The organism is Desulfobulbus rhabdoformis, from assembly GCF_016919065.1.
Taxonomy (GTDB): Bacteria; Desulfobacterota; Desulfobulbia; order Desulfobulbales; family Desulfobulbaceae; genus Desulfobulbus; species Desulfobulbus rhabdoformis.
The window spans coordinates 1-57,671 of the sequence record NZ_JAFFQA010000008.1; the positions used below are offsets into that span (position 1 = coordinate 1).

43 protein-coding genes and 2 pseudogenes (1 of these 45 running past the window's edge) are annotated in these 57,671 nt (G+C 49.8%); 29 read left to right on the forward strand and 16 right to left on the reverse strand.

Going from position 1 to position 57,671, the window contains the following annotated elements; all coding sequences use genetic code 11:
• Nucleotides 1-212 (forward strand): annotated as a pseudogene (locus tag JWJ90_RS05755) (IS256 family transposase); the annotation flags it as partial.
• 40 nt (nt 213-252) lie between these two features.
• On the opposite strand, the gene JWJ90_RS05760 reads toward JWJ90_RS05755, so the two are convergent.
• The 3 genes from JWJ90_RS05760 to JWJ90_RS05770 all read right to left on the reverse strand — a co-directional run bounded on the left by JWJ90_RS05760 (nt 253) and on the right by JWJ90_RS05770 (nt 4,267).
• On the reverse strand, nt 253-1,215 hold the full coding sequence (locus JWJ90_RS05760) for a hypothetical protein (protein ID WP_205226253.1): 963 nt from the start codon (nt 1,213-1,215) through the stop codon (nt 253-255).
• Between the two features lie 467 nt (nt 1,216-1,682).
• Entirely contained in the window at nt 1,683-2,423 is a 741-nt protein-coding gene (locus JWJ90_RS05765; protein WP_205226254.1) for a cytochrome c3 family protein, read from the reverse strand.
• 260 nt (nt 2,424-2,683) lie between these two features.
• On the reverse strand, nt 2,684-4,267 hold the full coding sequence (locus JWJ90_RS05770; RefSeq protein ID WP_205226255.1) for a flavocytochrome c: 1,584 nt from the start codon (nt 4,265-4,267) through the stop codon (nt 2,684-2,686).
• Between the two features lie 859 nt (nt 4,268-5,126).
• Here JWJ90_RS05770 and JWJ90_RS05775 point away from each other — a divergent pair.
• Nucleotides 5,127-5,981: a phospholipase C/P1 nuclease family protein gene (locus tag JWJ90_RS05775; RefSeq protein ID WP_205226256.1), complete on the forward strand. Its 855-nt coding sequence runs from the start codon at nt 5,127-5,129 to the stop codon at nt 5,979-5,981.
• Nucleotides 5,982-6,196: 215 nt separating this feature from the next.
• A pseudogene (locus tag JWJ90_RS05780) lies at nt 6,197-7,164 on the forward strand (ISNCY family transposase); the annotation flags it as partial.
• A 117-nt stretch (nt 7,165-7,281) separates the two neighbouring features.
• Here JWJ90_RS05780 and JWJ90_RS05785 read toward each other — a convergent pair.
• Both JWJ90_RS05785 and JWJ90_RS05790 read right to left on the reverse strand, forming a co-directional pair.
• A complete protein-coding gene (locus JWJ90_RS05785; protein ID WP_240194771.1) occupies nt 7,282-7,710 on the reverse strand; it encodes a winged helix-turn-helix domain-containing protein in 429 nt (142 codons plus the stop codon).
• A 168-nt stretch (nt 7,711-7,878) separates the two neighbouring features.
• A complete protein-coding gene (locus JWJ90_RS05790) occupies nt 7,879-9,222 on the reverse strand; it encodes an FAD-dependent oxidoreductase (RefSeq protein WP_205226257.1) in 1,344 nt (447 codons plus the stop codon).
• Between the two features lie 259 nt (nt 9,223-9,481).
• On the opposite strand from JWJ90_RS05790, the gene JWJ90_RS05795 reads away from it, so the two are divergent.
• The gene (locus JWJ90_RS05795) at nt 9,482-10,747 is read left to right on the forward strand and encodes a hypothetical protein (protein WP_240194772.1); all 1,266 of its coding nucleotides are present in this window, start codon (nt 9,482-9,484) and stop codon (nt 10,745-10,747) included.
• A gap of 144 nt (nt 10,748-10,891) precedes the next feature.
• On the opposite strand, the gene JWJ90_RS05800 is transcribed toward JWJ90_RS05795, so the two are convergent.
• On the reverse strand, nt 10,892-12,619 hold the full coding sequence (locus JWJ90_RS05800; RefSeq protein ID WP_205226258.1) for a methyl-accepting chemotaxis protein: 1,728 nt from the start codon (nt 12,617-12,619) through the stop codon (nt 10,892-10,894).
• A gap of 440 nt (nt 12,620-13,059) precedes the next feature.
• On the opposite strand from JWJ90_RS05800, the gene JWJ90_RS05805 reads away from it, so the two are divergent.
• From JWJ90_RS05805 to JWJ90_RS05850, 10 genes are all read left to right on the forward strand, one after another.
• Nucleotides 13,060-13,332: a 4Fe-4S dicluster domain-containing protein gene (locus JWJ90_RS05805; RefSeq protein ID WP_205226259.1), complete on the forward strand. Its 273-nt coding sequence runs from the start codon at nt 13,060-13,062 to the stop codon at nt 13,330-13,332.
• 24 nt (nt 13,333-13,356) lie between these two features.
• Entirely contained in the window at nt 13,357-14,502 is a 1,146-nt protein-coding gene (locus tag JWJ90_RS05810; protein ID WP_205226260.1) for a 2-oxoacid:acceptor oxidoreductase subunit alpha, read from the forward strand.
• 3 nt (nt 14,503-14,505) lie between these two features.
• Nucleotides 14,506-15,354 (forward strand): 2-oxoacid:ferredoxin oxidoreductase subunit beta, encoded by an 849-nt coding sequence (locus JWJ90_RS05815; protein ID WP_205226261.1) that lies wholly within the window; start codon nt 14,506-14,508, stop codon nt 15,352-15,354.
• 45 nt (nt 15,355-15,399) lie between these two features.
• Entirely contained in the window at nt 15,400-15,999 is a 600-nt protein-coding gene (locus tag JWJ90_RS05820) for a 2-oxoacid:acceptor oxidoreductase family protein (RefSeq protein ID WP_205226262.1), read from the forward strand.
• Nucleotides 15,999-19,394, forward strand: a complete 3,396-nt coding sequence (locus JWJ90_RS05825; protein ID WP_205226263.1) for an FAD-dependent oxidoreductase — start codon at nt 15,999-16,001, stop codon at nt 19,392-19,394. Before JWJ90_RS05820 ends, JWJ90_RS05825 begins: the two co-directional genes overlap by 1 nt.
• A complete protein-coding gene (locus tag JWJ90_RS05830; RefSeq protein WP_205226264.1) occupies nt 19,387-20,991 on the forward strand; it encodes a hydrogenase iron-sulfur subunit in 1,605 nt (534 codons plus the stop codon). Before JWJ90_RS05825 ends, JWJ90_RS05830 begins: the two co-directional genes overlap by 8 nt.
• Before the next feature lie 88 nt (nt 20,992-21,079).
• Nucleotides 21,080-23,509, forward strand: coding sequence for a CoB-CoM heterodisulfide reductase HdrA2 (hdrA2, locus tag JWJ90_RS05835; RefSeq protein WP_205226265.1), 2,430 nt, complete (start codon nt 21,080-21,082; stop codon nt 23,507-23,509).
• A gap of 680 nt (nt 23,510-24,189) precedes the next feature.
• The gene (locus tag JWJ90_RS05840) at nt 24,190-25,662 is read left to right on the forward strand and encodes a hypothetical protein (RefSeq protein WP_205226266.1); all 1,473 of its coding nucleotides are present in this window, start codon (nt 24,190-24,192) and stop codon (nt 25,660-25,662) included.
• A gap of 230 nt (nt 25,663-25,892) precedes the next feature.
• Entirely contained in the window at nt 25,893-26,264 is a 372-nt protein-coding gene (locus JWJ90_RS05845) for a hypothetical protein (protein ID WP_205226267.1), read from the forward strand.
• Between the two features lie 123 nt (nt 26,265-26,387).
• A complete protein-coding gene (locus tag JWJ90_RS05850) occupies nt 26,388-26,798 on the forward strand; it encodes a response regulator (RefSeq protein WP_205226268.1) in 411 nt (136 codons plus the stop codon).
• A 132-nt stretch (nt 26,799-26,930) separates the two neighbouring features.
• On the opposite strand, the gene JWJ90_RS05855 is transcribed toward JWJ90_RS05850, so the two are convergent.
• The 5 genes from JWJ90_RS05855 to JWJ90_RS05875 form a co-directional block, all read right to left on the reverse strand.
• Nucleotides 26,931-28,862, reverse strand: a complete 1,932-nt coding sequence (locus JWJ90_RS05855; RefSeq protein WP_205226269.1) for a transglutaminase TgpA family protein — start codon at nt 28,860-28,862, stop codon at nt 26,931-26,933.
• Between the two features lie 3 nt (nt 28,863-28,865).
• On the reverse strand, nt 28,866-29,810 hold the full coding sequence (locus JWJ90_RS05860) for a DUF58 domain-containing protein (protein ID WP_205226270.1): 945 nt from the start codon (nt 29,808-29,810) through the stop codon (nt 28,866-28,868).
• The gene (locus JWJ90_RS05865; RefSeq protein ID WP_205226271.1) at nt 29,807-30,730 is read right to left on the reverse strand and encodes an AAA family ATPase; all 924 of its coding nucleotides are present in this window, start codon (nt 30,728-30,730) and stop codon (nt 29,807-29,809) included. Before JWJ90_RS05865 ends, JWJ90_RS05860 begins: the two co-directional genes overlap by 4 nt.
• A 146-nt stretch (nt 30,731-30,876) precedes the next feature.
• The gene (locus JWJ90_RS05870) at nt 30,877-32,640 is read right to left on the reverse strand and encodes a cache domain-containing protein (RefSeq protein ID WP_240194773.1); all 1,764 of its coding nucleotides are present in this window, start codon (nt 32,638-32,640) and stop codon (nt 30,877-30,879) included.
• Nucleotides 32,641-32,800: 160 nt separating this feature from the next.
• Nucleotides 32,801-34,996 carry an AAA family ATPase gene (locus tag JWJ90_RS05875; RefSeq protein WP_275889072.1) on the reverse strand — a complete coding sequence of 732 codons (2,196 nt, stop codon included), beginning with the start codon at nt 34,994-34,996 and terminating at the stop codon, nt 32,801-32,803.
• Between the two features lie 253 nt (nt 34,997-35,249).
• Between JWJ90_RS05875 and JWJ90_RS05880 the strand changes: the two genes are divergently transcribed.
• Complete coding sequence (locus JWJ90_RS05880; protein ID WP_205226273.1) at nt 35,250-35,597, forward strand: carboxymuconolactone decarboxylase family protein; 348 nt, start codon at nt 35,250-35,252, stop codon at nt 35,595-35,597.
• Nucleotides 35,598-35,771: 174 nt separating this feature from the next.
• On the opposite strand, the gene JWJ90_RS05885 is transcribed toward JWJ90_RS05880, so the two are convergent.
• Nucleotides 35,772-36,845 carry a cytochrome-c peroxidase gene (locus tag JWJ90_RS05885; RefSeq protein ID WP_205226274.1) on the reverse strand — a complete coding sequence of 358 codons (1,074 nt, stop codon included), beginning with the start codon at nt 36,843-36,845 and terminating at the stop codon, nt 35,772-35,774.
• 361 nt (nt 36,846-37,206) lie between these two features.
• Nucleotides 37,207-38,583: a sensor domain-containing diguanylate cyclase gene (locus JWJ90_RS05890; RefSeq protein WP_240194774.1), complete on the reverse strand. Its 1,377-nt coding sequence runs from the start codon at nt 38,581-38,583 to the stop codon at nt 37,207-37,209.
• Between the two features lie 543 nt (nt 38,584-39,126).
• Between JWJ90_RS05890 and JWJ90_RS05895 the strand changes: the two genes are divergently transcribed.
• From JWJ90_RS05895 to JWJ90_RS05930, 8 genes are all read left to right on the forward strand, one after another.
• Nucleotides 39,127-42,336 (forward strand): HD domain-containing phosphohydrolase, encoded by a 3,210-nt coding sequence (locus tag JWJ90_RS05895; protein WP_205226275.1) that lies wholly within the window; start codon nt 39,127-39,129, stop codon nt 42,334-42,336.
• Nucleotides 42,337-42,457: 121 nt separating this feature from the next.
• A complete protein-coding gene (locus JWJ90_RS05900; RefSeq protein WP_205226276.1) occupies nt 42,458-43,591 on the forward strand; it encodes an amidohydrolase in 1,134 nt (377 codons plus the stop codon).
• A 56-nt stretch (nt 43,592-43,647) separates the two neighbouring features.
• Nucleotides 43,648-44,292 carry a DUF599 domain-containing protein gene (locus JWJ90_RS05905; RefSeq protein WP_205226277.1) on the forward strand — a complete coding sequence of 215 codons (645 nt, stop codon included), beginning with the start codon at nt 43,648-43,650 and terminating at the stop codon, nt 44,290-44,292.
• Between the two features lie 160 nt (nt 44,293-44,452).
• Nucleotides 44,453-44,749, forward strand: coding sequence for a hypothetical protein (locus tag JWJ90_RS05910; RefSeq protein ID WP_205226278.1), 297 nt, complete (start codon nt 44,453-44,455; stop codon nt 44,747-44,749).
• Between the two features lie 55 nt (nt 44,750-44,804).
• Nucleotides 44,805-44,993, forward strand: coding sequence for a hypothetical protein (locus JWJ90_RS05915; RefSeq protein WP_205226279.1), 189 nt, complete (start codon nt 44,805-44,807; stop codon nt 44,991-44,993).
• 534 nt (nt 44,994-45,527) lie between these two features.
• Nucleotides 45,528-46,679, forward strand: coding sequence for a CARDB domain-containing protein (locus JWJ90_RS05920; RefSeq protein ID WP_205226280.1), 1,152 nt, complete (start codon nt 45,528-45,530; stop codon nt 46,677-46,679).
• A gap of 371 nt (nt 46,680-47,050) precedes the next feature.
• The gene (locus tag JWJ90_RS05925) at nt 47,051-47,371 is read left to right on the forward strand and encodes a DUF190 domain-containing protein (RefSeq protein WP_205226281.1); all 321 of its coding nucleotides are present in this window, start codon (nt 47,051-47,053) and stop codon (nt 47,369-47,371) included.
• A 50-nt stretch (nt 47,372-47,421) separates the two neighbouring features.
• A complete protein-coding gene (locus JWJ90_RS05930) occupies nt 47,422-48,138 on the forward strand; it encodes a DUF554 domain-containing protein (protein ID WP_205226385.1) in 717 nt (238 codons plus the stop codon).
• Between the two features lie 94 nt (nt 48,139-48,232).
• Here the strand turns inward: JWJ90_RS05930 and JWJ90_RS05935 are convergent, their stop codons facing one another.
• Complete coding sequence (locus JWJ90_RS05935) at nt 48,233-50,494, reverse strand: transporter substrate-binding domain-containing diguanylate cyclase (protein WP_205226282.1); 2,262 nt, start codon at nt 50,492-50,494, stop codon at nt 48,233-48,235.
• Nucleotides 50,495-50,674: 180 nt separating this feature from the next.
• On the opposite strand from JWJ90_RS05935, the gene JWJ90_RS05940 reads away from it, so the two are divergent.
• Together JWJ90_RS05940 and JWJ90_RS05945 are read left to right on the forward strand one after the other, a co-directional pair.
• Nucleotides 50,675-51,136, forward strand: coding sequence for a YaiI/YqxD family protein (locus JWJ90_RS05940; protein ID WP_205226283.1), 462 nt, complete (start codon nt 50,675-50,677; stop codon nt 51,134-51,136).
• Nucleotides 51,137-51,142: 6 nt separating this feature from the next.
• Nucleotides 51,143-52,348 carry a divalent metal cation transporter gene (locus JWJ90_RS05945; RefSeq protein ID WP_205226284.1) on the forward strand — a complete coding sequence of 402 codons (1,206 nt, stop codon included), beginning with the start codon at nt 51,143-51,145 and terminating at the stop codon, nt 52,346-52,348.
• Between the two features lie 40 nt (nt 52,349-52,388).
• Here the strand turns inward: JWJ90_RS05945 and JWJ90_RS05950 are convergent, their stop codons facing one another.
• The gene (locus JWJ90_RS05950) at nt 52,389-53,366 is read right to left on the reverse strand and encodes a quinone oxidoreductase family protein (protein ID WP_205226285.1); all 978 of its coding nucleotides are present in this window, start codon (nt 53,364-53,366) and stop codon (nt 52,389-52,391) included.
• A gap of 328 nt (nt 53,367-53,694) precedes the next feature.
• On the opposite strand from JWJ90_RS05950, the gene JWJ90_RS05955 reads away from it, so the two are divergent.
• Together JWJ90_RS05955 and JWJ90_RS05960 are read left to right on the forward strand one after the other, a co-directional pair.
• A complete protein-coding gene (locus tag JWJ90_RS05955) occupies nt 53,695-53,871 on the forward strand; it encodes an SRPBCC family protein (protein ID WP_205226286.1) in 177 nt (58 codons plus the stop codon).
• Nucleotides 53,872-54,109: 238 nt separating this feature from the next.
• Nucleotides 54,110-54,697 (forward strand): DapH/DapD/GlmU-related protein, encoded by a 588-nt coding sequence (locus JWJ90_RS05960; RefSeq protein WP_205226287.1) that lies wholly within the window; start codon nt 54,110-54,112, stop codon nt 54,695-54,697.
• A gap of 174 nt (nt 54,698-54,871) precedes the next feature.
• Here JWJ90_RS05960 and JWJ90_RS05965 read toward each other — a convergent pair whose 3' ends face one another.
• A complete protein-coding gene (locus tag JWJ90_RS05965; RefSeq protein WP_205226288.1) occupies nt 54,872-56,146 on the reverse strand; it encodes a hypothetical protein in 1,275 nt (424 codons plus the stop codon).
• Nucleotides 56,147-56,395: 249 nt separating this feature from the next.
• On the opposite strand from JWJ90_RS05965, the gene JWJ90_RS05970 reads away from it, so the two are divergent.
• Together JWJ90_RS05970 and JWJ90_RS05975 are read left to right on the forward strand one after the other, a co-directional pair.
• Nucleotides 56,396-56,683 (forward strand): 4Fe-4S dicluster domain-containing protein, encoded by a 288-nt coding sequence (locus JWJ90_RS05970; RefSeq protein WP_205226289.1) that lies wholly within the window; start codon nt 56,396-56,398, stop codon nt 56,681-56,683.
• Nucleotides 56,673-57,671: the 5' portion of a 2-oxoacid:acceptor oxidoreductase subunit alpha gene (locus tag JWJ90_RS05975; RefSeq protein WP_240194776.1), read on the forward strand. It continues 141 nt past the right edge of the window; only the first 999 of its 1,140 coding nucleotides appear in the window; its start codon is at nt 56,673-56,675; its stop codon lies beyond the right edge, outside the window. The genes JWJ90_RS05970 and JWJ90_RS05975 overlap by 11 nt, the downstream gene beginning before the upstream one ends.

The following is a 57,671-nucleotide window of genomic DNA, read 5'->3' on the forward strand; positions in this document are numbered from 1 at the left end:
CAGTACGGCTAAGAACAGATAAGACCCGGGGCTGTGTTGCCCGCCGAACAATCTTGGCCATGGTCTATAAACTGGGAATGAGTGCAGAAAAAAAGTGGCAAAGGCTACGAGGATTCAAGCTCCTTGCAGAGATTATCCGGGGCGTCAAGTTCAAGGATGGGGAGCCTGTCACCCCTGTAACAGAAGACGAACTGAACAGGGCCGTCATTTGAGAGCTATTCCTAAACACCAGACTTGACCATAACTCTATCGTTATGCTGTTATTTTGAAGTTGAGGGATGAATAATCCACTTCAAGCGTCGCACTGGTGTCGTATTCAAGCTCTGTCAGAATATCCAGCAGGCTGACGCTTGTTTTTCGTCCGTCAAAAGCCAGCCACTGATGGTTGTCGGCTGATAATTGTTCGTGAGTTCCATTTGCCACTTGGTTTATTTGCTCCAAGAGATTAAACGGGTTGTCATTGGCTGGCCCCTCAACGCCAGGTGCATATGGAAATTGATTTTTTGTCGCTATGACCAAAATCGTCTGAAATTCATCGGTAGAAATAATACCACTTTTCCACAATGTACTGGCAAAACGACGTGCATCACCTGGAGTTATACTCGTGAGGTCATAGTCCCCAAGAGCATTTTCTATGGTAAGCTCGGCTGAAACAGATTCGGTGCTGACCTCTATGGTTGTGTCGTGGAGATCCTTAAGGATGTCCAGCAGACTGCTGGCTAAATCATTTTGGTAGTTGGTATCCCTGTCCCAAGTGCTGCAAGACAGACATTCATGATTACCAGATGCTATGTCTCTAAGATCACTTAATAAATTAAACGGGCTATCGTCAGGATTTAAAACGTGTTCGTTGCCATATTTATGATAAAAGGAGATTGAGCCAAGCGTAAGAAATTGTTCTTTCGAAATTATCCCGTTATTGTAAAGCTCAGCACTTAAACAGTCGAGATCGTTAGGAGTTATATTCGTGAGGTCATAATTTTCCAACATCGAAGACACCGTTAGTGAAACGGACTGTGAGCTCAGTTCAACCGTAGTTGAAGCTGAATCGGAATCAATATCTACAGATAGTGATTCCGCCGACAGTGATACCATATCTCCAACGTCCGAAGACGAGGTATTTGCCTTCTCCTCAAAAGAGAGCCTACCTGATATTTGTGTGGAATACGAACTGCTGGAAGGGATCACACTCTGTAACATCCCTGTTATCGACATAACCTCCTCCTGCTCATATCGTTTTGAGAAATATAAAATAAATCAAATATGATCTATATCGGACAGAAGCTGACAAAACTTTAACTAGATACAGGAAAATAGGTCCGTGCATATGCTGAAATAGATTTTGCAAATCTCAGCTGTAAGATGACTACATATTACATAATCGTATTGGCGATTATTGTTTACCCATTTATTATTAACCCCCTGGTGGTAGAGTTAACGGAATACCTATAGATTTCCAGCTTTTTGTCTTTTTTCAAGGCGATATTGCCAATCCAGAATGCACCGAGGTTTTCAGGGATAATCCCATGCTCATAAACCAAGGCTCCTGATCATGACTTTCGATAAACAAATGGATGTGATCCCCAAACAACAAAAAAACTCCCCAGAGAACCATTCTCCAGGAAGTTTTCTGTTCACCCCAGCGGCAATTCAACAGTAATGAGGATTCAAGATCGCCTTGGTCACTCCATTGCTTGCTTCAAGGAGGGGGCGCCGTCAAAGCGCAGCTTAAAATTTGGATGACACTCAAGGCAGTATATTTTTTGCTGTCCGTGGAGCACATGACAAACCGTGCAACTGATCTCGCCCAAATGCGATTTATGCGGATTCCTATCTGGAAACTGCTTCGGGGTTGTCTTGGCGATCAGGGTATCCATTGGGCCGTGACACGACAAACAGATACCGTTGTCTACCTGATCGAAAAAACCGTCTGCATGGCAGGCTGAACAGGTTACCCCCTGAACGAGATGCTCGTGATCAAGCAAAGAAGAGCTCGATGCAGCAAGATAAATTTCTCGCATCAGCTCAAAGTCTCCCAAGGTAAACCTACCGTACTGGCCACCAACACCATGCAAAAGCAAGGGACCGCCGGGCGCCCACTGGTGGCACTGCAGGCAGTCTACCCCGACCTGATCACCAAGGTGGGCCATGTGTATACGGGTGTCAAACGCGTTTCGCGCATCCATTCCCCAGCCTTGAGGGGAATGGCACTGCACGCAGACTTGCAGCGACGCCTGCGCCACGGGTTTATGCTTTGCGGGGAGTGTTGCCGCCCAATCATCATGGCACTGTGTGCAGGAGGCCTGGTTTACAGATGGAGACTTCGAGCTGTCCTTTACCGCTTGGACCTGGCCTGAGCCCCCAAGGATATCTAGGCTTGACCAAAAAATAGCCCAAGCCACGTACCGCCATCTTTTTTTCATGATCTCATCTCATGGCATCTGGAGGGGTTCGAAAGATAATACCTCACCCCTCAAGGCTAAATACGAACAACCAGAAACCTCCAATACCTATTCGCCTAATGCATTAAAGGGCCTCCTCGAGGAGGTTTCCGGAGAAGAGATCCGTTCCCCAATGGCAATCAGGCTTATAAACGTTCCTGGTCGACGAATTGGCTGTTTTGACATCGGCAGGAAAAGGGGCGTGTGACCCGCTCCTGCCTCTCCATTAAAGTTCAGCGTGATCAACCAGCCTTTTGCGCACTCGTTCCAGCAATTCGCCCAAACACTATGCAATCCGGAATGGCATTGCCGCCCAATCGGTTATCTCCATGGATACCACCGGTCACTTCCCCGGCTGCAAAAAGTTTCGGAATAGGATTTCCCCAGATGTCAATCACTTGGGCCTCGCTATTTATGCGCAGCCCTCCCATGGTATGGTGAACCGCTGGCCATTGAGCAATGGCATAGAACGGTCCATCCAGCAGGGGGATCATGGCCTTAGTGAACTGCCGACCAAAATCTGGATCCTTGCCCGCAGCCAGATACCGGTTATGGGTGTCGATGGTTTCTTGAAGCACGTTTGCGGAAATTTGCAGTTTTTTCGCCAGTTCCGCCATGGTCGCCGCACGAATGAATCTACCTTTTGCCAAACCTTTTTCAACCTCTTCCATGGTTCCCATTTTAGGAATCATGGCCTCGTTAAAGATAGAATAGGTCGGTTTCATTCCGGTTTTGATTTGCGCCATAGACACGACGTCACGGCGCTCCATTTCATTGACAAACCGTTTTCCTTTTCTGTTCACATAGACAATGCCGTATCCCGGTCCCCGGAATGGATACACCGCAGGGGCATCCAACATTCCCGTTTCCGGCTCCGCATAAGGGTAGAGCTGGATAAATGCCATCTGCAAGGCATCCGCACCAATGGCCTGGGCATTGCGGATGACCTCCCCAGTGGCCCCCGGTTGGTTCGTGCAGTTAAACTCAGGCACGATGCTGGGGTTGAAGGATTGACGCATCTTGATGTCTCGGCTAAACCCACCGGAGGCAAGGATCAGCGCTTTAGTTATCTTGATATTTTTCGTTCTTCTTCCTGTTTGCACCTCGATACCCTCCACCGGCGACTGCGGGTCGGCGTCCTTGCGCCAGATCCATTTTAGGGTGGAGTTCAAGCGGATCTTTGCACCTTTACCCACGGCAATTTTTTTGATCGCCTCCGTATACCCCCGACCGACGCCCTCCTCGCATGTATGGGTTCGATAGGCCGTGTGTCCGCCGGTTCGGTTGAGAATGTTGCGCAGTTTCAGCCCACCGTTGTCAATCATCCAGTTTAGGGCCTCAGGGGCATGAGCTGTGAGGATTTCGACCAGTTCCGGTGAGCCGTAATTGTCGCCTCCCTTGAGGGTGTCGTTTTTGTGCAACTCCGCACTGTCATCTCCCAGCTTGAGCTGCTGGCGGAGATGCAGCTCATCATCCCAAGCGTTGTACTCGCCACCATTGATGATGGAGTTCCCGCCGTAGGTCGATCTTTTTTCGAAAATAATCACGGCCCCTCCCTTGTCGGCAGCTTCCGCAGCGGCAGACAACCCCGCAAATCCCGAACCGATAATGGCAATATCAATAGTTTCATCCCATGTTTGGGGCATGGCTCGTTCCGCTGCCTCCGCCTGCTTCGCCACAGTTAGGTTAAGTGCCATACCACCGACTGTGGCAGCCCCCAGGGCAACCGCACCCTGTAAAACCGCCCTCCTTGTCACCTGGCATTGTGAAGAAGCAACAGATTCAGTATCCTGATTCTTTTGACAATTCTGTTTCTTTTCTTTCATTATTGCCTCCTAATTCCATGCTTGTTCTTGCCCGAACAAATACCTGCCACAGGTATCGCTGGCTGTTGATGGATCAATAAAGCAAAAGAAATTTCATGAAATTACTCTTTGGTAATTTAAGGGGCTAACATGTCAATTTTTTTCAGTAGATTTTGGCTGTATTTTAATACGATTACCTGAAATTCAAAGTTTTATTTATAGAAAAAATCAGTTATATTGATATGTTGTTTTTCTCGCACTTTCCTGCTTGAATTCAAACTTTGGGATCAGTACTCCTCGATGATAAAACGATTTTTAAGTAACTGAAAAAAGGTTTTTTAAAGGGGTAATTATCTTGAAAAATGATGAGGGAATCTCATCTTTGGGTGGGAAACCCCGTTGGAGGGCATCATCGACCTTGTCATCATTGCCATGAGCCGCTTTTTTTCTGGCTTTTGAGCAACATTGTTATGATGATCCCTATACCCTTGGCTCGCTTATTTATGCCTGCAGCGAATTGCCGTGGGGCTTGAGTTTGTTTGAGACTATGTAGCGGTTGCCCGGTGGCAACTTACCAATAAAACGATTAGATCTTACAATTACCTAAATCCGTGAGCATTCATCGGGGCGTCAGTTTCGTTGTTTGTGACGTACCGATTAAAGTACACTTTATCGGTATGATGCAGGCAATGAAAGTGGCGTGCTGATGGATGCCCCAAGGGGCGGCGGGTGAAGCTGAACAACAAATGAATTAATTTAAAAATCTTTGCCCCATTAATTTGATATGCTGTTCAGTGACCACCCGCCGTCACGGATTCAGGAATTAGCTAGAAGAGGTATCCGTCGATGGTGGGCAGGAGTATCTGTACGGGAGGAAATTATGCGCGCAAGAAACTTCGGTAAATTCGCAATTACACTATTTCTATGTGGTTTGACGTCGGTGGCATGGGGGTTCAACAAAAACGTTCATCGTGAAATTTCTGAAAAAGCCGTTCAGTTATACAGGTATCTCTACCCTCAAGACACCGTACTGACCGACGAATTGGCCAAACGCTTCATCGAAGGATCGGTCGAGGAGGATGCCATAACTTTAAATGTCCAGAGGCTGTTCAACTGGCATTTTTACGATCCTGGAAAACGTCTTGGCCGTACTTGGTGGGGGGCCTACCGGTCCAACACGCATCGATTTAACAACTTGGCGAAAGATTTTGTCACACTGAATTCCAGTAACGTGCAAGAATGTTATAAACTTGCCGGCAGACTCGTCCATCATATTCAGGACATGAGTTCACCACCACACACAGTACCTGTTTACCATACAACCAAAGATCAATTTGACAAATTAGTACCTGGAGAAATCGCCAGAATATCTTTTAGTTCCAATCAGTTGGATAATGTCCTTCAACGAAAAGGGGCATTGACAATTACCGGGTTAAACAAACTTCTTACAAATGCGGCTGAAAGAACCATTGCGTCAATCAATTCACAAGTAATGGAAAACGGAAGGATTGTTGCAGATAACTGGACTAATTTTTGGCGAAAATATGAATTGGTTGGGGAGAAGTGCGGTGAAATTCCAAAGCCTGAATTCGGTTGTTATGGGAAAATGACATACTGGGACCAAAAAGATGGGTTTTCTAAAAGCGTGTTCGAGCAATACCATAATGAACGAATCATAAGTGCCATTTCAGATAGTTTGCAGATACTAATCTTGCTCAGGGAAAATCATAATTAGTGCCTGGTTGGAAAGTATTAAATAGGTGCTCAATCAATGGGTTACTACAGGAAACCCCATGTGAAGAAAACGCGATTGCAAATAACGAGCGTAACAGGAATGGGCATATAACATGCTGATTATTATGTTATATTCTTATTCAAAGAGCCACGCTGGAGCGACTCTGAACGGATAAAACGATAATCACCGCAAAATCTTCACCGGACGAAAATCACATGCGCAAAGTTATTGCCCCTCAGATGCAGTTGGGCGAACTGCCTATCGCCGCTATCAAGCTGGATCCCAAATCCCGTGACGATATTCCACAGATCCTGCGAGGCCTCCAGCACATTTATACCACACCAGAACTGCGTGGGCCGATATTTGCTCTTCTCGAAGAAGATTTACCTGAGCATCAAATCGAAGGAAAAACCGTCAAGGCAGATCCCAATAACGGTCGTCCCGGCATGACCCAATGGCAGATTCTGGTCTTGTGGGGGGCTCAGATTGGGCCACAATGCCTTAAAAAAAACAGCAGGGGGCATCGTCGGGCGCTGTGATTCCTTTGTCGTCAAGACAGATGTTCATTTTTCCCAACGGATATTAATCTGCTGCTTGACGCTATCCGTAAGGCTATCGAGATCTGCGCAGATTTAGCCGATACCTGCAACCTGTCGGGGTGGCGACAACACAAATACCACCAGAGGCAATTCAGAAAGCAATACCGAAAGGTGCAGCGGCTCAAACACTCCACATCCGAGGATGAACGCAAACTGCAACAAAAAAAGTTGGAGATTCAAGAGGCTCATCGCGCCTATCTGAATCTTGCCTAAACCCATCTGACACTGGCTGAGTACACCTGTGAACATCTCAGCCCGCACGATCCTTTCATCATGGTGCGTCTGGCGAATTGAATTCTTTCATCCAACACGCCCGACGACAAATCGACCAGATTGACCGGCGTGTGCTCCAGGGGGAACGTATTGCTCACGAAGAAAAGGTATTTTTTCTGTTTCATCCCCATACCGAATGGATCAGCAAAGGCAAGGCTGGTGTTCCGGTGGAGCTTGGGCTGCGGGTCTGTATCATGGAAGACCGAGATCGGTTTATTCTCCATCATCAGGTAATGGAAAAGATCTCCGATGAACATGTAGCCGTTTCCATGGTAGACGGGACGAAACAGAGGTTCCTTGCATTACGTGCAAAAGGTCCAGGTAATAAGCTAAATAAAAAAGCCGCAGCTGCGCTGTGCAAAATTTGTTGCCCATAAATGCGGTTTTCGGTCGGCCACTAATTATTCAAGACACCCTTAATCAGATATTCAGGGCTCAGAAAGGGGTGGGGGGCTACCGGCGAATACCTGATACTCGGTAAGTTCTTCCTTATCCATCCACTCTTGAAATCTGGCCACCATTTTCCAAAAATCAAGGATGGCCTGTTGGCCGGCCTCGGTGAGCCAGGCTCCGCCACCGCGCCGTCCGCCAGCCTGTTTTTCCACCAGCGGTTCCGGGGCCAATGCATTCATGTTCTCGACCAGATGCCAGGCATGACTGAAACTCATCTGCATGGACTTGGCCGCCGCTGATACCGAACCGTATTCACCAATACGCTCAAGCAGGACAATCCGTCCCCAGGAAAGGTAGGTCGTGCCATCCTGTTCTATCCAGAGACGGCCTTTAATGTGCAGTCCGCTTTTAAGCTGGCCGCTGACCATGGCATTTTCGCTGGTTGGTTTTCGAGTTTTCGGCATTGGGAATCCAGGGTAAAGTTCTATTGTAATAGCTGAAAAGAATTCGAGCGCTCTCCCCAAGGGGGGGACACACGGTTGCACAAGTACCCCAAGTCGGGGTACCGGGCAAGCGCAAATATTTTTATGAAGATTCCTGAAAAGAAAAAAAACGGTCTTGAGGCGAAAAGGCTAGACCAGTTTTTTGAGGAGTTGGTTCGCCGCAATCAGAAAGGGATCCCAGGTGGGACCGAAAGGGGGCGCGTAGGCGAGGTCCGCCTGAGTGAATTCCATTACACTCATTTTTGCCTGCAGGGCGACGGCAACAGCATTGATGCGGTGGGCCACCTGATCTGTTCCCACCGCCTGAGCTCCTAATAACAGCCCAGTGGCTTTGTCGCCCACCATGGCCACATAGATGGGTTGTGCCCCAGGATATATGCCCGCCCTTGATTTGGCCTGTATCTGCACTGAAACAGGCTCAAAACCTGCCTTTGTGGCCTCGTCTTGGGTAAGTCCGGAGCGGGCTACCTGCATGGCAAAGGTTTTAAAGACCGCCGTCCCGGCGATACCCGCAAGACGTACCGGGTGCCCACAGACCGTATCCGCCACTGCCCAGCCTGCGCGGTTCGCCCGTAAGGCCAGAGGGATCCATGTTTTTTCATCGGTGACCAGGTGGTAACTGTCGGCGCAGTCACCGGCTGCAAATATCTCAGGCACAGAGGTGCGCAGTTGGTGATCAACGCTGATAGAGTCTGAGACGCTGAGTTGAAGCCCAGCCTGCCGAGCCAGTTCTGCATTGGGGCTGACCCCGATAGCGACAATCACCATATCACAATCAAGATGCATGTCCGAAGAGATGACCTGTAACTGCTCTCCCTGTTGGACTATCTTCTCCAGCGTATGCCCGTCATGCAGGCCGACCCCCTGTTCATCCAGGTGGGTACGGACCTGATGGGCCAGGTTTTCATCCAGCCAGGGCAACAATCCTTTCCGGGGCTTGATCATGTCTATGGCAATGGCGCGCTCGCTCAAGGCTTCTGCCATTTCAAGGGCAATGTAGCCCATGCCGATAATCACGCATTGCCGGACCTGGCGGGTTTTGAGAAATTCTTTAATGCCCCGCCCGTCTTCCAGGTTTTTAACAACGAATACGCCCGGTAAGTCTATGCCGTCAATCTGTGGACGGATGGGACTGGCTCCTGTGGCTATGAGAAGATGGTCATAGCTCAGTCTAAATGAGCTGTTGTCTTGAGCGATTCCACTGATGGTCTTTTCTTCGGGGATAATGGCGTCTACCCGGTGCCCGGTTCGCAGATCAATCTCTTGTTTTTGACGAAAGGCATCGGCACTGCGGACGACCAGGTCATCTATTTCACGCTCAGGGGCAGCTATGTTATACGGAATATTACAGGCGCTATACGAAACGTCGTGCCCCTGTTCAAGCACTATCACTTCCAACTCAGGATTGTTTCGCTTGGCCCGGCTTGCAGCGCTCATACCGGCGGCATCTCCACCAATAATGACAAAACGCATAATTTTTCTCCTGCGGTTATTTTATTGTCCTTGTCTTTTCAGCATATTTCGAGCAAACCATCTATGGCAGCAGCTGAACAGAGATTTGTCGCTTTAAAGCCTCTAATAATCATCTTTTTGGGTAAAAAAAATTATAGAGGAAAGTGCTTCGCTGTTCGCTCTCTCAATACATTATACGGATGCAGGCTACAAACAAGTATTGGTTATCCACTGTATCCAAAAACAACACGAAACGTACATCTTGTAAACAGGTGCGGAGATGATCAACAAATTTGAAATCTATATTACCCTGTTGTGCCTTGTCCTTATTGGAGGATGTAGGGCTGAGCCTGTAAAGACCATGCAGTTAGATCCAGATACTCCCTCACCTCAACGTTTTGTTGTTCAGGGAAACAGGGTCTTTGATCGAAACGCACCGCAGGCCCCCTGTTTCTTTAATGGTATAGGGTATTCCCCCTTTCTCCCAGGCGAGTCACCGGTTTTAGGGCAGCAGCCTGGAAATGATGGGCGATACGAACACCACCTCGCTTTGGTTAAAAAGATGCAGGCCAACTACCTTCACGTTTTTCCGCGCCTGATGCCGGAGAGTTTTTTTCAGGCCCTGGATGACACCGACCTTGTATATGGACAGGATATCTGGGTTTGGGCCTATGAAGAAGATTTTTTGGCACCGGTTTTTCAAGAAAAAACCCTGAAGGATATAAAAGAGGTTATCGATCACACCTACCGGGTGGGGCGACCGGATCGGTTGGTGCTCTTCTCCATAGGGGATGAGTTGCAGGCAAAATGTATTGCCTCAACGGATCGACTGCATCCTGAAGTACGGAATTTTGAGGGGAAATACCTGCATCTGCAAAACCGGACCCCCACGGAGATTGCGCTGGCACGTTTGGTGGATGCTGCCATGGAATATGAGATCAACACCTATGGCCAGCGGCATCTCTACTGTCATACCAGCTGGACCCATGTAGGACCATTGGCGGAGCGTGATGATCTTGAAGTCAGCCAGGCAAGTGTTTTGGTGCCCGATATGGGGGATCTGATTTGCCTGAATGTGTATACCTATGCCAATGGCGTTAAAACATCCAAACCTGGGAGCGTCACCAAAACCACGTATCAAGGTTATATAGAGGAGCTTGCAGAAAAGTTTCAGCAACCACTGTTTATAACACAGGTAGGGCTTTCGACCTCACCCATTGCTCCCCGGGAGGATATTCCCGGGTTTGGGGGGAACAGTGTCCAAGCAGTGAAAAAGGTACTTACAGGAGTCTGGAATGACCTGCAGACAGCCCGAGGCAAGGAGAAGTTTTGTGGAATGAATTTTTTTGAATTTCAGGATGAATGGTGGAAAAGCGCCAAACCTCCGCAGGGAGCACTCAAACAGGATGCCCAGGATCCTGAGCAGTGGTTTGGACTGTATCGTGTTGATGTCGATGGCAGCCTTCACCCCAAGGGAGATCTGCCCGAGGTAGTGAAGCAGCTTTTTAAAAACTCACCCGAACCCGTAACGGCGCGTGATCGGTGAACCGTCAATCAACTTGAATAAACGCGGATCTATGTATAATCACATTCCCTGTTCAGCTCGCCCCACAGTCGCGGATTGAGGGCTCAATAAAAACTGCAGACCGTGGAACGTTCCTCCGGCCTGCAGTAATCGTTGATTCTCTCCTTATATCTTAAAACGGCTGACAATCGTCGTGAGTTCTGTGGCCAGATTTTGCAGTTGCTCCGCCTGTTGCCGCATCTGGTCACTGGAGACGGTGATCTCTTCCGCTGCACCGCTTACTTTCTGAATATCTTGAGCTATGTTTTCAGCCACGTTAGAGCTGTGATTGACACTTTCATTGATATCTCCCAAGCCTTTAGAAACTGAATCAATGCTGTTGGCTATTTCCCCTGTGGCCGCGCTCTGTTCTTCAACCGCAAAGGTGATAGTGCTGACCAGTTCACTGACCTGGTGGATAATTGAGGAGATTCCTTCGATTTCCCCCACCGTCATTTCGGTGGTGGACTGCATATCGCTGATCTGATTTTTGATATGTTGGGTTGCCTCCGCCGTTTGTTTGGCCAACTCTTTAATTTCGTTGGCAACAACAGCAAAGCCTTTGCCAGATTCACCGGCCCGCGCCGCTTCGATAGTGGCGTTGAGCGCTAGAAGATTGGTCTGTTCGGAAATATCAGTAATGGTTTCCGTGACCTTGCCAATGGCGTCTGCAGCCTCGCCCAGTTCACCCATGCGTTTGGATGCCTTGGTTGCCTGTTCCACGGCCTCTTCGGTGATGGCATTGGCCTTTTCAGCATTGGAGGCAATATTGGTAATGGTACCTGTCATCTCCTGGGCCACCTCGGCCACCATGGCTGTATTGCTTGACGAGTCATCCATGGTTAGCGCAACCATTTTCAGGTTATCACTCATCTCACCTGTTCCGTGGGCTACGTTTGAGGCAATGGAGGCCGTTTCATTGGAACTGGAGTTGATCGAAGTGGAAAGGTCAGTCAGCGAGTGGGCTGATGTGTTGACCTCTGCTGCCTCTTCTGCGATTTTTTGGATCATTTTCTGCAGTTTGCCTAAAAAGGTGTTGAACAGGGTTCCGAGTTCTCCCAGTTCATCCCTGGAATCAACGCTAATGCGTTTGGTCAGATCGCCCTCGCCCTCAGCAACATCTCGAAAGCTGGTAATGAGGTTTTTCAAGCCGCTGCTGATCCCCCAGGCAACAATAAAACAGAACACGACAATGGAGAGAAAGATGGCTCCTGCAATCAGTTCCATGTGCATGGTCTTTTTAGCGGCAATCCGAGTCATCTCCTGATGGAGTTGGTTTTTTGTCTGCTCGATATTATCAATGTAGATTCCGGTCCCCACCCACATGTCCAGTCCTGGAATCATTTCAGCGTAGCTGATCTTCGGCGTATCGCCAGCACCGGGTTTGGGCCAGATATAGCTAACGTAACCACCTCCCGAACGGGCCTTCTTGTCAAGCTCTCGAATGACATAGACACCGTTTTTATCCTTTAAATTTCCCAGGTCCTTTCCCTGTGCCTCTTCCTTAACTGGAAAAGCAATATTGACATGACCTTTATAAATGAAAAAGTAACCGGAGCGGTCGTTTTCGTATCGGGCTGATTTAACCATGGCCCGCAACAGTTCGTTAATTTTTTCTGTATTTTTCAGGCCCGATTTTTTTACTGCCTCGGATAAGGCAATCGCCATGGCATGACTGGAAACCTTGACTTTGGCTTTTTGTCCCTCCATCATCACCTCTGAAGTAGCCTCGGTACCAAGATCCCGAATAGTATTAGCCGTACTGGTGATGTAAAATGCCATCACCAAAAACAAGACAACGATGCCCAAAAGAATAAGAAGAATTCTGGTTCTAATCCGTATCTGTTGCAGCATATACAAGAGCCTCAAGAGAATGAAAGGAGAGAAAGAAAACCATCTTTTTGTCTGTTTTCTCAATTAATTGCTAGAGGGTATTGAAATATATTATAGGCCTGATGGGAAAAGACTGTCCAGTAATGGTTCTGTTATTTGTGAATCTTTATCGCATTCATGCGTTGAAAATGATATGGGGCAAAATTACCCAGTCGGTAGGTCCTGTTTACAAAAATGAATGTTTCGTGAAGAAATGAAGACACCGTAGGACTTTTTGCGCCCCTGTCTCAGTTTTTTTAGGTGTTAATTTTTTTGATGCTTGACACCTGCCTGAAATGGCTGTTTATTTAGGATCTTCGAATTTGGGAGGTTCCAATCCTCCGCATTTCTTCTACCTGTGCAGGATTACTTCACTCTTGGCACAGGCCAGGTAACCTCCACAACAGTACAGGCAAATAGATATGGCTTTTTGGCGAGTACCTCTTGATACCCAGGAGATACAGGTCACTCTGGGAACAGTGTGTATTATTGATGATCGGTGTAAAGGCTGCGGCTACTGCATTGAATTCTGCCCCAAGGACATCCTGCAATTTTCTGAGAAATTTAATCGTAAAGGCTATCATCCACCCATCGTCACCAAAGAGGGTGAATGTGTCAACTGCCACTACTGCGAGATTATTTGCCCTGAATTTGCCATCTTTTCGGTGGAATCAGAGCCCGCAGAGACTAAGTAACTTTTTCTATATGTGAGCTTGTTTATGAAACCAGCTGTTCTCACCGGCGAACATTATATCACTGGCGATGTCGCCTGCGCCGAAGGTGCCATTGCTGCCGGGTGCAAATTTTTCGGCGCCTATCCCATCACCCCCGCCACGGAAATAGCGGAGCACATGGCTGCCCGTCTCCCCGATATTGGCGGCACCTTTATTCAGATGGAAGATGAAATCGCGGCCATCGCCTCTATCCTTGGTGCAGCCTGGACCGGGGTAAAATCCATGACAGCCACCTCTGGCCCCGGTTTTTCCCTGATGATGGAAAACTTAGGCCTTGGAGTCTGTACCGAAACCCCCTGCGTTATAGTTAATGTCCAGCGTACCGGTCCTTCAACCGGACTCCCGACGCAAACAGGGCAGGGCGATATGATGCAGGCCCGCTGGGGATCCCACGGCGATTATGAGTTGATTGCTCTGGCACCTTCTTCTCCACAGGATTGTTTTTACCAAACCATCCGCGCCTTTAATCTCAGCGAGAAGTACCGGGTTCCTGTATTGGTTATGGCCGATGAGATCGTGGGCCACATGAGCGAGAAGGTCGTTATTCCGGAGGCCAAAAAGATTCAAGTGGTCGATCGCCCCAAACCAAGCGGGCGTAAAGACCGGTTCCATCTCTATGAGGCCGGGCCTAACGGTGTTGCGCCCATGCCTGCCATCGGTGATGGCTACAATGTCCATGTCACCGGCCTCACCCACGATGAACGTGGATACCCGGCCATGACCGTGGAAGCTCAGGAAGAGATGATGACCCGGATTAAGGGGAAAATCCGCAATAATCTCGATGACATCATCGAGACCGAATCCTACAAGATGGAAGATGCGGATATCGTTGTCGTCAGCTACGGGGTTTCTGTGCGCACCGGGCTTTCCGCCGTGGATCAGGCCCGCGCCAAAGGCTACAAGGTAGGTCTGCTCAGGCTGATTACGGTCTGGCCTTTTCCCGAGGAAATGATTCGTGAAATTGCCAAAAAAGTAAAAGGCTTTATCACCGTGGAAATCAATCTTGGCCAGGTCCACTACGAGGTGGAACGCTGTGCCGGTGGTGATGCCAAAGCAGTGCTGGTCGGCAGCGCCGGCGGTAAGATTATTCATCCGGAAAAGGTTCTCGCCTGCATTCAGGAGGAGTTTTAAGCCATGACCACTAATCCTAAAAAACTGGCTAAGCCACCAGAGCATCCGCTTGACGACCTCATCCGCACCGAACGCATTCCCCATATTTGGTGTCCGGGCTGCGGTATCGGTACGGTGTTCTCTTCCTGCCTCTCCGCCATTAAGGCCACAGAACTTCCTTATAATCAGTTCACCATGGTTTCAGGAATTGGCTGTTCAGCCCGTGGCGCCGGTTATATCAAACTGGACTCCTTTCATACCACCCACGGTCGCGCCATTCCCTTTGCCAGCGGCATCAAAATGGCCAGACCGGATTTGAAGGTTATTGTCTTCTCCGGGGACGGTGACCTCTTTGCCATCGGTGGCAATCACTTCATCCATGCTGCCCGTCGCAACATGGATATGACCGTTATCTGTGTCAACAACCTCACCTATGGTATGACCGGTGGTCAGGTGGCTGCAACCACGCCCAATATGGCCAAGTCCACCACCACGCCGCTGGGTAACCCGGATTCGCCCTTCAATCTGCCACTTTTGGCCTATGCCGCCGGTGCCTCCTACGTTGCCCGCTGGACCATCCTCCAGACACGGGACCTGACCACGGCAATCAACGAGGCCATCAACCATAAAGGGTTTTCCTTTATCGAGGTGCTTTCTCCCTGTCCGATCAACTATGGTCGCCGCAACAAGGAAAAACCCATCGATACCATGAAACTCTACCAGGACCACACCATCATCAAGCATGGGGCCAATCCAGCTGAGGCGGATATCGATTTTGGCAAAGGCGTAGTGATCGGTAAGTTTATCCATATCGACAAGTCGACCTGTGATGATCGCTATACTGAAATGCACCGTCCCTGCATCGACGATTAATCATCCTAACGCACTCTGATTTGCTCTTCGGGAAACATCACACTCATGAGTACAAAAAAAGCACACAACCAGACTGAGATTATCGTCACCGGCTTCGGTGGGCAGGGGATCATCCTTGCCGGTCGAATCCTGGGTATGGCGGCCTCGCTTGTTGATAAGAAAGAATCGACCCTGGTGCAGGCCTATGGCCCTGAATCCCGCGGTGGTGCCTGTAACGCCCAGGTTATTATCTCTGATACGCCGATTCACTATCCCTATGTCAATACCCCTAAAATCCTCGTGGCCATGTCCCAGGCGGGCTATGATAAATTTGCGCCTTTCCTGACTCCTGAGTCCATCCTTCTGGTGGATCAGGACCTGGTCAACCCCGAGGATGCGGTCTGCGACTCCTTTGCCATTCCGGCCACACGGATGGCTGAGAATCTGGGGAACAAGATGATGGCCAATATTATCATGATTGGTTTTTGTACCGCCATCACCGGAGCGATCTCAGCCGATGCCGCCCAGGCAACCATTTCCACCTCTGTGCCCAAAGGGACTGAGGAGAAGAATATCAAAGCCTACTCCAAGGGCTATGATTACGGACGCTCCACCTTGAAAGGACGGGAAAAACGGGCTGCAGGTCAGACAGGAGTAATGGCATAATGAAACGACAAAAAGAACGCCTCTACCGGGTTATTGTCGCCGGAGCAACGCCTGAAGGCATTGCCGCAACCTGTAAACTGGGGGAACTGGGGATTCCGGTCACCCTGGTGGACAATGCGCAGGATCTGGATCGCAAACTGGCTGCCGAGGAGTATCGTCTGCCCTCACGGGTGACCTTTAACACCGCCCATCGCCCCGGTTTGATGCGCATCATGCGCAACTCCTCCATTCGCACCATGCTGCCAGCGACGATAAGCTCGGTCAAGCATACAGCTCAGGGATTCAGTGTTCGCATCGATCCTGAGCAGACCTATGTCGACGCTGACCACTGTGCAAACTGCGGGAAGTGTGTTGCTGTCTGTCCGGTGGAACATCCTGATCTGGGTAAGGCCATGCGCTATCACGCGCGCACCAGTCTGCCGGGGCGTCCCTATATCGATAAGCGCCAGCAGCCCCTCTGTCAGGAAAGCTGCCCGCTAGGCGTCAATGCCCAGGGCTACATCGCTCTTGCTGCCCAAGGTAAGTACGATGAGGCACTTGCACTCATTCGGCGGGATAATGTGCTGCCAGGTATCTGTGGCCGCATCTGCACCCATCCCTGCGAGGAGGCCTGCCGCCGTGGCGGTGTGGATGATCCGGTTGCCATTCGGTCGATTAAACGCTTTCTTGCTGACTATGAAAGCGAGGATGGCAAACGTCGGGATGCAGCGGTGTACGCTTCAACTGCCGATATCGAACCAACCCGGCCCGAGAAAATAGCTGTGATCGGATCCGGTCCTGCAGGTATTGCTGCGGCTGCCGACCTGGCCCGTAAGGGATACGGTGTTTCTATCCTGGAGAAGGAAGCCGAGTTTGGCGGCCTGCTTCGCTACGGTATCGGTGCCCACCGCCTGCCACGCGAGATACTCGAGCGTGAGTTGCAGTTTATTCAGATGCTCGGGGTTAACTTCATCCCTAACTCGCCGGTGGATCTCTCAACCGGTCTCACCAAGCTTAGTAAAGAATACAACGGAGTGGTTATTGCCACCGGAACCTGGCAGGATCGTCAACTCGGCTGTTCCGGAGAAGACCTTGAAGGGGTGGAGGGCTGCCTGTCTTTTCTGACCCGGAGCCAATGGGAAAACATTGAGACCATGAGCGGTAAGGTGGCTGTTGTCGGCGATGGCAACTCCGCCTTTGATCTTGCCCGTACGCTCACCCGTATGGGGGCCGAGGTCAGCATCATCTCCTGGTTTGGCGCTGAGCATATTCCTGCAGAGCCCGATGAGGTTCGTGAGGCCGTGGAAGAGGGGATCACCATTGTTGACGCCACCCAGGTCGTTGGCTTTGCCGGCAAAGGCAATACCTTTACCCATCTTGAATGCAAGGCCACCAAGCCCGGTCAGCCCGATGATCGCGGGATGATCTGGCCGGTTGTCGATGAATCCAAAGAGGCCTTCACCCTGGAGTTTGACAAGGCCTTTGTTGCCATCGGCCAGGTTGGCGGGTTCACCCCCGAAACCTTTGGCGATCTGATTGAGGTGAGTGAACGCGGTTTTATCGAGACCGATGACGACCTGCACACCAGTATGGCCAAAGTGTACGCGGCTGGAGATACGGTCTCTGGTCCATCCTCTGTGGTCAAAGCCATGGCTGCCGGACGCAGGGTCGCTCGCTCCATTCATTACGATCTGACCGGCGTCCGGGAAGAGTCACCGGTGACTCGACCTGCAGACAGGGACTTTCGCAGCATCCCTGACGATCTTCCCAAGCTGCACCGCATCGCCATGCCTGAACGGCAGGTTGCCTCGCGTAAAACCACCTTTGCCGAGGTGGCCCTGGGCTTTGATGAGCAGCAGGTAAGAGATGAGGCCAGCCGCTGCCTGCAGTGTGGTGTCTGCTCCGAGTGTATGCAGTGTGTCGAGGCCTGCGGCGCCCTGAAGGCCGTTAACCACGACCAGGAAAAAGAGGTTGTGGTTGAGCAATGTGGGGCCATTATTGTGGCTGACCCCACCCTCGCGCCTTCCATAAAAGGTGACGACATTATTCGTGCCTATGGGCCAAAGGCCGCCCGGCCCAATGTCAACGACATGATGGTTCGTGGTTTTGATGCTGCCGGTCGCGCCATGCTCTTACTGGGAGGTGCCTCCAATAAGCTCAAAGGTCATGGGCGCTCCGTCTCCATGCCTGATCCGGGACTTTCTCCCGATATGCGTATTGGTGTGTTTGTCTGCCGCTGTAACGATTCGCTGGGCTGGCTCGATGACATGAGCAATTATCTGGGACAACTTGCTGAGGGAAATCCAGATATAATCCATACCGAGATGCTCACCTCGGCCTGTGTTGAGGATGGCACCTCTGCCATTGTGCGTGCGGTTCGCGAAAAAGCCATCACCCGTGTTGTTTTGGCCTCCTGCGTCTGCTGCCCGCTTAACTTTGTCTGTTCGTCCTGTACGGATCAGCGCAGCCGCCTCAAGCATAACCTTTTCAACGGAACCGGTATAAGCCGATCCATGGTTGAGACCTGCAATGTGCGCGGAGAAATTCTGCGTCTGGTCGAGTCCCAGCCGGAGCTCGCCTTTGAGCGGTTCAAGGGGCTGTTGCAACGCTCTATTAAACGAACCTACGGTCTCAGACCGTTGCATGCCGTTGATCGGAACTACAACTTTGCAGCCGCTGTTATCGGCAACTCCCAGGCAACCATGACCAGTGCCTTGACTCTGGCCGACACCGATCACGAAGTCTTCCGTTTCGGTACCGAGGAGCAGCCGCTCAAGGATTTGGTCAAGCATCCCAATATACACAACTTTCCCGACTGGAATGTAAAGGATATCAAGGGAACCATTGGCGATTTCCAAATCACCATCGAATCCGACGGGTACTCCCAGGTGCTGCGTACCGGTACCATTATCATGGGAGAGAAGGCCCGCCGACGAATCCCCTATACCCACCAGGAAGGCTTGCCGAGTCGCACCGTTGAACCGGTGATGCAAAAAGAGGGAGTCGTGGGGATTCCTTTTGCCTATCCCTGCGCCACCTCAGTCCCAGGGCTTTACCTGGCTGAGCCCTCTGGCATTAACGTCTCCAAGCTCAAAAAAGGGACCGCAGCAGCGGTTATGGTGGCTGCCGCCATTCCTCGAGGTCCACGTCAGGCCAAAGGGTTTACCGCAGCCATTGATAAGGTGCTCTGTCGGGGGTGTGGACGTTGTGCCAACGTCTGCCTTTACCATGCAGTCAGCCTGCAACCCAATGAGGTCGGTGGCTGGTATGCCCATGTCGACGAAGCCCTGTGTAAAGGCTGCGGCAACTGTCTCTCTGTCTGCCCCACGGGTGCGGCTGACAGCCCCTACCGTAACCGGGCCTACCTGACACAGGCCCTTGAGGAACTGCTCTCCAAGGACACTGTCCATGAATAATAACGATACAAAACCATTGAATATACTGCTTTTTGTCTGTAACTGGGGAGCGCATGCCGCCTTTTTAACCCTCCAGGATCAACGGCGCCCCATTCCCAACGAAATCCGAATGGTGCGTACACCCTGTACTGGCCGTATTGACCGGGCCATGATGATCAAGGCTTTTGCCAAGGGCGCCGATGGTATGGCGGTGGTCGGCTGTGAGCCGGGAACCTGCCGTTACGGCAGCGGTACAGCCACCTCCCAACGCAACACCGAAGACGTGCAAAAGGTGCTCGATATCATGGGCCTTGGTGGTGAACGAATTCGTTTTGCCACCTTTCTGCCGGAACAGTCCGAGGAACTGTTGAGCTTTCTTCAGGAATTCAGCAGCCAGATTCGTGAGCTTGGCCCGGCAGGTATTCAGGAGGCCCCCGTGGTGCCGGTCTCTGATGCCCAGACCCGCAAACAGGAGCTGCAACAACTGGTTGAGACCTATGATATCCACGCCTGTCAGGATTGCGGTAAGTGTACCTCGGCCTGCCCGCTGGCGCTTATCGGTAAGCCGTTCTCTCCGCGCGCCATTGCCTCAGCAGTGATCACCGGCGGTATTCATGCCGAAGGTGTCCAGGAAAACGCCTGGAGTTGTCTCACCTGCGGGATCTGCTACGAGCGTTGTCCGTCAGCGGTTAATTTTCCCGCCTTTATCAAGGAATTGCGCCATCTTTATCGCCAAACCGAACTTCCCGGTCGCGAGGTGCACGGGGGTATCTTTCACTCCCTGATGCGTTCTCAGACCTCGCCTGATATCGTTCCCAACCGCTGGACCAATCTGCCCGAGGAGATTCGTATCGATCCGCAGAGCCCGATCCTTTATTTTGGTGGTTGTGCACCCTATTACGATATCTTTTTTGGCAAACGCATGGAGGTTGAAACCAACCAGATCCTGCTTGACAGCCTGCGTTTGCTCAATTTTTTTGATGTCACTCCGCGTCTGCTGCCCGATGAGAAATGCTGTGGTCACGACCTGCTCTGGTCCGGCGACAAAGAAAATTTCATGCGGCTTGCCCAACTCAATGTGGACAAACTCAATGATCTCGGTATAGAAACCGTGATTACCACCTGTCCCGAGTGCTATCATACGCTGCATACGACCTATGCGGAGCAGGGACTCAAACCCAACTTCAAGGTGGTCCACCTCTATGACTTCCTGGAAGAACAGCTCGACAAGGGAGCAGTTGGCTTTGATACCTTCCCCCATGAGATAACCTTTCAGGATTCCTGTCGGCTGGGCCGCATCGAGGGCAGGGTGGATCTGCCGAGAAAATTGCTCAAACGGCTGAAACCCAAGGCATTTACCGAAATGAAAGAATCCGGGAATGCCTCGGTCTGTTGCGGTAACTGCGCCTGGACCGGTTGCGATGCCTATTCCAAGGCTATGCAGGTCAAGCGGCTTGAGCAGGCCCATGCAACGGGGAGCGACATGGTGGTCACCGCCTGTCCCAAGTGTCAGATTCATCTCAAGTGCGCCATGGAAGATCCCTACCGGCGCGAAGAGCTCAGTATCGAGCTGATGGACCTGACCTCGGTTATTGCCCAGACCATTCGCTGGGAATAACCACTAGGAAATCTTGAATAATTGAATTATTCAAGATTTCCTCGAGTTTTAGAAGTCTTAGCTACAAGCTATTTTTTGGAGAATATCTATGTCAAAACCTACACCTACGAAGCCTTCCGGCGGAGGTGATCAGGATCCACGAATTGGCGTCTATGTATGCCACTGTGGTCTGAACATCGCCCAGTCGGTTGATTGTAAGCGTGTGGCTCAAAAGGCAGAGAGCGAAAAGGGGGTGGTCCTGTCCAAGGACATCGTCTATGCCTGCTCTGAGCCGGGCCAGCAGGAGATCAAACAGGATATTATCGACAAGGGTTTGGACCGTGTCGTGATAGCCTCCTGTTCTCCGCGCTTACATGAGCCAACCTTTAAAAAAATGATCGACTCGGTCGGCCTTAATCCCTACATGCTGGATATGGCCAACCTGCGCGAGCAGTGTTCCTGGGTCCATATGGAGGACAAGGAATCTGCCACCCAGAAAGCGGAGACGCTGGTCAACATGTCTGTTGCCCGGGTCCGCGATCTCGAGCCGCTCTATGAAGAAACCCTGCCCCTGACTAAGAAAACTCTGGTCATTGGTGGCGGTGTCGCCGGTATTCAGGCTGCGCTTGATCTGGCGGACAGTGGGTATGAAGTGACACTGGTGGAGAAAAACCCCTCCATTGGTGGTGTCATGGCCCAGATCGATAAAACATTCCCAACCATGGATTGTTCTATTTGAATCTTAGGTCCTAAGATGACAGATGTCGGTCGACATCCCCGTATTAAGTTATTAACGCTGAGTGAAGTAGTTGACGTAAAGGGTTACGTCGGAAATTTCAAAATTAAAATTCTGAAAAAAGCCCGTTACGTTGATGAAACCAGCTGTACCGCCTGTGGAGATTGTGCTGAGGTCTGCCCGGTGGTACGTCCAGATGAATTTAACGTGGGACTTGGTTCGCGCAAAGCGATCTACAGCCCCTTTGCCCAAGCCGTACCTTCATCGTATTTGATTAATTCCAAGGAATGTCTGGGCCATAACCCTGCGGTCTGTTCCAAGTGCGTTGATGTCTGCGCCAAAGGGTGCATAGATTTCCACATGTCGGATGAGGAGATCATCGAAGAGGTGGGCACCATTGTTGTTGCCACCGGTTTGACCCCCTATGATCCGACCGAGATGGATGAATACGGCTATACCCGATTTGAAAATGTGTTGACCAGCCTTGAATTTGAACGGCTGGTGAATGCTGGTGGTCCGACCAAAGGCGAGATGATTCGGCCTTCGGACCGCAACCACCCTAAATCCGTTGGTTTCATCCAGTGCGTTGGTTCACGTTCCGCGAAAAAAGGCGGGCACTACTGTTCCAACATCTGCTGTATGAACACGGTAAAGTCTTCGCTCATCATCAAGGAGCATTATCCTGATGTCGAGGTGAAGGTGTTCTATATCGATATCCGCGCCTTTGGTAAGGGGTTTGAGGATCTCTACACCCGAAGCAGGCGCATGGGCACCCAGTATATCCGTGGCTTGCCCGGCTCGGTCGAAGAGACCGACGAGGGGACCATGCGGGTTGCTGTAGAGAATGCCGCCACAGGAAAGCTGGAGTTCCATGAACTCGACATGCTGGTTCTGGCCCAGGGAATGAAGCCTGCGCCTTCAACCCAGCGGTTGCAGGAGATCATGGGCTTGCAGTTAACCTCCGATGGTTTTTACCTTGAGGCCCATCCCAAGCTGCAACCGGTCGATGCCGCCACCCGTGGTATCTTCTTTGCCGGTTGTGCCGAGGGACCCAAAGATATCAAGGAATCGGTTACCCAGGCTTCTGCCGCGGCTATGCGCGCCATTCGCTTGATGCATAAGGGCGAAATTACCTCGGAGCCGATCACTTCTACCATTATTACCGAGAAGTGTAAGGCCTGTGGCAAGTGCGCTGACGTTTGCCCGTACAATGCTATTTCCGTTGATGTGAAGGCCAAAAAGCCAGCGGTGGTCAATACGGCAGCCTGTGCCGGTTGCGGTACCTGTGCGGCTGAGTGTCGATTCGATGCGATTAGCATGAATCATTTTACCGATACCCAAATCATCAATCAGGTCGATACCATGCTTGATGAGGCGCCGGAAAATAAAATCCTCACCTTTGCCTGTAACTGGTGTTCATACGCCGGTGCTGATTACGCCGGTGTTTCCAGGCTGCAGTATCCCGCTAACGTGCATCTGATCCGCGTCATGTGCTCAGGACGTGTGGACGAGAAATTCGTCTGGGAGGGATTCCGCAAAGGTGCGCCTGTGGTCTTGGTCTCCGGTTGTCATATTGGTGACTGCCATTATATAGATGCAAACCACTGGACGGAAAAACGCGTGGCCCGCATCCATAAAAAAATGGAACGAATCGGCATACGTTCCGAACGTCTTCAACTTGAGTGGATCAGTGCCGCAGAAGGTATTCGTTTTGCCGAAACCATGAAAAAGATGGAGGCAATACGTCAGAGTGTCACTGCTGAGGAAATTGCGGAAACGCAGAGTATTCTCAGTAACCTCTAAGCAATAGCTTGCTCTCAGAGCGGTAGACTAAAGCCGGGCCCAATGGGTCCGGCTTTTTTCGTTTTTAACGGTAAAGAAATTTGTTCCTGTCTCCATTGTGCAACAGTTGAAAGGCTGGAATATTGCTAAAAAATCAAGGAGATGCTTAAAATATTTGCAAATGTTGTCATGTCTCTGTATGTAAAGAAATATACATTTATTCTTTCCTGTATCAATAATTTCTTCTCTTAAAAGTAGTTTCAAAATTGAAATAGACCTCCTGTGGTTACTCTGTTTGCGTAGTTTCTTTACCCTGGTTGTTCAGGTAGGGATCATTCTAAGGTAACTTTCGTACTCGTTTTTCTTTTCTATCTTTTTAGTCTTACGGATTGGATAAATATACATCTTTTTTCTTTTGTAACTGCATGTGTTACAAAGGAATATTGCTGTTTAGGGATTCCTGTTTTCTGGCTGGCTTTCATTTTTACAATTTAGGTGAATGAACTTGGAGGTGATAAAGAATAGAGGGAGGGAAGGTATTTTTTCCATGGGGCAGCTCAAGGCCATCGTCAGTCTTTGTTCAACAAAAGTCGTTTCATGCCGGTTTGGGAAACCAGGAATTCAGGCCAAAAAAAGAAACAGGAAACGATTAAAGCGATAATGGTCGTTTGTGCCCTTAATATTGTAAGGAGGCGTTAAGTATGGTTACCAGAAAATGCTGGCTCGTGATTTGCTTGCTCCTTGTCTCGGCAACAACAGCCTGGGGTGCCAATGTGGCGAAAATTACCCAGCTTGCCAACAAGGTACATCTTGATCTGAATCAAAAGGTGAAGGTACAGAAAGTTCAGTTGGCTACAGCCGTACTCCAGCAGAAAAATTTTCTTTTGAAACAGCCTGAGGTGCGAAGCGTACAGCAACTCAAGGGCAATAACCTGATGGTGCGCTTTAAAGATGGCAACGAACTGCTGATGTTCCTCGGCACTGATAGCCTTGGTACGGTCGGGCAGGTCGCACCGGTACAGTTGCAGCGTGAAGTCCTCAAACCCGCGCAACAGTTGAAACCTGTTGAGCAGCTTCGTCGCCCGCTGTACAGGATTCAACCCTGTGCACCCCAGAGTAAAAAAGCTCTTATCTTTGACTGCCTGGAAGACGACGCCAATGTTGTCTCACCTCATATTTATCAGCAGGTTAAATCCGATCTTCAGGCACTCGGGTACACCGTGACCACCAAACTCAACAATGCTGCAAATCTTTCCAATGCCGCCTTGATTGACAACGGTGAGTATGGTGTTGTTGTGCTCCGTGGGCATGGCGGTGATCTGGGAGGCGATTTTGGTTTTCTGGTGCGTCCCTGGTATACCAGCTATCCACCCTCAAACAGTGGCTATACCGGTACGCTTCGTGCCAGTGCCTATAACCATGCCGCTGGTGAAACCCAGTTTGGCTATATTATCACCGGCTCCTTCAGCTCGACCTACTGGGCTGATAAACGTTTCCCCTCAACCCTGTTTTTCCTGGAAAGTTGTCATGGGGCTGATCCCGGTGCACTTCCGGGCATGCCCACCTGGACCACCAGTCATGGTGCATCTGCCTGGGTTGGATGGAACGAATCTGTCTCCTTTAACTGCGGTGACAACGGCACGGATCTCTTCTTCCAGAAGATGAAAGAGCAGAAGACCGTAGCTGAAGCCGTCAGTGCTGTCTATGCAACCGGATGTCGTCCTCCGGAACTGGTAACCTTTCCGGAGAATAAAGGGGGCTGTCAGCTGGCCGTATGGAAATCTGATGCAAACGAGTCGGCGGTGACCAATGGGCGGGATTTTAAAGAGCTTCGCCTTGTTTCGGGAATGGGACGGTTGTATGCCAAGGTTTCCTTCTATGCGCCACCGACCTTTAATGAGTTTTTCTTTTATCTGGACACAAGCGGGGATGCTGCCGCAGAAGTCTTGGTTAAGTGTCATCCCACCAACGTGGAAGTGTATAAGCAGACGCAGCCAGGTTTGTTCAATAACAAGGTCTATACCGGGGCTGCCAGCAAAAAAGGGAATGATTACAGCTTTGATATTCCCTGGAATACCTCGTTGGGAGCTGCAGGATCTGCCAAGATCTGGCTCTACGATATGGGAGTGAAAGATCGTTTGCCCAACAGTGGCAGCGTAACATTGGTGAAATAATACCTTGTCGTAAAATCTGAAATCTCCTCTCTGTCGTGGACATGGCGTGCTCCCTTAACCTCCGCAGTAACACTCAGAAGGGGCGGGCCATGTCCGCGATCCATATCCTTGCTGAATTCCAGCGTTCTAGCATAAAAAGAAATAGAATCTTGTCCGATTAAGGCATGAGGAATGACCGAGCCTGTGTCTTTTTCACACGAGCAGGTTCCTTGATTATTTGGAGTGAAAACATGAAAAAGAGCGTACTTCTCTTGTTTGGATCAGTCCTTATCACCAGTTGCTCATTGATTGCTCAGGATGACACGCAACACGACAATGTTCAGCAGCTCTCCGTTGCAACTCTGGTTCAGGAAACAGAGCCTCAACCCAAAAGTGTTCAGCAGCTCTCTGTTGAAACCTTGGTTCGGGAAACAGAGGCGACCTATGCCTACTATCTGGCCCAGCCCGAATATAACCAGGAAATGGCCACCCAAAAAACTGCTGCCGAGGTTCGAAAAAGAAAAGGGGTCTCTGAGGTGAGAGTCCTGTCACCGGGGCGTCTTTTTCTTGTTTTCGCAGATGGAAATGAGCTTCTGCTCATGCTCGGTCAGGATACCTTGTAGGAAGGGAATTACAGCATGGTTCCGTGAGGCCCCTGAAAAGAGAGGATTTGTTTGGTGAGTTGATCAAGCCATTGTATACTTCATCGTAAGAAGGTCCATGCCTATTCCTTTTCAGAGAGAAAAATGATGCCCAAATTTTTAATCGTCGACGATGAGCCTACCAATAGCCTTTTACTCAAGAAATATTTGGAAAAGTATGGAGAGTGTGATCTGGCAGAAAACGGCCAGGAGGCCATCGATGCTGTGCGTCACTCATTTGATGTTTGCGATCCTTATGATTTGATCTGTTTGGACATTATGATGCCCATCATAGACGGAAACGACACCTTGAAAGAAATTCGAATGATTGAAGAGGAATCAGCGCAATCTGATCTCTCGACAAAGGTGTCCAAAATCGTCATGGTCACTGCCCTCTCCGACATTAAAACCGTGTTTGAATCCTACAACAACCTCTGTGATGGCTATCTGACCAAGCCGATCACAAAAAATAAATTCATAGAAACGTTGACGAAATTAGAAGTAATCCCTTCCTGAGTCGTTCCGATTTTCACGCATGGGAAGAGCAAGACACGACTGAACGGCTTATTGGATTTTTCATTGCCTGTGCAGACTTTTTTCTGGCTAGGAAGGTTTCACAAACAAGGAAACCGGTGCATTGTTGATTTCTCATGGATTCGGCTGAAATTTTTTAACGCAGTGCCGCAGTTGTTGAATGCTTTTCTCTTCACGTTGACGACGATACCGTAATTCAATATAGAGACGGGTGATCTCTTCAACCTCCTCGTGCAGTTCCGGTGCATTTTGCCTGAGAAAGGCTGCATAATCCAGAGGACCCTGGTGTGGCAGCTTGGCAAGCCCGGCCTGCGCAGTTTTTTGCAGAAACTGTGTGTACAGTTCGTGTACCCTATCCCTGGGTTCTGTTCTTTGCAAACGTCGTTTAATCCAGCGAAGGACAAGCAAAGACAATATGAACAGGGAGGGGAGGACCATAACCAGGAGCCAGCTCCCCTGTCTTCCCAGAGAGAGGCCCAGCTTTTGTAAGAGGGCTATCTGATCCTCAGCGGAAAATCCCATAAACCACATGTTCCAGCGGATGTTGATCGCCTCCCAGGTCATGGTGACCATAGAAATCCAGTCTGTTTGCAGCCAATTTTGAACGGGTTGCTGTCCGCCTGCCATCGCTTCCTGGTTCCGAACCTGATCAATACGCTCTGGAGCAACGACAAAGGTCGGATCCACCCGAACCCATCCCTCCCGTTCAAACCAGAGTTCACACCAGACATGGGCATCGGATTGGCGGATCGTGAAAAATTTGCCTACACCATTCCAGCGTCCCCCCTGATAGCCGCCAACGATTCGCGCCGGTATACCAGCGGCGCGCATGAGCACGGCATAGCTGGCTGCATAATGTTCGCAGAATCCTTTGCGGCTTTGGAAGAGGAAATCGTCAATGGAATCTGTACCCAATGTTCCAGGTTGCAGGGTGTAGCTGAAATCATGCTCTTTAAAATATTGAAGACCTGCCTGCATTCTTGCTCTGGGCTCAACAAATTTTTCTGCCCACAGTTTCCCCAGGGCAACCGCTTGCGGATTTTTCCCCGGAGGTAGCTTCAGGGTGAGTGGCGAGGCCTCTTGTATCGGCACTTCTTGGGCATCCAGAATGGAGGTAAGGTTGTAGTTGAAGCGTTGGCGAACTGGCAGACGGGTGCGCAGAGTTTGGTCCTCATAAACTGTTGCCACACCATGGGCCGTCAGAGGCAGGTCGAGTGCGAAAAGGGTGCGGTATCCATGCGGTTCAAGCATGATGGTGTATTGGGCCTTCTCGGTTCCTTGAATCTGTGTTTGACGCGGTTGCGGTGCCGACACAGGGGACCAGTTGCGACCGTCAAAGCGCTGAAAGACAATACCCCGCCAATAGAGCTGACTCGCCCTGGGGAGACTTGAGGTGAAGGAGGCGGAAAAGGCCGGTGCATTATTGAGGGCAAGGCGGCTTACATCCCCGATACGCAGGGTATTGGAAAAGCCGGAGTGCGCTTGCCTGGACCACGGCGTGCCCCAGAAACTGCCTGAGAGTCGAGGGAATAAGAGGAACAAAAGCAGCATGAGCGGGATCGCCACCAGGATTAACCTGGCAGAAAGACGGAAATGCTGCCTCAGCTCCGTTTTGGGGTCATTGAGATGAACAAGTACACCGGTGGTCACCCAGACAGAGACAAAGAGGTAGAGTGTCATTGCCAGGCTTTCAAAGACAAACAGGCTGGTGATGGTGAGGAAACAGGCAAGAAACACCGTGACCATGCTATCTCGATAACTCTGCACTTCAAGTGGTTTGATACCTGCCATGACAGCCAGCAAGGTAATGAAATCGCCTCCGTCAAAGCGCATTCCCGATGAAAGCAGGACCGCTACAACGCCAAGGCAAAAGAGAAGAAGTCGTACGATGCGACCTGGTTGAGGCCAGTTGTATTTGTGGCGCAGGAGAATATAGCTCCAGGCTATAAGTGACCAGAGCACGGCCCATGGTGGTAGTTCTAAAAGAAGCGGGGCCATGGCGACAGCCAGGGCAAAGATAAGTGCACCAATGGGTTGCTCGGTCATCTTTTACCTCGGCGTAAAAAGGGCCAGAGCGCGCAGGCAGCGATTACGGTGAGCACGTCCCGTATCTGGAGGCAGCAGTGGGTGACCGGGGAGCTGTAAACCAAAGCGTGTTTGCTGCCGCTCGCCGGCAAGGATGTGGTAACAGAGAATGGAGAGTTTTCTCTCAAGATCACTGCCTGGAATGAGGCTTAAGTTGAGCACCTGTTCCCCACCACGCAGGCCGGTGAATGTTTTGACGTGCAGTCCCTGGCCTCGGGAAAACGAGGGCCAGTGAATGCGGCCTGGCGAGTCACCGGGCTGGTAGGCGTTGAGCCCGGCAAAGTCATCCACTCCGGGCAGGGAGGTTGCTGTGGTTGCCCCTGTGCCAAAGTCACTCTCTGACACGGGCAGGGAAGCGGAGATAGGTTTGGGATATACAAGGTACTCTTCATTGGTTTCGATGCGGGACCAGGCCCGAAACAAGCCTGTGGGGTATTCGCTGTGAATGCGCAGTGGGCCGGTTTGATACAAGCCTCGCTGGGTAGTCGGAAGGGGGACAGCCACACGGGTACGTTCTGTGGGATCGACATGTTGCTCTGTACCCTGTTGCCTGGAAAATGACCAATGTAGCCCTTTTCTCAGGCGACCGTTGCCTTGAACATGGATTTCGATTAGGGCTGGCTCTCCGGCAAAGGTTGGCGTTGTTTCAGTGGTGACGAGCTGCAGTCCGTATAGCATGCCGTAGGTATGCATCATGGAGCTGAGCATAATACTGCCAAGCAGAAAGGTTAAAAGAAAGCCCAGATTATTATTGTAGTTGATGGAGCCCAACAACATCGCCACCAGCAGGAGCAGGAAAAGAAACCCATAGCCGGTGGGAAGAATAAAAATATTGCGCAATCCCAGTTTGACTGGAATGGAAGACTGTCCCACCAGACGATAAAAGGTACGGGCGACAAAACGGATCACGGGACTGCAACCTCGTGAAAAAGTGATTCGAGACGCTTGCCTGATATTTCAGCATAATCATCGCGGGATCTGAGCCGATGGCCCACCACAGGAACAAGAATCGCCTGCAGGTCTTCAGGAAGGACAAAATCCCTGCCGCTCATCATTGCCCAGGATTTGGCGGCCTGGAGGAGCGCCAGTCCGGCCCGCGGTGAAAGCCCCATGTGAAAATGCGGACTGGTGCGGGAGAAAGCAAGGATATCCTGGAGATAGGCAATAAATGGCTCGGCCGCATCCACCGCTCGTACCTGATGCTGCAGCTTCAGGACATCCTGCGGGGTAAGACATTGTTGGGTGTAGGTCAGGGCCTGGCGTTGTATGGTATCACCAAGCAGGAGTTGTCGCTCTGCTGCGCGGTCGGGGTAGCCCAGCTCGATACGCATGAGAAAGCGGTCCATTTGTGATTCAGGCAGGAGAAAGGTGCCTGAAAGCTCTACAGGATTTTGGGTGGCAATGACGAAAAAGGGCTCAGGCAAAAGCCGGGTTTCCCTATCTGTGGTCACCTGCCGTTCTTCCATGGCCTCAAGCAGCGCGCTCTGGGTCTTGGGGGTGGCTCGGTTAATTTCATCTGCCAACAATACCTGGGTAAAGACCGGTCCCGGATGAAAGATGAATTCACTGGTTGTGCGATCAAAGATGGTGCTGCCCAGGATATCGCCCGGCAACATATCGCTGGTGAACTGAACCCGCCTGAATTCAAGCCCCATGCAGCCGGATAAAACCTTGGCAAGCGTTGTTTTGCCAATGCCCGGAATATCCTCTATGAGCAGATGACCACCGGCAAAGAGGCAACTCAGCGCCAGTTTGATTTGTTCGTGTTTGCCCAGTATCGTTTGGCCGATCTGGTCAATGATATGGTTGAGTTGTGCCTGTTGGGGCATAAGTTGCGTCCCTGAAAAGTGGTTACTTGGTTTTTTGCTGCGGATTTCTGCTGGTAGAACACCATAGGGCAGATGCGCTGAGAATCCAGGTCCAGCACAAAAAAAATCGACAGAGCCGTGATCACCGGCTTATCCAGAAGGGCGGGCTAGAAAAAAACCGGACACCAGTCATCACTTGAAAATTCAATCTTTTTCTTTTGAATAAGGTCAAGGCAGATATCAACACAAGGGGGATGATAGAGGGTTCCCCGTCCTTCCCGTATGGCCTCCATGGCCTTTTCGATCCCAAGGGCAGGGCGATACGGCCTGTGCGAAGTAATCGCCTCAACAACGTCGGCCACGGTTAAGATTTTTGCCTCCAGAAGAATGTCGGGACCGGTGAGTCCACGCGGGTAACCTGAGCCGTCTAAATGTTCATGATGCTGGTAGACGATTTCTGCTACCGGCCAGGGGAAGTGTATTGGCTTTAGAATGGAATATCCGACTTCGGGGTGGCGTTTGATAATGGCCCGTTCCTCTTCAAGGAGTTGCGTTGGCTTGGCCAGATACTCAAATGGAAGGGTAATTTTGCCGATATCATGTAACAGAGCGGCAATGTGTAGCCCTTCGATCTGCTCCTGTGAGAGTCCCATCGCACTTGCTATGGCGCAGGCAAGCCGGTCAACACGTATCTGATGCCCTGCCGTATAAGGATCTCTATTTTCCGTTGTTGAGGCGAGAGAGAAGACGGTTTCTTCTAAACTTGTGTGCAGGTCATCGCGGCTTTTCTTGAGTGCTTCCAAGGCCATCTTCCGTTCTGTGATATCACGCGCAATACCTCGGTAGCCAACGAGTTTTCTCTTCGTATTTGGGGTGACAAAAGGCACTGCATTATTTTCCAGCACCACAATTTGCCCGCTTTTGCCCAGGCAGGTACACTCAAAGCCGACAATTTTTTTTTTATTTTGGAGACGTTGTTGAAACGCTTCGGCCAATTGGCTCGCTGACCAGGGAGAGGCAATATCCATGAGGGTTTTTCCCAGGATTTCTTCAGGCGTGAAACCAAGCATGGTGAAGACCTGCGGACTGGAATAGGTGTATCTTCCATCCTGATCCGCCTCCCATATCCAATCGCTGGTTGTTTCGAGAAGGTTGCGAAAGCGGGTATTGCTCTGCTCCAGTGAAGCCATGAGTTGTTTTTGATTCAGAATGATAACACTGCGATCCTTATCTGCTTTTAGTGCCTGCCGGATTGAGTAGGCGGCAAGCAAGGACACAATGAAGAGGATACCGGTACAGATGAAGGAGAGTTTATTGCGAATTTGAGTGAAATCGGCAAGCACATCATCCTGATACAAGCCGGTGCCTATCACCCATCCCCAAGGTTTGAATTCCATGACATAAGATGATTTCAGCGAAATTTTGGCGGGATCATCTTTCCACTGCCACATATAATCAACATAGCCGCCCCCCTGGTGTTTGATGGTTTTGACAAACTCGACAAACGGATAAGTCCCATTCGCATCTTTGAAGGAGGACACATCTTTTCCCTCAAGGTCAGGGCGGTAGGGATGCATGACCACCCTGGGGAAAAGGTCATTTATCCAGAAGTAATCTTTGTTTTCGGTGCCGTAGCGTAAACGGCGAATGCGGGCAATGGCGCGGTCTTGAGCTTCCTTTCTCGACAATTCACCGGAGGTCTCGCGTTCGTGATAGGATTCGACCAGGCTAACGACTGTTTCAGTCTGTTCCTTGATGGCTTCCTGTTTTCTGGTGATAAAACTTTGTTCAAGTTGGGGAAGCAGGACGTAGTAAATTGCAGTGATAAAGAGCAGGAGAGTTAAAAATAAGGGGAGTGCAATGCGGAAAGAAATACTTGAGAGAATGTTTTTGAGTCGGTTGTGTGGCATGGCATCCGTGAAGGCTCGCATCCTGTTCACTGTGAGGCGAAAGATGTGGGCAAGCTGTTAAAAGGGGCAATACGTTCCTCTCTTCAGCATATCATAGCATACCCTTGAATATTTCAGATCATGCTGCTATTGAATTTTTCCCTAAACCGCGAGTGTTCAGGGACCAGCTACTGTCACGGATTCAGTTTTTTGGAGCCGAGTCACTGTCTTTTTGCAGACGAAAAATCTGCCAGGTTCTGGTCCAGCCCCAGCTTGCGGGGAGGCGATCGGCTTTGAGGTGTTCCCTTACGGTCTTCGCGTCTTGAGGGGCTAATTGCGCTGAGATTGTCTGCCACCAGCTTCCTTCGCGATTCAGCAGCCAGGGAGCAAGCCACTGTTCGCTCAAGCCAACGGTCTCAACCAATGTGAGCTGGTTCCATGCTTGAAGTTTGAGTTTATCCAGTTTTTCCCAGGCCTCCTGGTCGGGCAGGGGGGCTCGTTTTTCGTAAAATTCTTTCTCCGCCTCCTTTACCTGCGCATAAATCCCAGGTTCCAGACAATCCTGCAGCAGATCGCTGAGTCTACTGCCCACCCCTGGCAGAGGCTGGCAACCGTAAATCCAACCGCCTGGAACCAGTTTTGGGGTAAGGGTGTTGAAACATTCAAGCTCCTGCACATTGGCCAGCCCATCAATTACAATGTGTTCCCATTGCATGGAGGTGAGTTGGGGATGCTGATCCCAATGCAGGTTCGCAAGTGAGCTCTCTACCAGGGTGGGGCGCTCGGCCTCAGGTAGGGTTTCCATGGAAAATTCGACCAATTGCCGGTACTCCTTGCGGTCCACCAGGGCAGTGAGCCCCCCTTCTGGGACCTTGCGAAACAACTCCCAGAAAAGACGGTTCCAGCGGAGGGGGGTAAGGAGAATGCGATCGGAACGGGCAACTTTCATTGAGTCCGTCAATGCTTCAAGCAGCTTTTTGCGTGAAGTCGATTGCCCCTGGACGCGACGTATCCAACGATCCCGCTCTTTATCGCCAGGGCTAAATGAGAGGATTTCAGGATCTTCGCTGAGCATCTGATCAAGCTGGTCTTCCCGTCGGCGAATAACCTGCTCTTGAATGTCCCCCTCATGACCTTGCCTGCTTGGCTGATAAAAGATGCGTCCCTTGAGCGTTTCCGGTAGATATTGCTGGGCCACCCAGTGTTCGCGAAAGGCGTGCGGATATTTATAGCCTTTGCCATGACCAAAACTGTGTGCGTCCCGACTGGCATCTCGCAGATGGTTGGGAATTTCCGCCTCATCACGCTCTACGGCATCGAGGGCATCAAAAAAAGCCAATGACGAGTTGGATTTGGGACAGGTAGCCAGGTAGAGAGCGGCATGGGTGAGATGGAAATTCCCCTCAGGCAAGCCCACCCGATCATAGGCGGAAGCTGCTGCCTCCACGACGCCCAGGGCCTGGGGATCGGCCATGCCCACATCCTCGCAGGCGGAGATGAGCATACGGCGAAAGATGTAGCGCGGATCCTCGCCCGCCCGAATCATCCGTGCCATCCAATACAAGGCGCCATCCGGGTCGGAACCACGCAGAGATTTGATAAAGGCGCTGATGGTGTCAAAATGATAATCACCCTCCTTGTCATAGAGAACAGCCCGCTGCTGGATGGATTCTTCGGCAGTTTCAAGCGTGATATGAATGCGGCTCGCTTCTGGAGGGGGAAAGGTCTCCGGCGTGGTCTCGACCGCGAGTTGCAAGGCGTTCAACAGTGAGCGGGCATCACCCGCAGCCACCTTCACCAGATGATCAAGAGCCTCCTGGTCAAACTCCACCTGCCATTTCCCATATCCTCGTTCGCTATCCTTCAGGGTCTGAGAGGCGATCTGACGCAGGTTGTCTTCGCTTAAGCCCTTGAGCTGAAACACACGGCTACGACTGACCAAGGCCTTATTCACTTCAAAATAAGGATTTTCTGTGGTGGCTCCAATGAGAATAAAGGTGCCTTTTTCCACCCAGGGAAGCAGGGCATCCTGCTGGGATTTGTTCCAACGATGGACCTCATCGATAAAGAGGATGGTGCGCCGGGAATACCCCTCCTGAGCCTTTCTGGCTTCCGTGATCGCCTCACGGAGATCCTTGACGCCACTGAGTACTGCGTTCATGGAGACAAAACGGCTCGCTGTGGAGTTGGCAATGACGCGGGCAAGCGTGGTTTTTCCCGTGCCCGGAGGGCCATAAAAGATAAGCGAGGTGAGTTGATCTGCCCGAATCGCCCGCTTTAAAAGCCGCCCTTCGCCGAGGATATGTTCCTGGCCCACATACTGTTCCAGGGTGCGCGGACGCATTCGTGAGGCCAAGGGTTCGGTGGCAAAGGTATTCGCGTGGGCAAAGAGATCCATGGAGGAAGCCTGAATAAAAGAATGGTCATACGGGGCCTGAGTAATCTCTGCCACTCTACAGAAGTTACCAGGACTCGACAACTCTTCGATTGCAGGTCGGGCAAACAAATCAGTGCGGTAGGTATACCCTTGTATCGTGACCACCTGCCATCATTGATTCAGGTATACTTTTGACGAACAGTACTTATGGTGTTGGACCAACACCCCGGCGTCATGGAGTCGCCGGGAAAACCCATTTTTTGGAGAGCCTGTCATGATGCAAGACTGGAATGCCTACCGTGATTCCCTGATGGAACAAATAAACGATTATGCCAGCCAGAGCCCGGATGTTATGCGTGGTTTGATGACAATCAATAATGCTGGAGCCAAGACAGGTAAGCTGGACCCGAAGGTTCATGAGCTGATCGCTATCGCGGTGGCCGTGACTACCCGTTGTGATGGATGCATTGCCGCCCATGTGCAAAAGGCGGCTGAACTCGGTGCCACCAAGGAGGAGATTTCCGAAGCAATGGGCGTTGCCATTGCCCTCAACGCCGGTGCGGCACTGGTGTACTCCTCACGTGCCTTGGAGGCATATTCACAACTGGATGATACAAAGTAACTCATCGCCGAAATAAAAAGGGCCGACGTCAACAGAGGTGTTGCGTCGGCCTTTTTGGGTATCCGTTGATAGCTACCGGCTGTCTCGGATTTTTTTGTTCTTCGACCTCCCACCACTCAGGGAGCGTATAGATATTTGCTTTCTCGCTTCGTGTCTGCGTTCTGCAGGCGTTTCTTAATAATCATCTGTTAGTGTCTGTAAGAAAGCCACCAACGCCTCAACTTGCTCCTCGGTTAAGCCAATATCACCTACTATTACCCCGTCAACGAGATTGTCTGTAACCTCAGGAGTGAACCCACTGCTGTTATTGATAAAAGAAACCATGTCGTAAAGGGTCGGGAAGCTGCCATTATGAGAATAAGGGGCTGACACAGCAATGTTGCGCAGGGTGGGAATTTTGAACTTACCGTCTTGAGTTGGATCGTTGACAATCGGTCCCAAACCTAAATCAGGTGGTTGGGAACCTAACAGCGGATTAGCCGGTACGCCGATATTCGCATAGCCATAGGTGGTGAACAGGGGTTTTGTTGTCGTGGTCGCATGGCAAGATGCACAGTGATTTTCGAAAAGATCTTCACCAACTTGTTCCTGCTCTGTGAATTTTTCATGAGCCAGATCAAATTTAGACGTAAATTTGGTCACATCTTCAGACCGCTCATAGGCGGCGACTGCCCGAGCAAAATTATTCCAGTCATCCTCTGTCGGAGGTGTCGCAATGTTTTGCCCGAACGTCTGTACCCAAAGAGAATAATAGGAAGAATCTCGGATGACTTCAAGAACGGCCTCCGATGATTCCATAGCCATTTCCACAGGGTTGAGAGGGGGCCCCTGGGCTTGTTCTGCAAGTGGATCGCCAAGGATGGCGCCAGTCGCACGGCCGTCCCAGAACATACCGCCAAAATAGTCAACGCTCCCATCGTCATTGGTGACCGAATATAAAGCAGGGCTGTATCCCGCATAAGCAGAAGAGGGGGCGTTCCGACCGCCTAAGCTTTCTCCGTCAGAACCTACTGAGACAACCATGTCGTACGGATGAAGGAAATTTGAACGGTCGGCAAAGCCCGCAAGAGGGTGATGACAGGTCTGACAGGATTGATTGCCGTATTGGGATATGTTTTTGTCCTTATAGATGTGCATACCCAATCGTTCCATTGTGTTGTTGACATCTGGTTTTTGAGCGGCAACTAACATGGTTGCGCCGGAGATGAAGGCAATTCCCAATCCTGTTGTGACGAAAAATTTTCTCATGCATCTTCCTCCTTTTGACCTTGATTGTTCATTTAGTTGCAGTGGTGATACGGCCAGTGTTTGTGGCATAGATTCTGAACGATGATACTTTGATTGGCTAAAAGGGAGGTGCCAACGTATGGTATCGTAGAAAAGGGAGGTGGGAGAAGAATTCTTCCCTTTTGATTCGTTCACTTTATGAACAACGTTTAAAAAGGAGAAAGGTTACATTTCGAACATAACTTTTTTTATGCTGAACTCCAGGAGGCGGTGAATGCTCAAGGATTCAGGTCTATAGAGATGTTCCAGCGAGAGATAGGCAACTTGCCTGGTTCATTGAAAAAAATGAAATAAGGGGGAGGGGCACACAGAGATTGAAGTGCTATACAACGACAATCCTGTTACGACCTTGCTCTTTAGCCATGTAAAGGGCTTTGTCCGCTTTGACGATAAAATCGTCAGGGTGGTCGTAATTATTTTCGATAAGCGTCATGCCAATACTCACGGTAAACTGTATCACGCTGTCGTCTTCAGTTCTGATTGTCAAAGCGGAAAAATTGGTTCGCAACCTTTCTGCAACCCCTACTGCCTGGTTGATATCAGATTCAGGCAGTACAATTATAAACTCTTCCCCGCCCCATCTGCCAAAAATATCGGTTCGCCGAAGAACACCATGCGCTTCATCAACAAGAACCTGTAACACCTGATCGCCAGTATCGTGACCATATGTATCATTGATTTTTTTGAAGTGATCAATATCGAGAACTAACAAGGCGAGTTTGTGGCCATATCGTTGCCCCCTGGCCAACTCCTGTTTGAAAAACTGCAAGAACGCCCGTCGGTTTTTTGCGCCTGTTAATGGGTCTGTCGTCGCTAACCTTTCGAGCTCTTTTTCCATCTGTATTCTTTTGGTCATATCCACAATGATTATAATTGTCCCAGAAAATTTTCCTGAAATATCAAGAAATTGGGAAAATATGACATGGAAATATTTCTTCTTTGATTCGAGATACTTCTCATTTACTGCTTTTTCTTTTTTGCTCTGGAGGAAATCGTCGTAATCATTCGCTAGCCAAGGAAATTTTTCAATAAATTTTATATCCCTCTTGTCATGTGCATAGTATCGCTCTCCAGGAACAGAATCGTTGAAAAAGAGAGATGAAGCTGAAAAATTTATATTTTCAATTTTCCCGGCAGAGTCGACAATAAGAACAGGATCGGAGAGACTTTCAAAAAAAGTAAGGTATTTATTTTTCTCGTTTGTCATGAGTCGATTCCTGTCTTGCAATTCACTGATGAACTGCCCTTCGTTCGATGACGTCCAGGCTATGCAAAAAGAAATCTCCACACGATCAAAAAATCTATTGATGATGTTGGAAAATATCTGCTTTTCCTGAGAATTGAACTCTGATTCTTTGATCAAATCCTGATACGACTGATGGTAATATTTCATCAGGCCGAGAAACATTCCCAGATTTATGCCCCGTTCCCGGTGCCGCTTTGCTTCCGAGGTCCCAAATAGGGTTGCGGGATCGCAGGTATAGTCCTCTTCCGGTCCAAGTTCGACAGCCTCACCCCTCATTTTTATCAGTTCAACCAGAGAACTGGAGAGTCCTGAAATGGATAAGCGCCACGCCTCTTTTAGAGTTGAGGTGTACTTGGTGTAATTCCTCTGTTGCGCATAGGCCAAAATTCTCTCCATGAGCCAATCCTCATGGTCATTAATGTAGGTAATAAGCTGGGTGAGCATCTGTTTCATGGCTGCAGAAAATGGATGTATCGTTGACTCGCTTGGCCGGGACGATGGCAAGAGAAGCGCAGAGTTCTTTCGCCAGATCTCTGGCAATGAATGAGATCTGAGGACAATGCGAAGAACTGAGGAAACAAACCTAAAAAATTTCCCCATTTGTGTTATTTCAAGGCATCTAGCCCAATACAATAACCGTACTCATCTTAAACAATCTTGCAAAGTTTTTCATTTCTCTGTGAGGGCAAGCAGACCTCTTCCTCCGATGCAGCAGGTTCAGCCAAGAACCATCCTCTTGGTGTTTACTGGGGATTTGTTACGCCAAAAACGAAGGTCAGCAAGCAGCGGTTACTCCTGCTGGAATTTGCATAAAAAGAAAGCGGGGTGTACAACTACCAAATGTGATTGATCAATATTTCTCCCGGCATGACGCAGACTCGGACAGGTGCTTGTTACAAGTGCGACAGAATTGCAGAGTCCTCTTGCTGTGCGTGTTTGCGGAACTGTATTTTGGTTCTTCTATCGGGTAAACCCATAGCATAAAGGAAGCCACTCGTGAGTAATGCCAAGAAAAGAACATTTTCTATCCGTATTACTGTCTTGGGAATTTTCTTTATTCTGATTGGGCTGACAGCAGGTCTTGCCCTGTATCTGCAGTATTATTTCAGTAGGGATCTTGCCGGTACCGCAGCAGAAAATGCTTTTCTTGCCACTTCGGAGCGAGTTGGCGAGCGAATACAGGCTTTGGATCGCCAAAGTGCCAACCTGGTTGGTCTGCTTGGGAATCTGACCGAATTTAAACACTACCCGGATGTTGCCAGCGAGCGGCATGTACTCACTCTGCTTGCCGGGATGATGGACCAGAATCCCAATTTTTATTCGATTTATATCGGCTATGAGACCGGTGATTTTTTTGAAATCATCAATCTGGAGAGTAACGAGAATATCAGAGGGGCGTTCAACGCCGCTCCACATGATCGCTGGGTTCTGATCAAAATAAAGGAGAGGGATGGCAAGCGATGGAAGGATACCTCGTATCTGGATCAGCACTTTACCGCTCGCCTGCAGACGCAGGAACAAACAGACTATGACCCCCGGTCGCGCCCCTGGTTTGTTGAAGCCAACAAATCAATAGGGACCGTAAAAACTCGTCCTTATTTCTTTTCGTTGCTCAAGGCTCCGGGGGTGACCTTTGCCAAAAGTCTGGAGGGGGGGCAACGAGTTGTAGCCGCCGACATATCGCTTGCCGGCATGTCTCGTTTCCTGCAAGAGCAACGTGTGCTCCCTAGCAGTGAGGCATTCCTTTTTGATGCGAGGGGAACGATCACTGCAAGTACCATGAAGTCCAGCGGAGTCAAGGTGGCCGGGACAACAACCGCCCTTTTTCTAAGTGATGAGGAAAAAGCCTTTCTTGCCACTCATCCCATTATTACAGCCTCCAATGAGATGGACTGGCCACCCTTTGATTTTACAATGAGCGGCAAACCCAAAGGGTACTCCATTGAAATGCTCGACCTATTGGCCCAAAAGGCCGGATTTCGAGTCGAGTACGTCAATGGTTTCACCTGGGATGAACTGGTCGAGCTGTTTTCAAAAGGCAAACTTGATCTCTTGCATTCGCTCATGCGGAACCAAAAGCGTGAGCGCATGGGCATTTTTTCCGACTCATACATTCCCACCTATCAGGCGTTTGTCACCAGGGATGAGCTGCCTCTTCCCACTTCTCTGCATGAGCTCGAAGGAAAAACCGTCGCCATCCCTAAAGGTTGGTATACAGATCACTACTTAAGTGACCATTATCCCCAAATTACCCTGTTGCGTGTTGGCTCAACCCTTGAAGCATTGAGAGCTGTCGCCGAGGGACGTGCCGATGTCACTCTGGATATCGATCCTGTTCTCCGTTTTTTGGTCTCCTCCTATTTTTTGAAAAATGTGCAGGTCGGGGGCAGGATTACCGAGCTTTCCCAAGACGGAAGCTGCGGTTTGCATTTTCTGGTACGTCCTGAACAGCAACTGCTCGCCTCCATTTTGAACAAGGCTCTCACCACACTCACCGATACTGAACGTTCCCGTCTTGATGCGAAGTGGTTGGGTACAGGAAAACTGATTGATCAATCTCCCCAACAGGTCGGCGCGCTTCCGCACCCAGGGTTGCTGCAGCTTGCGCAAGATGCAGGCGAGCAGGGGAAAATGCAGATCATGCAGCTTAAAGGGGAAAAATATTATGGCTATGTAGCCAGAATCCAATCTCTCTATGGTAACCAACAGGAATTTATCGGGTTGCTCGTCCCTGTGAACACGGTTCTCCGTCCGTATATGGAAAAGGTGCAGGTTTCCCTGCTTGTTACTCTTGCCTGGCTCTTTCTCTTGACGCCAATAGTCTGGTATTGTGCCACCCTTATTGTGCGGCCCATTAATTCCCTGGTTGTAGAGAGTAATAAGGTGAAAAACCGAGAATACGACAAGGTGGGGATTGTCGAGAGTAATATCACGGAAATCTATGGACTTTCCAGATCCATTGTCTCCATGTCCGCCTCAATTAGGGACTATGAGCAATCCCAACGTGAGATGATGGACTCCTTCATTAAGCTGATCGCCACGGCCATTGACCAAAAATCTCCCTATACCGGAGCCCATTGCGCCCGTGTACCCGAACTGGCAATTATGCTTGCAAGGGCAGCCAGTGAGAGTAACAATGCATCGCTAGCAGATTTCTGCATACAAGGTGAAGACCAATGGCACGAATTCCGTACAGCGGCCTGGTTGCACGACTGCGGAAAAGTGGCCACTCCCGAGTACATTGTTGATAAGGCCACGAAGCTGGAAACCATATACAATCGCATCCATGAGGTGCGCATGCGATTTGAGGTTCTCTTGCGTGATGCGGAAATTGAATACTGGCGACTGGCGGGCAGGGGCGGAGATGTGGAAGACCTTGCTCAAGCTCTTGAAGAAAAACGAGAGAAAATCCGCGATGATTTTACCTTTATAGCCCAATGTAATATGGGCAGCGAATGTATGTCTGAGGAGGCAAAGGTGCGCCTCCAAGCAATTGCACAGCAAAAATGGATGCGCAACCTGGATAATCGCCTTGGCCTTGGCCCATTGGAGATCCTCCGTTATGATCAGGGAAATCAGCCCCTTCCTGTTGAGGAAACACTCCTTGCAGACAAGCCGGAGCACATCGTTGCGCGTCCCCAGAACAAACAGGAGAACGGGCGGGATTTCGGGTTTCTCATGGAAAAACCAGAACATCTCTACAATATGGGAGAGGTGTACAATTTGAGCATCAGCAAAGGAACGCTCACGGCTGAAGATCGTTATACGATCAATGAACATATCATTACCACCATCCGTATGCTTGAGACCTTACCGTATCCTGAAAACATGACCCATATCCCCGATTACGCGGGGACGCACCATGAAACACTTATTGGTACCGGATACCCCCGAAAACTCAAGGCCCAGGATATCGGAATCCCTGGTCGCATCATGGCTATTGCCGATGTCTTTGAGGCTCTCACCGCCTCTGATCGTCCTTACAAGACAGCCAAGACACTGAGTGAATCAGTACATATTCTCAGTACTATGGTCGAAGAACAGCACCTTGATGCCGATTTATTCACCTTGTTTCTGGAAAGCGGTATTTACCTTGATTATGCCAATAAATTTCTTGATCCTGCGCAGATAGACACCGTCGATATCCCCTCCATTCTCGTTGCGTTGCAGAAGCAGCAATCAGCTGCAACCAATGCTGCCGCCTGAGCATGACGAGCTCTCCTTGTGGACTCAGCGAGGATGGAGGAAGTGGAAAATCTTTAAACACCGCATCCTGACAGGGAGACGGCTTCCCCATATGTATTTGGCGGCATGAGAGATATGGACCATGTTTGAACCCGCAATACGGCTGCGCCACGAGTTGCATCGTTATCCTGAATTGTCTGGAAAGGAGCAAGGAACAGCAAGGCGGCTTGTACAATTTTTTTGTGCATTTCAGCCTGATAGTATCATTGAACAACTTGGTGGCAATGGTGTCGCGGTTGTTTTTCGTGGAAAAGAACCTGGGCCGACCCTACTTTTACGCGCGGAGATGGATGGACTCCCCATTTCCGAGACCATTCAAACCACCTACTGCTCCTCACGGACAGGTGTGGCCCATAAGTGCGGGCACGACGGACACATGGCCATCCTCGCCGCCGTTGGTTGTCACCTTGCTGCGAAACGGCCTCATGAAGGAACGATTGTTCTGCTCTTTCAACCTGCGGAAGAGAGCGGAATGGGTGCCAATGCTGTTCTTCGTGATGCCAAATTTGCTGCAATAAAACCCCATTCTGTTTTTGCCCTCCATAATATCCCCGGTCTTCCCTTAGGTGAACTTGTTCTCAAGAAAGGTACCTTTGCCTGCGCATCAAGAGGGATGGTCGTGGGCCTCCATGGTATGTCCGCACATGCCGCGCAACCGGATACAGGGCGAAGCCCAGCGTTGGCAGTCAGCGAGATAGTGCAGCAGCTTACAAGGCTCCCTCAGGGAATTGCACCTGCCGGGGAGAACGCATTTGTCACGGTTGTCGGGGCAACCCTTGGTGAAAAAGCCTTTGGCATCGCTCCGGGTCGGGCTGAGATATGGGCCACCTTGCGCAGTGAACACGACGCAACCATGGCGAAAATGATTCGTTACAGCGAGCAGGTCGTGCAGGCATCGGCCTTGGCTGGTAAATTGAATTTTTCAATCGATTACGAGGATATATTCTCGGCAACGGTCAACAGTTCAACCGCGGTTGACCTTGTGCGTCAGGCACATGGAGACAACCCCTTGCGAATAGCGGAACAGCCCTTCCGTTGGTCCGAGGATTTTGGTCAATTCACGGCTCGTTTTCCAGGAGCACTCTTTGGGATGGGGGCGGGGACGAAAGTGGCTGATTTGCATCAGCCCGAGTATGATTTTCCCGACATGCTCATCCCCGAGGCTGCGAGGCTGTTTATGCGCCTTATTGGGCATTGTCCCGCTCAATTTGCATGACGACAATGCCGATAATTTTTTGTCCTCCCAATCCTTAAACGCGGAGAAAAAAGTATATGATGATCACCTCATGGCATGAATTTGCTTTTGACTGCACCTCTCTGCTGCTGCTCATAGCTTATCATGGATGGCTTTTTGTGAAAGTACGGCGCAAGCCATTGCAAACAGCTATCGGTATTACCAATCATGCACGACACATGTGGGTCCAGTTGGTCATGCAGGGGAAACGTGATATTCTTGCGGTCCAGACCATGCGCAACCAGGTCATGTCGGCGTCGTTCATGGCCTCAACAGCCATTCTTTTAAGCCTTGGCGCTTTGAATTCAGCTTTTCGTTCAGATATGTTCAGCGAGATCACCCATACCCTCAACATGTATGGAGCACGAACCGAGGAGTTATGGATGTTCAAGCTGATGCTCCTGGGTATTCTCTTCTTTCTGACTTTTTTCAATTTTTCCCTGGCCATTCGCTATTATAATCATGCCTCTTACATGATTAACACCGGATCATCTGAGGACAATGCCTGTTCTGTCCCCGCTGTCACCCAAGTCCTTAATCGAGGCGCCCTTCATTACACCTTTGGCATGCGGGGATTTTACCTCTCAGCCCCTCTGACCCTCTGGCTTTTTGGCCCAGAGTGGATGTTTACCGGGTTTTTTTGTTTGATTGTGGTCCTCTATCGATTGGACGGTGAGGCATAATGCCCCCGCGGTTATTGCTTCAGCAGAGATAAAAAAGTGGGACGGTTCCTTCATATTGTGTAAAAGAGAAGGCTTTTCAAATTTTTTAAAACAGATCCAAGAGTAACTCAATTGTCCATCAGCTGTTCAATGGACAGGTACGGAAGTAGAGGTTTTTTTTATGCAGGTGTTTTATTTTATCTTTGAGGTTGAACCACAGGTCGGAAATCCTAAGAGTGCCCATGCATCCAGGGCTGTCGCCCATCTTTGGGTACCGGCGACTAATCTGGACTCCGCTAGAGAGAGCGCAAAGGGATATCTTGCCGATGAACTCTGGCAACTCAATGAAGAAAAGGCAGGCAAGGCCCTCTCGAAGCAAGAGGTAGATGAGCTGAAAGGGGATGAACTGATTAAATATCAGGCCGCACAGACCGAGGGGATTCAAGAAATTCTGTACTATTGGCACCGATCGGAGTAGGCCTGTGCCGTTGTTTCACGCTGCCCCAAGATATGAGCAGCTAGAGGATATGTAAATGGCCAAATACATACAAAATAAAGCCCCGGCAGTGGTTTTTGAAAATGGGGAGGTCCTCTTTGCCTTTCGGGAAGGAAAATTGTCTATAAAAGATGAGATGGTCTCCAGAAATGAATGTTTACTCCACAAAAAGCTTATACAATACGGAGCAATATGCGTGGAGGGAGACCCAACCCAAAAGGGTTGAAAACTTGTCTGCCTTGTTTTGATCAAACTCGCCTACGATGTGCTCGCTGAAGAATGTAAAACTCTGTAGGCTCTCACCCCACACTACCCTTGTGTTCATAAAATCCTCCTGAATCCGTAAACGTTGAGTCATCTGCACTCGTTATTGCGGATTCAGGTGTATATCACCTTTATACTGATCAGTATCTCTCTATACGACATTTTCTGTGTATCTTCCCTGTAGCTTTTGACCGCATTTGATGATGGTAAAAGTTCCATATCAAATATTAATTACAAAATAGAAAAACAAATTATCATTTGAATATGTAATTTATAAATATTAACATAATTATATCTAATCATACCGTGTTACGAAATTGTTATTGAGAATGTTTCACCTCATGTTTCCACGGAGTTTGTCGTCAAAATACAGAACGATTATTTTCAGGCTTGTTTACAACAGGAGGAAGCAATGCTCGGAGATGGCGGCCGAACATTGTTCAATAAAGCGGTAGTGAGCTTTATTTTATGTGAATTTCATCCAGGGAGGAGTGTAATGAAACATGCAATACGAGTTGTTCTTGCAATGGTCTTTTTGCTTTCAGTCGTTGCAACGGTTCAGGCGTCCCCAACGGTTCGAGCGGTACTCAAAGCTGAGCCAGCCTCGTATTCCGGCTCATGTCCAGCGAAGATTACCTTTAAGGGCACAATTATGAGTTCAAAGGCGGGGCGGGTTCAATACAAATTTATTCGTAGCGATAACGCCAATGCTCCGGTGCAAACACTTGTGTTTGACAAGCCTGGACGTAAGGCGGTCAGTACAACCTGGCAACTTGGTGGCCCAAACCTTCCTCAGTATGCTGGCTGGGAGGCAATTCAGATTATTTATCCGCAGCAGGCGACCTCAAACAAGGCAATGTTTAAAGTCCAGTGCGCAGATGCCGCCACGGAGAAAAAACCCGATCTTGGCATGTATGGGTTCCTTAAAATCGGCAAACACAAAAAAGAAGTCCGCTGGAGCGGGACCATCACCCTAACTCCCGATGATGCCCTGCTTATTTCTAACGGCAAGCCAGCTTTCGACCTCTACTATGGCTATCGAGAGTACCAGAATGTCGCCGTTGCCGGACCTTTTAAAAATAAAATTTATTTCAACAATACACTCGTCAGCCAGCAGACCAATCTCTCCACAGGCCCAAAAGAGATTAAGCAGGTACATACCCAGGCCTACATTGGACCGAATTCGGGAAAATTACAGTTCAAAATTGACGCCGATAACGAGGTAGCCGAATCTCGGGAAGACAACAACTCCCACTTTTATGTCAATGTACGGTTCAAAGGTTTTGATCAGGTTAGTAAAAAACCGGATCTGGTTGTAGACGACATTTACCTCTCTAGAGCATGCACTGTGGTAGCCAAGGTTCGTAATGCAGGGAACGGACAGGTACCGGACAGCGTTTGGACTGTGCATAAACCTGATAGTAGCGCCCTTTACCTGAGTGTGAATGGAAAAGGATGGGGAGGCTCAACTATATGGAAGTTCGACCCGGCTAAGAAAATGATGAACCCTGGCGGCGTTGCGTTGTATCAAAGCAAATTGAAAATTTCCAAAGGCTCTGTGGTCTCTGCCCAAATCGATCACACCAACAAAGTTGCAGAAAGCAGTGAAAAGAACAATACCAAAACCGTGAAACTCGTGTGTCCGTAAGGTAGGTCAGCAAGTACCCAGTCCGTAGGTACACTCGATGTAGAGGGGCAGCTTTTTATGAGTTGCCCTTTTTTTGTGCCAAAATTTTACCTGGGAAGGTATTTTCCCAGGGCTCCATATAAAGGGCATCTTGAATAATTGCTTTTTCTGCCAATTTCGTGGAGTCTGTTGGCGCGGAGAGTTGTCCTTAACTTTAGGGTGTCTTGAATAATTAGATTTTTCAATCAAGGCCAAGGATTGCGCAAAATTTTACCGCAGGCATATATATGATATTCCGAGGATAAAATTTTAAGCGTGACGCAGGGATTGGAAGAAAAAGCAATTATTCAAGATTCTCTTTAACTCTGAAGAACAAACAAAGAAGGAAAAATATGGAAGGATTTATAGTCACATTCTTCACCCAGCAAAAGCGGGAGCAGGATGGTGTCTCGGTTGCCAGCTGGATTGTAGAAACTGCAAAGCAACTTGGTATTCGTGGGGCCACACTCCTGGAGGCTCGCGTAGGCTTTGGTCATGATGGCCGTTTTCATTCTGAGAGTATTTTTGACCTGGAAGATCCCCCCATGCAAGTGGTGTTGGTCCTCACTGCGGATGAATGCCAACGTCTTTTTGCGGCAATTAAAAAGAAACAACTCTCGGTTTTTTATACCAAAACTGCCACAGAATTTGGTTTGACCTCAGAGCAGAATTAAAAAAATCCAGAATACCTTCCTCGGAAGGTTTTTTACTTTATTTCGAGATTATTATGATTGGTCCTTTTATAAACGGCGCGGCCATCTTGGTTGGAAGCGTTACCGGCGCACTGCTTGGCCCGAGACTTAATGCAAACCTCAAATCCCGCATGCCCATGGTCTTTGGCTGCGCCTCCATGGGGCTTGGTGTGGCTATGATAGTCAAAGTTAAATTTCTCGCACCAGTGGTCCTGGCTCTTGTCGTCGGTTCGATTATTGGAGAGCTCGTTCAACTGGAGATTGTTTTTCAGAATGCAGCGGTTCGTTCCAAAAAAATAATCGAAAAATTTACAAAACCCGCAAACGAGATAAGCCAAGAGGAATTTTTAGACAAGTTCGTCGCCCTTTTGGTCCTTTTTTGCATGTCCGGTACAGGTGTGTATGGAGCGATGAATGAAGGCATGACCGGAGATCCGACCTTACTCATAGTCAAAGCAATTCTGGATTTTTTCACTGCGCCAATTTTTGCTTCGACCATGGGGATAACCGTCGGTGTGTTGGCGTTTCCCCAGTTTGCAGTACAGGCCTTGCTGTTTTTTGGGGCCAGCTTAATCATGCCACTGACCACGCCCGATATGCTTGCCGATTTTTCCGCCTGCGGTGGTCTGATAATGCTCGCCACCGGTTTTCGCATTTGCAGCATTAAACAGTTTCCCGTGGCGAATATGCTCCCGGCTTTGCTGCTGGTGATGCCGCTTTCCTGGCTCTGGGCCTCGTATCTTGGATGATGCTTTCGAAGGATCTGAGTATTGCGCGGGGCCACATGCTCTATCATAATTAAGATGCGAGGATCCTAGGAGTGTTGGTCCGTTTCCGTTTTGTTCATTGGGCATGAATAATGGCATTCCGGCCTAATTCTTTTGCACTATAGAGGCCGTTGTCGACTCGTGAAATGAAGGATTCCATCTTTTCGTTGGATGTAAATTGAGCATAACCAAAGCTGGCGGTTACGGATTTTTCTATACCGAAATCATACGCCTCTATCGTCCGCCGAAGTTTCTCGACAAGTTGGCCTCCCCCTGAGGCAGAAGTATCCGGCAGAATGATCAAAAATTCTTCTCCGCCCCACCGGCCAAAATGGTCGTTATGGCGGATACCATCGGTGATGAGCGCTGCGATTTTTTGCAGAACTTCATCCCCTGTGAGATGACCATATGTATCGTTTATGGATTTAAAATGATCTATATCCAAGAGCGCCAGGGTTAAGGGGGCGTCGATCAGCTTGGAGCGTTCGATTTCCGCCTTCAGTCGTTGTTCTATTGATCGCCTGTTGAGGACCTGGGTCAGGTGATCAACAGTCGAGTAGTGGTTGAGTTTCTCATTGAGCGCTTTGAGCCGTTTGGCATACATCCGCAGTGAAATATGACGCCATGTCAAAAAAAGAAGAAAAAGCGCCACAGCAACGCCAATCCTGATGAGCAGTGTCCGATCAACGAACTGTTTTTCAACTTCAATATCCAGCCATTTTTTATACAACCCGACTTTCTCCCTCTCTGTGAGTGAGGCCACTCCCTTGTCGAGAATAGAGTACAGGGGGGGCTCCCCCTTGCGGACCCCCATTTTCATGCTGTTCTCCTGCGGTACCGTGCCGACGATCTTGATATTCTCCAGGGCCATGGTCTCTATGATATTGACCACGGCAGGCAGACTGTCGATAGTGGCGAAGGCCTTGTGCTCACTCACCAGTTTGAGAGCTGTGCGAGTGTTTTCCACTTCTATAATATTGATCTCCGGGTGGTGGGTACGAACGAATTCCGTGATAAAGTAATGGGCTTGCAAGGCCAGAGTTTTTCCATAGAGCTCAAAATAATCACCGATAAAAGACGAATCTTTACGAGTAGCGATGACCGTGGCGAAATCAAAGTAGGGACGGGTGAAATCAAGAAAGCCCTGTGACTCTTTGGTCTTATTCATCAGGGGGATGATGTCACAGCCCTTTTTTTTAATAGTGGCGAGACTGTCTTTCCAGTTATTGGTGGGAATAAGTTTCAGGGAAAGATCAAGGCGCTCAGCGATTGTCTTGATCAGGTCGGAGGATAATCCGCTGTGCTTACCGGAACCATCAATAAAATCAAGCGGTGGCCAGGAAGGGTCCACGCATATTTTGAGGAGCTTGTGTTCGTGCAAATACCTTTTTTCCGGGACAGTGAGGTTGATCACGTTTCTTTCATAAAATTTGCTGGCCTTTAATAGCCATTTTTGGCGAATTTTATTGAGTTCGTCACCGGAAATTTCATTGAGCCCCTTTTGAATAATCGAGTGAACCAGCGGCAAAGTAGAACGTACTCCGATTCTGAGATCGGAGATAAAGGGTTTTTCAGTTACCAGGAACGCCATGCTGATGCCTGGCATAACCCGCTGGGAGAGGATGTAGTTTGTTACCCCGATCTCTTCCATAAACCCGTCGGCCTTACCTGTATTGACTGCATCAATACATGCCAGTATATCCCGCACCGGAAGGATATGAATCTTGGGATGATACTGGGGCAGAGTAATCTCAAGATCAAAGCCTGCGGGAATGGCAATGGTTTTTCCATCAAGGTCGTCTAATCCATGGTAAAGCCCCTTGTTTTTTTCGTGAACATACACTCCTGAAAGGCTTTTTACATAGGATGAGGTGAAGCCAAAGAGTGGGCGTCGTTCAGGCAGATCGACAATGTTGAGCATAACGTCGAGTTGGGCGTCTTTTATCATGGCGACAAATTCCGTCCAACTTGGACCACTGACATATTTGATGCGCAACCCGGTAATATTTGCAATGCGGTTCATCACATCAATGCTTATTCCCTGGGGCATTCCGTTTTCATAAAAATTAAAAGGAGGCCAGTCCGTTTCATTATGCACGCGGATGGGGGCATGGGTAGCTATGAATTGCCGCTCTTGAGCTGTTAACTCCAATCCGTATAATTGGCCTGCGCTGCTCAGGTAAAAGAGAACAGAAAGCAGAATACAACAGAGCCGTTTTCCTGGTGTTGTCAGTGAAGGGATCATCTGCCGGGGTGTGGAAATGAGCCTACGGAAGCCGGGCACGATGGGAAACCGGGGAAAAAGTGGAACAAGGGGGCTTGGGATGAATATACTCATTTGCCTAAACTCTGAATCCGTGACAGCGTGTGAGGGGGAAAGCTTATGTAGAAAGTCAATTCTGCCGTTAATCCTGAGAGATTACAAGGTGTACCTCTCTCTTTTTCTTTTGATAATTTTTCTGTAAGGTGCTTAGGTGACAGAAATCATTGGAAGAAAAAAGAGTTCCGGGAGGAGCGTATGCATATCTGGGTCGATGCCGATGCATGTCCTAAGGCCATCAAAGAAATCCTTTTTCGTGTTGCAGAGCGGGAAAGTATTTTTTTGACCCTGGTGGCAAATCAGCCGCTGGCGACACCTCGACTAAAAAATATTAATTCATTACGGGTGCCTGCTGGTTTTGATGGAGCAGATAATGAGATTGTTCAACGGCTGCAGCCCGGCGATTTGGTCGTTACCGCAGATATACCGTTGGCCGCACAGGTCATAGCCAAGGCGGGGTTTGCCCTGAACCCCAGAGGAGAGTTGTATACAGAAGCCAATATTGCCGAGCGACTCAATATGCGGGATTTTATGGAGGGGTTACGTGCAACCGGTATTGAAACAGGAGGGCCGTCCCAATTCGGTCCTAAAGACAAACAAAATTTTGCCAACCAACTCGACCGCTTTTTATCGCTGCACTATCGTCGAGCAAAAGGATAGGATGCTGTGAGCGGTACATATATTCGATATCTCAAAGAGATGGGGCCAGCATGGATAATCAGTGCCGTTGCCTGTGGCCCGGCAACCCTGGCCAGTGTGTCCATCGCCGGGGCAACATATGGCTACAGATTGCTTTGGGTCGTACTGCTCAGTGCCGTTTTCGGGACCACGGCGCAGTATCTTGCGGCCCGTTTGGGGATTCTTGAAGGGCAGGGCATAATAGCGGCGACAGAGCAGCATATGGGAAAGACCTGGGCCTGGATCCTGACCATCGATGGACTGCTTGCCACCTGGCTTGCAGCCATGGTCCTGATGAATGCCCTTGTCGGGGTTACCGGCCTGATCACGGGAATTGAAAGTCCCTTCTGGGGGGTAGGCTATGGTCTGGTTGTTGGTCTTTTCCTGGTGTGGAAGGGGTACCGCAAATTTGAAACACTGTGTAAAGTTCTGGTGTTGTTCGTTGTGCTTTGTTTTATCGTCACCCTGTTCATGGCTGAGCTATCCCCCCCTGACATTGGCAAGGGGCTGGTACCTCATTTTTCAGGAGGAATCGATGCCGCGCTGATGATGGCCGCGATCATGGGCGGTGCCGTTCATATTACCATTATCGGCATGCATACCTATACCACCAATGCCAGAGGCTGGAAGACGGATGATCTGGCATTGGCCCGTTTTGATACCGTATCGTCCATGGGGTTCGCCTTCGGCCTCTACAGTGTTGCAATTTTTTTGGTGGCCGCTGCAGTGCTTCATCCTCATGGAATAACGATACGAAAGGCAAGCGACGCTGCGCTTGCCCTACAGCCTCTGTTGGGTGATAAGGCCATGCACATCTTTATGGCAGGTCTTTGGGGCGCGACCCTGTCCACACTCTCTCCCACCTTTATGGCCGGTGCCTATTTTCTTGCCGATAAGATGGGCTGGGAGCGTAATGTTGGAGATAAAGGCTTTGCCTTGGCAGTTTTTGCAGGCTGCCTGGTCAGTATGTTCGGCCCGTTTCTCAAGGGCAGTTTTTTTCTGCTTCTGCCGCTTATGCTTGCATTGGGACTGACGGGCACCCCTCTGATCATCGCCCTGATACTCTATTTGCTCAATCGCCCGGACAGTGCGCAGCGAAATTCATTCTTTCTCAACTGCATGGGAGGACTCACCTTGTTGGTCACCAGCTTTCTTGCCGTCCGTTTTTTGTTGACGCGTTTGGTCCTTTTTTGACGGCCATCCGCCTGTAGCCTTGACTCGGGCTTCTTGCATTTCAGGGCAGCAGAATGGAACTTCCGGTGGTTTTTCTGGCTTCAAGATCCCGATGTGCAGTCGCTGCATCTTTGAGAGCATATTTTTGGAGAATCTGCATCGTGACCACTCCGGAACCCACCACTTCAAAAAGATCCCGGGCATGCGCCAGAAGATCGTCTCTGTTTGCCGTGTAATGCATCAGGCTGGGGCGGGTGAGGAAGAGTGAGCCTTTGGCCCCTAAAAAGCCAATATCGATCGGTTCAACAGGCCCTGAAGATTGGCCGAAACTTACCATGGTCCCCAGGGGGCGAAGGCAATCCAGAGATTTCTTGAAGGTCGCCTGGCCCACGGAATCATAGACCACGTCGACGCCCTGTCCTTTGGTTATTTCCTTTACAGCGAGTGCGAAATCCTCCTGCTGATACAGGATCGTATGATGGCAACCATGTTTTTGGGCACGGGTGGCTTTTTCTTCGTTGCCGACTGTTCCGATAATGGTCGCCCCGAGATGGTTGGCCCATTGGCAGAGAATGGAGCCAACGCCTCCTGCGGCGGCATGGACTAAAATTGTACTCCCCGGCCCAACCGGGTAACACCCTTTGAGCAGGTAACGTGCGGTCATTCCCTGCAGCATCATGCCTGCTGCATCCTGGGTTGAAATCGTATCCGGCAGGGGGACAAGCCTATGGGCCGGAATACAACGCACCTCAGCATAGGCCCCCGGAGGAACGCCTGCATAGGCAACCCGGTCACCTTTCTTAAATTCGGTGACCCCCTCGCCAATCACGTCGACCACCCCCGCCCCTTCAAGGCCTATGATTGCTGGAAGTTCCGCTAGTGGGTAGAGTCCGGTCCGGTGATAGATATCGATAAAATTGAGTCCGACAGCCTCGTGAATGATCCTGACCTCACCAATCCCCGGCATGCCAGGGGCGTGTTGTTCCCAAGTGAGTACTTCCGGTCCGCCAGTTTGATGTATCGTGATCGCATAACTCATAGTCTGACCTCATCGAGATAAGAGGGTTCAAGCTTCTTTGAAAGGGGAGAGCTTTAAAGTGCGCTGTCAGCAGCGAACTGTGCCCTCAACTTGGAAAAATACTATAAGCATGAGTTAGGACCGTGCTACGATGCTTCTCCGCCCTGATCAGGTTGGGCCAGACTGGTTGTTGAGGTGTTCCAGGTGCCGTCAAGACAAAGTATGGGGTTTTTCGATCGATTTAAGCTGATTTTTCTGGGGGATTTGTATAAGTGCCGACATCATAGTCTCTGGCAAAAGGAACCCTCGGTATCTGGCCCCCCTCTGTTCATAGATCATAGGAGACGGTATGAAGGTTTTAGAAACTCAAATTCAAATAATGGCATCCAAAGAGAACGTATGGGATGTATTGACAGATTTTGAAAAATTTTCTGAGTGGAACCCTTTCATGAGATATGTTAAAGGGCGTCCCCAGAAAGGGGACAGAATCATGGTATGTCTTTCATTTGCCACCGGAAAGGAGTGAAATTCAAGCCTGTTATACAATCAGTGAATGCTAATGAAGAGTTGAGCTGGTTGGGGCACTTCCTCTTTCCTGGTCTGTTTGCTGGTGAACATCTGTTTCAGCTTAAAGACGATAAATAGGGAATTTGTTTTATGCAAAAGAGGCCCTTCAGGGGAATCCTTGTTCCTCTGTTGTGGAGAAATCTCAAATTTTTCTAATTCGATGATATGAAACACTTTTTATCTCGTGTTGCAGGACTATGAAACTTAAGGAATTATTGGAACATTTTAACCGAGGCCTGCCTGTACGCGAAGGGGACGATGCTCATCAGCTTTTGGTGGCATACAGTAACGAGGCAATGCGACTCACTGCAGAACTCAATGGCGCCTATCACACGCCCGAAGAGGTGCGGAAAATATTCTCCACCCTGACGGGAAAAGAGGTCGATGCCAGCTTTACTTTATTTCCCCCTTTTTACGCAGATTTTGGAAAAAATATCACCGTCGGTAAAACCGTCTTTATTAATGCCGGCTGCAAATTTCAGGATCAGGGCGGTATTTTCATAGGTGATGGGAGCCTCATTGGGCATAACGTGGTGATGGCTACGGTCAATCACGGTTTGAGTAAAGAAAAAAGACATTGGAATTATGTTGCCCCTATAACGGTAGGGAAAAACGTCTGGATTGGTTCAAACGTGACCATTCTTCAGGGGGTAACAATTGGAGACGATGCCGTTGTCGCGGCAGGAGCCGTGGTAACTACTGATGTTGCCTCAGGAACAGTTGTAGGTGGGGTGCCCGCAAAATTTATTAAAAGAATAGAAACAGAAGGGAATGGATCGCGTTAATTGCTGACACGGCAACCCGAGTTGCGCAATAGCCTCATTGAAGGCAGATATCCCTCAAAACAGAACACCTTCCCGTCTATGTACACGAAAGACGAGAAGGTGTTTTGCTTTTGGAGTGGGGTCATTGTAGCAGACGTATCCGGTGCCATAAACCCGAGCCACCTTTTTGTCGGATTATCCGAAATAAATGACATTGACGAGGTTGGCCAAAAGCCAGAGACTGATGACGTAGGGAAAGTTATTCACAAGAATCGAGCGTGGGGCGATTTGGTAGCGGCTGCTGAGAATAAGGCCGACCCCGGAGAGTGGGCTGCTGCCGGTTGAAACTGCCCAACTGGTAAGAAACAGAAAACCGAGCCGAGAGTGATCAGGGTGCATAGGCAACAACAGCGGACTGATGACAGAAATCCCTACCAGTGGGTGTACCCCAATCAGTCCAAGCCCGATGAGCAGTGCAGAGACCAGGGCAAAGGTGGAATGGGTGAACGTCTCGCCCCCAAAAGTAAAGATTTCAGGGGCAACCTGAATGACAGAGGTCATGCCGATGGAGAAGAGGCCGGCCGCAAGAAACAAGACGAACTGGCTGACTGTTGCTGTGATTCGAGTGCTGATAAACTCGTGCAGATGTTGGAGGCGGGGCCTCGGCCGCATAAAGAGAATCGCAGCGGGAGGGGAAACAAGACAGATGATCATGATCATGCTCAGATGGGGAAACAGAGCATGACCACTGATGACCGCCAGGGCAAGGAGAATGGGCACCGTCAGGCTTTCCCTACGTACCGGGTAGCCTGTGAAGGTGAGCTTGCGGATGTAACCGACCTCGATAATTGAATAGGATAGAGCAAGGCCAGACATCAATAAACCGGGCAGGAGGATGCGGTGGTAGTGCATTTCCGGGGCATAGGTCAGGGCCACCCCGGCGGCGATGAAAAAGGGCGACCACCAGGCCGCCGCACAAAAAGAACGGGCGAGAAGAATGGACTGCCCTTTACTGAGGGAATGGTTACGTGCCAGGCGGTCTCCAAAGACAAAAAGAATGGAAAGATTTATGACCGCACCAAGGAGGTTCGTACCGACTGCGGTGGTCAGCATGGCCTTTTTCCCCTGGGGGAGAGTGTCATCCTGGTCAGGAGGGTTGGTCAACGCAAGAAAGGAGACGGCTATAAACATTGGCAGGAGCTGAAGATTTTGGGTAGAAATTTTTTCAATCCCCAGAAAAACACCATGCCAGGCTGCAAAGAGTAATGCGATAAAACCACCGATTCCCAGAAGAAAAGCTTGCCTGCGCGAACTGGCTGGCAGTCTGCCCCACTCGATAAGGACCACCGACCAGGAGAGAATGACAACGACGAAGAAAAGCGGTGGGATGAGCTGACTGAGCAGAAAAAAGAATAAGGTGGCCAGGATAAGCCAGCCGGTATAGCGTCGTAAGCAGGAAAACAAAAACATAGAGAGAAGGGAACAGGGAGGGGGGGATCAGGCAAAAGAGAAAAAAAGAAGCCTGATCTGATAATTTATTTCGTTTCTCTGCTCCTTATCGCGCTCCAGGCAAAAACGCATCTTTTTTCTCATGAAGCTCTGCTTTTTAGCCAGAAGCGTTTTTTTTATGAGGAGATTAAGACGCTTAGGGGTAAGGTGAAGTATGGAATGAAGCAATGTGGCCTATTCAATGACGAACCAAGACAGAGAGTAGCCTATATGTCCGATAAAGAAAAATCAGCAAACGCCCCTCAAACACCTGCAGAATCCCCCCCTGTCCCTCCAAAAAAATTGTTTGACGTCGCCTTTTACCACGACTGGTGCAAGGCCTGCGGTATCTGCATGGCTTTTTGTCCGAAACAAATCATTCGCCCGGACAAAACAGGTAAACCGGTGGTGGACGAACCGGATAACTGTATTGGCTGTCGGTTCTGCGAGATGCACTGCCCAGATTTTGCCATAACCGTCTGCCCACGTCAGCCCAAAAGGAGGAAGGATGATGTCTGATACCAACAAACGTCAGCTCCTGCAAGGCAATGAGGCCGTGGCGCATGGTGCTCTTGCCGCTGGTTGCCGCTTTTTTGCCGGTTATCCAATTACTCCGGCCTCCGAGATATCCGAGGTGTTGGCCTCATGGATGCCCAAGGTTGGAGGCACCTTTGTCCAGATGGAAGATGAAATTGCAAGTATGGGGGCTATTATCGGGGCATCTCTGGCCGGGGTGAAGTCCATGACGGCCACCTCAGGCCCAGGATTTGCCTTAATGCAGGAAAATTTGGGATATGCATGCTGTGCAGAGGTACCCTGTGTGGTGGTCAATGTCATGCGGGGCGGGCCCTCTACCGGCCTGCCGACCAGTCCTGCTCAGGGAGATGTACAGATGGCCCGATGGGGAACACACGGCGATCACCCCATAGTTGTGCTTGCCGTTTCCAGCGTGAGCGATTCGTATACTCTGACCGTCAAGGCTTTTAACATCAGTGAGCAATACCGTGTACCGGTTATTCTGCTCTCCGATGAGGTGGTGGCGCATACCAGAGAATGTGTTCAGCTGCCTGATCCCTACGAGTTGCGTATTATCAACCGGCTCAAACCCAGTGTTCCCCCCGACTGGTACCAGCCCTACGAGGGGGACAACCGGGGAGTACCCGCCATGGCTGCCTTTGGTGATGGGTACCGCCATCATGTCACCGGATTGGTTCATGATGTTCAGGGATTCCCCACGGAAAAACCCAGTGAGATCGAAACGTTTCAACAACGTATCACCCAGAAAATCACCCGTGGTTTTGCACAGATCATGATGAGTAAGGGGCACCGTATCAATGATGCAGAGGTCTGTATTATTGCCTATGGTTCTGTGGCACGTTCAGCCATGCGTGCGGTTGATGAGGCCAGAGATCAGGGCATTAAAGCAGGGCTTTTGCAGCTCATAACCCTCTTTCCCTTTCCACGCAGCCATGTTGTGCCCATATTGAAACAGTGCAGGGCGGTCTTG

Bases quoted from the DNA above. Each gene is read 5' to 3' on its own strand.
- JWJ90_RS05885 (WP_205226274.1), bottom strand. From the start codon at position 36,845: ATGAGAAAATTTTTCGTCACAACAGGATTGGGAATTGCCTTCATCTCC.
- JWJ90_RS05900 (WP_205226276.1), top strand. From the start codon at position 42,458: ATGTTTGAACCCGCAATACGGCTGCGCCACGAGTTGCATCGTTATCCT.
- JWJ90_RS05955 (WP_205226286.1), top strand. From the start codon at position 53,695: ATGAAGGTTTTAGAAACTCAAATTCAAATAATGGCATCCAAAGAGAAC.
- JWJ90_RS05970 (WP_205226289.1), top strand. From the start codon at position 56,396: ATGTCCGATAAAGAAAAATCAGCAAACGCCCCTCAAACACCTGCAGAA.
- JWJ90_RS05915 (WP_205226279.1), top strand. From the start codon at position 44,805: ATGGCCAAATACATACAAAATAAAGCCCCGGCAGTGGTTTTTGAAAAT.
- JWJ90_RS05820 (WP_205226262.1), top strand. From the start codon at position 15,400: ATGAGTACAAAAAAAGCACACAACCAGACTGAGATTATCGTCACCGGC.
- JWJ90_RS05890 (WP_240194774.1), bottom strand. From the start codon at position 38,583: ATGAAACAGATGCTCACCCAGCTTATTACCTACATTAATGACCATGAG.
- JWJ90_RS05920 (WP_205226280.1), top strand. From the start codon at position 45,528: ATGAAACATGCAATACGAGTTGTTCTTGCAATGGTCTTTTTGCTTTCA.
- JWJ90_RS05960 (WP_205226287.1), top strand. From the start codon at position 54,110: ATGAAACTTAAGGAATTATTGGAACATTTTAACCGAGGCCTGCCTGTA.
- JWJ90_RS05855 (WP_205226269.1), bottom strand. From the start codon at position 28,862: ATGACCGAGCAACCCATTGGTGCACTTATCTTTGCCCTGGCTGTCGCC.
- JWJ90_RS05950 (WP_205226285.1), bottom strand. From the start codon at position 53,366: ATGAGTTATGCGATCACGATACATCAAACTGGCGGACCGGAAGTACTC.
- JWJ90_RS05795 (WP_240194772.1), top strand. From the start codon at position 9,482: ATGATCAACAAATTTGAAATCTATATTACCCTGTTGTGCCTTGTCCTT.
- JWJ90_RS05925 (WP_205226281.1), top strand. From the start codon at position 47,051: ATGGAAGGATTTATAGTCACATTCTTCACCCAGCAAAAGCGGGAGCAG.
- JWJ90_RS05850 (WP_205226268.1), top strand. From the start codon at position 26,388: ATGATGCCCAAATTTTTAATCGTCGACGATGAGCCTACCAATAGCCTT.
- JWJ90_RS05810 (WP_205226260.1), top strand. From the start codon at position 13,357: ATGAAACCAGCTGTTCTCACCGGCGAACATTATATCACTGGCGATGTC.
- JWJ90_RS05875 (WP_275889072.1), bottom strand. From the start codon at position 34,996: ATGGATCTCTTTGCCCACGCGAATACCTTTGCCACCGAACCCTTGGCC.
- JWJ90_RS05910 (WP_205226278.1), top strand. From the start codon at position 44,453: ATGCAGGTGTTTTATTTTATCTTTGAGGTTGAACCACAGGTCGGAAAT.
- JWJ90_RS05790 (WP_205226257.1), bottom strand. From the start codon at position 9,222: ATGCGTTTTGTCATTATTGGTGGAGATGCCGCCGGTATGAGCGCTGCA.
- JWJ90_RS05940 (WP_205226283.1), top strand. From the start codon at position 50,675: ATGCATATCTGGGTCGATGCCGATGCATGTCCTAAGGCCATCAAAGAA.
- JWJ90_RS05830 (WP_205226264.1), top strand. From the start codon at position 19,387: ATGAATAATAACGATACAAAACCATTGAATATACTGCTTTTTGTCTGT.
- JWJ90_RS05880 (WP_205226273.1), top strand. From the start codon at position 35,250: ATGATGCAAGACTGGAATGCCTACCGTGATTCCCTGATGGAACAAATA.
- JWJ90_RS05765 (WP_205226254.1), bottom strand. From the start codon at position 2,423: ATGAAAAAAAGATGGCGGTACGTGGCTTGGGCTATTTTTTGGTCAAGC.
- JWJ90_RS05770 (WP_205226255.1), bottom strand. From the start codon at position 4,267: ATGAAAGAAAAGAAACAGAATTGTCAAAAGAATCAGGATACTGAATCT.
- JWJ90_RS05840 (WP_205226266.1), top strand. From the start codon at position 24,190: ATGGTTACCAGAAAATGCTGGCTCGTGATTTGCTTGCTCCTTGTCTCG.
- JWJ90_RS05865 (WP_205226271.1), bottom strand. From the start codon at position 30,730: ATGCCCCAACAGGCACAACTCAACCATATCATTGACCAGATCGGCCAA.
- JWJ90_RS05870 (WP_240194773.1), bottom strand. From the start codon at position 32,640: ATGCGAGCCTTCACGGATGCCATGCCACACAACCGACTCAAAAACATT.
- JWJ90_RS05760 (WP_205226253.1), bottom strand. From the start codon at position 1,215: ATGTCGATAACAGGGATGTTACAGAGTGTGATCCCTTCCAGCAGTTCG.
- JWJ90_RS05785 (WP_240194771.1), bottom strand. From the start codon at position 7,710: ATGCCGAAAACTCGAAAACCAACCAGCGAAAATGCCATGGTCAGCGGC.
- JWJ90_RS05825 (WP_205226263.1), top strand. From the start codon at position 15,999: ATGAAACGACAAAAAGAACGCCTCTACCGGGTTATTGTCGCCGGAGCA.
- JWJ90_RS05805 (WP_205226259.1), top strand. From the start codon at position 13,060: ATGGCTTTTTGGCGAGTACCTCTTGATACCCAGGAGATACAGGTCACT.
- JWJ90_RS05965 (WP_205226288.1), bottom strand. From the start codon at position 56,146: ATGTTTTTGTTTTCCTGCTTACGACGCTATACCGGCTGGCTTATCCTG.
- JWJ90_RS05935 (WP_205226282.1), bottom strand. From the start codon at position 50,494: ATGAGTATATTCATCCCAAGCCCCCTTGTTCCACTTTTTCCCCGGTTT.
- JWJ90_RS05905 (WP_205226277.1), top strand. From the start codon at position 43,648: ATGATGATCACCTCATGGCATGAATTTGCTTTTGACTGCACCTCTCTG.
- JWJ90_RS05845 (WP_205226267.1), top strand. From the start codon at position 25,893: ATGAAAAAGAGCGTACTTCTCTTGTTTGGATCAGTCCTTATCACCAGT.
- JWJ90_RS05815 (WP_205226261.1), top strand. From the start codon at position 14,506: ATGACCACTAATCCTAAAAAACTGGCTAAGCCACCAGAGCATCCGCTT.
- JWJ90_RS05800 (WP_205226258.1), bottom strand. From the start codon at position 12,619: ATGCTGCAACAGATACGGATTAGAACCAGAATTCTTCTTATTCTTTTG.
- JWJ90_RS05775 (WP_205226256.1), top strand. From the start codon at position 5,127: ATGCGCGCAAGAAACTTCGGTAAATTCGCAATTACACTATTTCTATGT.